Below are 56476 nucleotides of genomic sequence, written 5' to 3'. Positions count from 1 at the left end.
GAGCAGCAGTGGGCGCAGACGAATGGTGTGACGATCCGCCACTGGGCGGCACCGAAGGAGGTGCTGAGCGAAAACGGTGCTGTGACGGGTGTGCGGTTCGCCGCCACGGCGCTGAGCGGCGGCAAGCTGGTGGAAACGGGCGAAACCTTCACGCTGGACGCCGACATGGTGCTCAAGGCCATTGGCCAGACCTTTGTGGCCGAACCCGTGGGCAACCGCATTGCACTGGAGGGCGGGCGCATCGCCACCGATGCCGAAGGCCAGACCAGCCTGCCGCGTGTATGGGCCGGTGGCGACTGCCGTGTGGGCGGCCGCGACCTCACGGTGGAGGCGGTGGAGCACGGCAAGGTCGCCGCTGTGTCCATCCACGCCGCATTGATGGCTTGAACCCCTTCACCCCAGTTTTCACGGGAGCACCCCATGGCAGACATTCGCAGCAATTTCCTGGGCATCCAAAGCCCTAACCCCTTCTGGCTGGCCTCCGCACCGCCCACCGACAAAGAGATCAACGTCACCCGCGCCTTTGAGGCGGGCTGGGGCGGCGTGGTGTGGAAGACGCTGGGCGAAGACCCGGCCGTGGTCAACGTCAACGGCCCGCGCTACTCCACACTCATGTCGCAAGACCGCCGCGTGATCGGCCTGAACAACATCGAGCTGATCACCGACCGGCCTTTGCAGACCAACCTCGAAGAGATCAAACGCGTCAAGCGCAACTGGCCCGACCGCGCCATGATCGTCTCACTGATGGTGCCGTGCGAGGAGCAGAGCTGGAAGAACATCCTGCCGCTCGTGGAAGACACCGGCGCCGACGGCATTGAACTCAACTTCGGCTGCCCCCACGGCATGAGCGAGCGCGGCATGGGCGCGGCCGTGGGCCAGGTGCCTGAATACATCCAGATGGTCACGGCCTGGTGCAAGCACTATAGCAAGCTGCCCGTGATCGTGAAGCTCACACCCAACATCACCGACGTGCGCCAGCCCGCACGCGCCGCCAAGGCGGGCGGAGCCGATGCGGTGTCGCTCATCAACACCATCAACTCCATCATGGGCGTGGACCTGGACCGCATGGTGATGAGTCCGAGCACGGACGGCTGGGGCTCGCACGGCGGCTACTGCGGCCCGGCCGTCAAGCCCATTGCGCTGAACATGGTGGCCGAGATCGCACGCGACGCGCAGACGGGGGGCCTGCCCATCAGCGGCATCGGCGGCATCACCACCTGGCGCGATGCGGCCGAGTACATCGCGCTGGGCTGCGGCACGGTGCAGGTGTGCACGGCCGCCATGGTGTATGGCTTCAAGATCGTGCAGGACATGTGCGACGGCCTGTCCAACTTCATGGACGAGCACGGCTACGCCACGCTCGACGACTTCAAGGGCCAGGCCGTGCCTACCGTGAAGGACTGGAAGAACCTCAACCTCAACCACATCGAAAAAGCTGTCATCAACCAGGATGCCTGCATCCAGTGCGGCCGCTGCCATGTGGTCTGCGAAGACACCTCGCACCAGGCCATCACCTTCACCAAAGAAGGCGGCGTGCGCAAGTTCGAGATCAACGAGGCCGAATGCGTGGGCTGCAACCTGTGCGTGTCGATCTGCCCCGTGCCCGAGTGCATCACCATGCGTGCGCTCGCGCCCGGCGAGGTGGATGTGCGCACCGGCAAGACGGTGACGGGCGAATACGCCAACTGGACCACGCACCCCAACAACCCGCAGCGCGTGTCTGCCGCAGCTTGACATGTGCCCCTGCGAGCTTGTGCCACAGACCCCGCAAGGCGTTGCGGCAGCACCCGTTGTGGTGCCGATTTGCAACGCATGCTGCACTGCATCTGGTGCAGTTCTTGCGTGATCTCTAGCATCGCTCGCTTCCCTTTGCCCGCCATCTGCCAGCGTGAGGGCGCTGGAACAGACAGCGGGTTGTGTGCAACCCCAACGACGTCTTTGACAGGAGTACAGGCATGACCAACAGTACCGGCAGCGCGGCCCATGTGGCGGGGCTGATGCCCGGCGATGCATCCAACACGCTCGCCAATGAAGATCTGCTCCCCACCACCGCCGCGCAGCGACACTGGACGTGGAAGGACTTTGCCGCACTCTGGGTGGGCATGGTCGTGTGTGTGCCCACCTACACCATGGCCAGCTCCATGCTGGACCAAGGCTTCACCTGGCAGATGGCCGTGTGGCTGGTGTTCCTGGCCAACTGCATCGTGCTGGTGCCCATGGTGCTCATCGGGCGCGTGGGGCCCCGGTACGGCGTGCCGTTCCCGGTGCTGGCGCGTGCATCGTTTGGCGTGAAAGGCGCCAACCTGCCCGCCGTGCTGCGCGGGCTGGTGGCGTGTGGCTGGTTCTCCATCAACTGCTACTTTGGCGCGCTGGCGCTGCACGGGTTCCTCAACATCCTGGGCATGGGGCTCGCGGGACCGGCCGATGGGCAGACCATCAGCACCTCGCAGTTCATGTGCTTTCTGGCGTTTTGGGCGGTGCACATCTGGTTCATCTGGAAGGGGCCGGAGTCCATCCGCATGCTGGAGGTGATTGCGGCGCCGCTGATGATCATTGCGTCCATCGCACTGGTTGTGGTGCTGATGATGAAGGTGCCCTCGGGCCAGCTCTTCAACCTGCCCGCCAAGGTGGTCGAGGGCGGCCCCAAGACCTGGGCGGCGCTCACCGGCCTGGTCGGCTTCTGGGCCACGCTGGCACTCAACATTCCGGACTTCACCCGCTTTGCCAAGTCGCAGAAGGACCAGGTGGTGGGGCAGGCCATCGGCCTGCCGATTCCCATGGCGCTGTTCTCCATGGTGGGCGTGATCGGCTTCTCTGCCTCGGCCATCCTGTACGGCAAGGCCCAGCTGTTCCCCGATGGTCTGCTCACGCAGATGGGCAGCATGGCCGCAGGCCTGGGCCTGCTGGTGATCTTGCTCGCCAACCTCACCACCAACGTGGCCGCCAACCTGGTTTCGCCGTCGTATGACTTCAGCCAGTGCGCGCCGTCCAAGATCAGCTTCCGCATGGGCGGCCTGATCGCTGCAGGCATCGGTCTGCTGTTCATGCCCTGGAAACTGCTGGCCACCTCGGGCGGCTACCTGTTCACCTGGCTGGGCGGCTACGGCACGCTGCTGGGCGCCATCGCGGGCATCCTGCTGGTGGACTACTACCTGGTGCGCAAGAGCGAGCTGAAGGTGGACGACCTGTACCGCCGTGGCGGTGAATACGAGTACAGCAACGGCTGGAATCTGCAGGCCCTGATCGCTTTCGCGCTGGGCGTGCTGCCCTGCCTGCCTGGCTACCTGGCGGTGTCGGGTGTGGTGGACAAGGCGGGCATGCCTGCCATCTGGCTGTCGCTGTTCGACTCGGGCTGGTTCTTCAGCCTGGCGGTGGCCGGCACCTACTACTACCTGACGGCCAAGAAGAAGTGACGCCCTGGACCCTGCCTGGGCCTGGTGCCAGCGCAGGGTCCCTTTTTTTGAATTGATCCGTATCCCTGAAGGAGACCCCCATGACCCAAGCCCTTGTGATCCGCGGTGGCACCGTGGTCAACGCCGACCGTGAACAGCGCGCCGATGTGTTGTGTGTCGATGGCCGCATCGTGGCCGTGGGGGACGACGCTGCGGCCCAGGCCCCTGCGGGTGCAGAGACGCTGAACGCCAGCGGCCAGTACGTGCTGCCCGGCGGCATCGACCCGCACACGCACATGCAGCTGCCGTTCATGGGCACCGTCACCATGGACGACTTCTTCACCGGCACGGCCGCCGCGCTGGCGGGCGGCACCACGAGCATCATCGACTTCGTGATCCCCGACCCGCAGGAGCCCATCCTGGACGCCTACCGCAAGTGGCGGGGCTGGGCGGAGAAGTCGGCTGCCGACTATTCCTTCCACGTCGCCATCACCTGGTGGAGCGAGCAGGTCCGCGCCGACATGGGCACGCTGGTGCAGCAGGAAGGCGTGAACAGCTTCAAGCACTTCATGGCCTACAAGAACGCCATCATGTGCGACGACGAAACCCTAGTGAACAGCTTCAAGCGCGCGCTGGAGCTGGGCGCCATGCCCACGGTGCACGCCGAGAACGGTGAGCTGGTGTACCTGCTGCAGCAGGAGGTCGCCAAGATGGGCATCACCGGGCCTGAGGGCCACCCGTTGTCGCGCCCACCGATGGTGGAGGCCGAAGCCGCCAACCGCGCCATCGCCATTGCCGATGTGCTGGGCGTGCCGATCTACGTGGTCCACGTGAGCTGCATGGAATCGGCCGACGCCATTGCCCGCGCCCGTGCGCGCGGCCAGCGTGTGTACGGCGAGGTGCTGGCAGGCCACCTGCTGGTGGACGACAGCGTGTACCGCGATCCTGACTTTGCCAAGGCCGCCGCCTATGTGATGAGCCCGCCCTTCCGCCCCAAGGGCCACCAGGAGGCGCTGTGGCGCGGCCTGCAATCGGGCCAGTTGCACACCACGGCGACAGACCACTGCACCTTCTGCGCTGCGCAGAAGGCCATGGGCAAAGAGAACTTCGCCAAGATCCCCAACGGCACGGGCGGCGTGGAAGAGCGCATGGCCGCGCTGTGGGATGGCGGCGTGAACACCGGGCGCCTCACGCCCAGCGAGTTTGTGGCCATCACCTCGGCCAACGCGGCCAAGCTGTTCAACATCTATCCGCGCAAGGGTTTCATCGGCGAAGGTGCCGATGCCGACCTGGTGCTGTGGGACCCGCAGGGCTCCAAGACCTTCTCGGCCAAAACGCAGTTCAGCAAGGGCGACTTCAACATCTTTGAAGGCCGCACCGTGCGCGGCATCCCCAGCCACACCGTGAGCCAGGGCCGGGTGGTGTTTGCCAACGGTGACCTGCGCGCCGAGCAAGGCAAGGGCCGCTACATCAAGCGCCCCGCGTTTGGCGCCAACTTCCAGGCCGTGCAAAAGCGTGCGCAGGACCTGGCCCCCTCGGCGGTGGCGCGCTAAGCGCTGCAATGCATCTGGAGAACCCCATGGACACGAAAGTCAAACCCGACATCGAGAACCTGCGCATCAACGGCAATCGCCTGTGGGCATCGTTGATGGAGCTGGCGCAGATCGGCGCCACCCCCAAGGGCGGCGTGTGCCGCCTCACCCTCACCGACCTGGACAAGCAGGGCCGCGACCTCGTCACCCGCTGGGCGCGCGAAGCAGGCATGACCGTCACCATCGACAAGATCGGCAACGGTTTCATGCGCCGCCCCGGGCGCAACAACAACCTGCCACCCATCATGACCGGCAGCCACATCGACACCCAGCCCACCGGCGGCAAGTTCGACGGCAACTACGGCGTGCTCGCCGGCATCGAAGTGGTGCGCACGCTCAACGACCACGGCATCGAAACCGAAGCCCCCATCGAAGTCGCCTTCTGGACCAACGAAGAAGGATCGCGTTTCGTGCCCGTGATGATGGGCTCGGGCGTGTTCGCCAAAGCCTTCACGCTGGAGCACGCCTACGCCGCCACCGACATCGAAGGCAAGACGGTGAAGGGCGAACTCGAGCGCATCGGTTACATCGGAGACCAGGAACCGGGAGACCACCCCATTGGCGCGTACTTTGAAACCCACATCGAACAAGGCCCCGTGCTGGAAGACAACAACAAGACCATCGGCGTGGTCAGCGGCGTGCTGGGCATCCGCTGGTTCGACTGCACCGTCACCGGCATGGAAGCCCACGCAGGCCCCACCCCCATGGCCCTGCGCAAAGACGCCATGCTGGCAGCCACCCACATCATGCAAGACGTAGTCGCCGCCGCCCACCGCCACCCGCCGCACGGGCGCGGCACCGTAGGCATGGTGCAAGTCTTCCCCAACAGCCGCAACGTCATCCCCGGCCGGGTCAAGTTCAGCATCGACCTGCGCAACAGCACGGACGCACTGGTGGACGCCATGGCTGCCGAGGTCAAGGCCTTTGCCGACCAGGTGGCCCAAGAACACGGTGTGCAGGTGCACATCGAGATGGTGTCCAGCTACCCCGCGCAACTCTTCCAGCCCGAATGTGTGCAGGCCGTGGGCCGCGCCGCCGCCAAGCTGGGCTACAGCCACATGCCTGCCGTCTCTGGCGCGGGGCACGACGCCGTGTATATGGCCAAGCTCGCACCCAGCGGCATGATCTTCATCCCGTGCAAGGACGGCATCAGCCACAACGAGATCGAGGACGCCAAGCCCGAGCACATCGAGGCGGGCTGCAACGTGCTGCTGCATGCCATGCTGGAGCGTGCAGGGACTTGATGCTATTTAAACAATAGCTGTCGGCGCTTGATGGAAAAGCGCTGGCGGCTGTTTTTGCTTGAAGTCTGGCTGCACGTTGTCAGTGCAGCTCCGTCAGCCCCAGGAAGTGATCCAGCATGTGGAAGTGGTCTTCAAAGAATTCCTCTTCCATCCCCGCCAGCTGGTCGATGCGTGTCCACTGCACCTGCAGCGCGTCGTCGTCTGCTTGCACGTTTGGAAACTGCGCATCTCCCAAATCAAAGTAGTGCGCATGCGTGATGGTGCGGCCGCGCTGGCTGCGGTCGGGGTGGTCGAACACGGCCACGGACTGCAGCGCGGCGCGCATGGTGGCCTCGGGCAGGTGGCAGTGGGTTTCTTCCACCAGTTCGCGCAGGCAGGACTGCCACACGGTTTCTCGCTGCTCGATGAAGCCGCCGGGCACGGCCAGCTGGCCCTTGCCGGGTGCGTGCGCGCGGCGGATCAGCAGCACATGGTCCTGGCAGCGCAGCACGGCGTCCACCGTCACGAACACGGGCGGGTAGGGTGCAGCAGACCAGGCCTGGCGGTAACCACGCAGCATGCGCCACTCCTCCTGCAGCGCGGGGTAGTGTGGGGTCTGCGCAAAGTGCTCCAGCGTGGCGATGGTGCTCTCGGGAATCTCTGCGGCCAGCGGCGCCACGGCGGCGCGCGCGGTGGCAGGCGTGGCGCCAAAGTACGCGTCCCGGATGGCGGTGGCGTCGATGCGGCCCTGGCGGTCTATGTGAATGAGCTGCCAGCCTGGAAAGGCGCTGAGGTAGCCGCTGGTCGCATCCTTGAAGTGGCCCACCACGCCGATGCGTGCGCCCGGGGCAGTGAGGCGCGCTACGCCCCGGCGCACCGCCTGCACCCACACGGCTTCGTTGTAGTAGTCGCGCATGGGCAGCACCTGCACCCGGGCGCTGTCGGCGGGGGCCAGGGCAGCGCGCAGCATGGCTTCGCGCTCTTGCCAGGTGAAAGGGTTCTTGGGCGAGCGTGCCTGCCACGCCGAGCCGATCACCACGATGACCTGCGGGGCGCTGTCCAGTGCACGTTGCAATAGCGCCATGTGGCCGCTGTGGACGGGCTCAAAACGTCCGATGTAGATGGCGGTGTCGACCATGTGTCTCCGGCTGGTGGTGCGCTTCAGGGCCCTTCGCGTTGCTGGCTTGGGGGCCGCCCATGTCCTCGCGGTGGCCGTCGCATGCCAGGGGTTGACCGGGGCATTGGGTCGGCGTTGGAGCAGGTCGAGCAAGCAATGGGGCTGTACGCGCTGGATGTATATATGCTGGTAGCTATCTTTTTTGTAGTGATTTTACCGCCGGCCAGTGTCGTGGGTGGGGGGATGACCATCGCAGGGCGCCCTGGCGGCGGCAGATGGGCGGCGCTGCCACCCGCCTCTGAAGTTGCTATTGTGCGACCCGGCGGTTCATGCCGGGCATGGGGCGGGGGCGCAGGGCAGCGTGGCAAAAAAGAGATGGACCGGGCCGTACAAACGTGGCGACAATGCGCCGCTTGCACGCTGCGCGCAAAGTTTCTGTAGCGCGAATCCGTCCTTTTCGTGCCGTGGTCCCGTGATGCGGCGTGCAAGCCCACCTGTGTGAACCAGGGGGACTGCGCCCGATATGGCGTGTCCGCACCTCCAATAACAGGCCCGCCGTGCGCGGGCCACCGAGGGAGATCCATGTCGTTGCGGCTCAAATTCAATCTGGTGCTGGCGGGCGTGCTGCTGCTGGCGGTGCTGGGCGCGGGCGCCTATGTGCACCGCTTCCTGCAGCAGTCTGCCATTGAGGAGGTGCAGCACAACTCGCAGATCATGATGCACGCCGCCATGGCCATCCGCGACTACACCACCGAGCTGGTCAAGCCCCACCTGGACGTGACGCTGGCCGAAAAATTCCTGCCCCAGACCGTGCCCGCCTATGCCGCCACCGAGACCCTGCGCCGGCTGCAGAACCGGTTCCCCGGTTACGAATACAAGGAGGCGGTGCTCAACCCGACCAACCTGCGCGACCGTGCCAACGAGTGGGAAGAGCGCATCGTCAGCGACTTTCGCGAAGGCCGTGCCGACCTCAAGAAGGAAGTGACCGGCGAGGTGGGCGAGGGCATGCACCGTGCCATGTACGTGGCACGGCCCATCACCATCAAGCAGCCGCAGTGCATGGCCTGCCACAGCACGCCCGCCGTGGCCCCACCCACCATGCTCAAGGTCTATGGCGACAAGAACGGCTTTGGCTGGGGCATGAACGAAACGGTCGGCATCCAGGTGGTGAAGGTGCCCATGTATTTCCCGCTGGAGAAGGCGCGTCAGACCTTCAACACGGTGATGACGGCGCTGGTGGGCAGCTTTGTGCTGCTGTTCGTGGGCCTCAACCTGTCGCTGTCGTCGCTGGTGATAGAGCCCATGGCACGGCTCAACCGCAAGCTGGAAGACCTCGCCACCAAGGACTTCCTGACGGACCTGGTCAACCGCCGGCGCTTTTTTGAGAGGCTGGAGACTGAGATGGCCGACACCCGCATCAGGAAGGGGAGTCTGTCGGTGGTGATGTTCGACATCGACTTTTTCAAACGCATCAACGATACCTTTGGGCATGACTCTGGCGATGTGGTGCTCAAGAGCACCGCGCTGCGTGTGCGCGAGTTGCTGCGGTCGTCCGACTGCGCTGCGCGTTTTGGGGGCGAGGAGTTCATCATCCTGCTCAAGGAAACCCCGGTGGACGCCGCCATGGCCATGGCCGAGGCGGTGCGCGCGCGCATTGCAGGGGTGCCATTCGACGCCGTGGGCCATGTCAGTGCCAGCTTTGGCGTGGCCACCTGGGACCACAAGGAAGACAGCCATGCGCTCATCAAGCGCGCGGACACAGCGTTGTACAAGGCCAAGTCCAGCGGCCGCAACTGCGTGATCCAGGCCGAAGACGCCGCCTGATTCGCGTTGGTGCGTGGTTTCAGGCCGTAGCGGCCTTGGCGTCCTCATAGTCCGCCCGGTAGTCTGCCGCCAGCGCGGTTTTCTGCTTCTCCGTCAGCAGTTTGCCCGCCATCTGGAAGAAGCGGTGTTCCTCTTCCTTCAGGTGGTGTTCCACCTTCTCGGCCAGCTTCTTGGCCAGCGGCAACCAGGCAGGGCTCGATGGCTCGGTCTCTTCCAGTGACTCCACCAGTTCGTCGATCTGGTGGTGTTCTGAAATGGCGTGGCGCGACAGATCAATGCCTGCGTCGTGTGCCATCAGCGGCACATAGAAGTGGCGGTCCTCGGCCTGGGCGTGGGCGGCGAGTTCCTTCTTGAGTTGATCGAACAGGTCACGCCGCTCGGGCGTGTCGCCGCTGGTGTCCGTCAGTGCGCCGTACAGCGCGCGCTGGCGCTCGTGGCTCTCGCGCAGGGCTTCAAAAATGGTGGTCGTATCGGTCATGGTGGGCTGTGTGTTGTGTTGCAGTGACGAAGGTGTGCAGGACTACTTGAGCACCTTGCGCGCGGCGCCCACCCCGATGGCCGCCAGCACCACAAACACCACGGCAACCACCAGGAACAGCACAAACAGCACCTTGGCAATGCCCGCTGCACCTGCGGCCACACCGCTGAAACCCAGAGCCCCTGCCACGAGGGAAATCAGGGCAAAAATGATGGCGTACTTCAGCATGGTGGTCGCTCCTTGCGGTGGATGTTGAGGCAGCTCGGGGCTGCGAAAGGGTGTGCAGGAACGATACCCGCGGCCTGTGGCGTGTGCCGTCAGTGCAAGCGGGCGGCGGGTGTAGGAGAGCGCCGCTGGCGGGCGGTGGTGAAGCGCCAAAAGAAAAGCCGCAACGCGGGGCGTTGCGGCTTGTGGGGGGGGCTGCCCTGATCGTCTTTTGGCCTGCGCTCACATCGCTGGCGCGATATGAGCTTCGTCCACGTACGGAAAGCCGCGCGTGCCGCGCGGAGGGCTTACAGCCCTGCTGCCGCACGCAGTGCAGCAGCCTTGTCCGTACCTTGGCCTGCGTTCACATCGCTTGCGCGATATGAACTTCGCCCGAAGGCCGATACCGCGCTATTCGCGCAGCGGGCTTTACAGCCTTGCCCGTACGTTGGCTGCGGCACGGGCCTTGCGGCCCTTCACATCGCTGCGCGATATGAGCCTGCGCCGAAAGCCGGACAAGCTCGCTTCGCTCCGGGCCTTTACAGGCCCGCCGCTGCGCGCAGCGCAGCAGCCTTGTCCGTCTTTTCCCAGCTGAACTCGGGTTCTTCGCGGCCGAAGTGGCCGTAGGCTGCCGTCTTTTCGTAGATGGGGCGCAGCAGGTCCAGCATCTGGATGATGCCCTTGGGGCGCAGGTCGAAGTGCTCGCGGACCAGGGCGGCCAAGCGCTCGTCCGACACCACGCCGGTGCCTTCGGTGTAGACGGTGATGTTCATCGGCTCGGCCACACCAATGGCGTAGGCCACCTGGATCTGGCACTGGCGCGCCAGGCCGGCAGCCACGATGTTCTTGGCCACGTAGCGGGCGGCGTAGGCGGCCGAGCGGTCCACCTTCGTTGGATCCTTGCCGCTGAATGCGCCGCCGCCGTGGGGGCAGGCACCACCGTAGGTGTCCACGATGATCTTGCGGCCGGTCAGGCCGCAGTCGCCCTGGGGGCCGCCGATGACGAAGCGGCCGGTGGGGTTGATCAGGTAGCGCGTGTTCTGCAGCCATTCCTTGGGCAGCACAGGCTTGATGATCTCTTCGATGATGGCTTCGGTGAACGAGGCCTTCATCTTGGTTTGCGTTTCGCTCTGGTCGGGGTGGTGCTGGGTCGACAGCACCACGGTGTCGATGCTGTGGGGCTTGCCGTCCACATAGCGCATCGTCACTTGCGACTTGGCGTCGGGGCGCAGGAACGGCAGGCGACCGTCCTTGCGCAGCTGGGCCTGGCGCTCGACGAGGCGGTGCGCGTAATAGATGGGCGCGGGCATCAGCTCGGGCGTCTCGTCGCAGGCGTAGCCGAACATCAGGCCCTGGTCGCCAGCGCCGGTGTTCAGGTGGTCGTCGGACGCGTGGTCCACGCCCTGGGCGATGTCGTTGGACTGCTTGTCGTACGCCACGAGCACGGCGCAACCCTTGTAGTCGATGCCGTAGTCGGTGTTGTCGTAGCCGATGCGTTTGATGGTGTCGCGCGCCACCTGGATGTAGTCCACATGCGCGTTGGTGGTGATCTCGCCCGCCAGCACCACGAGGCCGGTGTTGGTCAGCGTTTCAGCGGCGACGCGGCTGCGGGGGTCTTGCTTGAAGATGGCATCGAGAATCGCGTCCGAGATCTGGTCGGCCACCTTGTCGGGGTGGCCTTCGGAGACGGATTCCGAGGTAAAGAGAAAGTCGTTCGCCATTTGAATAAACTCCTGTGTTCCGGCATTTGGGGCGTTGCCCTCACCCCGAAGGAGATCTGGCGAACGCTTTAGCAGATTTTTTTAACGTCGCCCTGCAAGTTGCTCATTTAACTCAGCGACCCCGTCATTTTAATGCCAGTCGTCTTTCGATTCTTTTCCGTATTTCCACTGTGGTTGCTGCACATCATGGGCGCGGCCATGGGCTGGGTGGCGTTTGTGGCGTCTCCCACCTACCGGCGCCGGTTTCTCGCCAACTCAGCGCTGGCGGGCTATGCCTTTGGCGATGTGCGCGCCGCCGTGGCCCATGCGGGCCGCATGGTGGCCGAGCTGCCACGCCTTTGGATGGGCGCGACCATGCCCTGCGCACTCACGGGCGAAGCCTGTGTGGAGCAGGCCTATGCAGCCGGTCGCGGCATCGTATTTCTGACCCCGCACCAGGGGTGTTTTGAACTGTCGGCCCAGGCCGCTGCACGCCGCTGGAGCGCGGAGCGTGGCCCCATCACGGTGTTGTACCGCCCGGCACGCCAGGCCTGGCTGGCCAAGGTGATGGAGACCGCACGCAACCGCCCCGGCATGCTGGCCGTGCCCACCACGCTGGCGGGTGTGCGCCAGATGATCAAGGCCCTGCGCCGGGGCGAGGCCGTGGGCCTGCTGCCTGACCAGGTGCCGCCCGAGGGGCAGGGCCAGTGGGCACCTTTTTTTGGGCGCGACGCCTACACCATGACCCTGGCCGTGCGCCTGGCGCAACAGACCGGCGCGACCGTGGTGCTGGCGCGTTGCGAGCGTCTGCCATGGGGTCGTGGATATGTCACGCATTTCGAGCCCTTGCCCCAGCCGCTGTCCGACCAGATGGACCAGGCCGTGCTGCAAATCAACCAAGCCATGGAACACCTCATTCGCCAATGCCCCGAGCAATATCTGTGGGGCTATGGCCGCTACAAGCAGCCGCGTGGCGAGGCTGCTCCGGTCGAACCTGCCGCCGGAGGCGCCGCATGAAGGGCCTCACAGGGCGTTTGGGTGTGTGGTTCATGCGGGTGCTGGCGCTGCTGCCGCTGCCGGTGTTGCGCGGCATGGGCTGGCTGCTGGGGCAGGCGGCCTTTGTGCTGGTGGCGCCCCGCCGCAGGGTGGCGTTGCGCAATCTGGCGCTGTGTTTTCCTGACTGGACCGAAGCGCGCCGCCGCGCCGTGGCGCGGGCCAGCTTTGTCGCGTTCTGCCAGACCTGGCTGGACCGCAGCTGGCTGTGGGCCGCGCCGCGTTCGGTGGTGGAGCAGCGTGTGCGTTTGACGGGTGCCGTGCACGAGCTGGAGGGCGACACGCCCACCATCTTGTTTGCGCCGCATTTCTACGGCATGGACGCGGGTGGCCTGGCCTTGCCGCTGCGCAGCGGCCGTGCGTTCACGTCCATCTTTGCCACCCACCCTGATCCGGCGGTGGATGCCTGGTTCATGGCCGGGCGCCAGCGTTTTGGCGATGTGCGCATGCTCAACCGTTCGGACGGCGTCAAACCCATCATCGCCAACCTGCGCAAGGGGGGCTTGCTGTACCTGCTGCCCGACATGGACTACGGCCGCAATGATTCGGTGTTTGTGCCGTTCTATGGCGTGACGGCAGCCACCATTCCGTCGCTGTCGCGGTTTGCGCGACTGGGCCGCGCCAAGGTGGTGGGTGTGTATTCGCGCATGACGCCCACCGGGTACGTGGCCGAGGTTTCGCCCGCTTGGGCCAACTACCCCACCGACGACGCTGAGGCCGACACGGCCCGTATGAACCGCGAGCTGCAGGCCGTGATCGACACCATGCCCGAGCAGTACTACTGGGTGCACAAGCGCTTCAAGACCCGCCCGGAGGGCGAGCCCTCCGTGTATTCCCGCTGAAATATCAGCAAAAATGGCTTGATGCGCTAGTGCATCATGCGCTGATAGCTATTGTTTAGATAGCAAAAAACGCTGCAGCTCCACGGCCACGCGCTCGGGGTGCTCGTGCACGACCCAGTGCGATGCCTGCTGCACCTGCTGCACCTGCAGCCGGGGGATCCAGCCGGGCAGGCCGTCCAGCAAGCCGGGCAGCAGGGCGGGGTCGTCCATGCCCCAGAGCACCAGCGTGGGCACGTCCACCGTCAACATCGACTCGGGCAGGGTGATGGCCTGGGCGCCGGGGTCGCCCTCGCGCGGCGGGCGGATGGGGCTGGCCCGGTAGTAGTTGCAGGCACCATGCAACCCCTGTTGCCACAGGGCCCGGTACTGGGCGCGCACCTCGTCGGTCAGCCATGCGGGGGCGCTGCCGTCCGGGGCGTTGAAAAAGGCAAACAGGCGGCGGAAGTCGTCTTCGGCCAGCAGGGCCTCGGCATCGGGCCTGCACAAAAAATGCATGTACTGGCTGCCCGCCTGCTGGGCGGCGTTGTGCGACAGCTCGCGCACAAAGGCGCCGGGGTGGGGTGAGTTGATGATAGCCAGGCGCTTCATCAGCTGCGGCTGCTGGTTGGCCAGGTTCCATGCCACGGCGCCGCCCCAGTCATGGGCCACCAGGCATTCCAGCGCACTGCCGGGGCATTCGTGGGCGATCAGCGCGACCAGGTCCTGCACCAGGTGCTTGGCGCGGTACGCATCCACCGCCTGTGGGCTGCTGGACGGGCCAAACCCGCGCAGGTAGGGCGCCACGCAGCGGTAGCCGCCGTTCTCGGGGCGGGCAAAGTGCAGCAGCAGTTCATCCCAGATGAAGGCCCCTTCGGGGAATCCGTGCAGGAACAACAGCACCGGGCGCCCGGGGATGCCGCTCACGCGGCAGTGCAGGGTGATTCCGTGGGGGAGGTCAACAGGGCAATCTTGGATCATGGCGCTATGCATTCTGTAGCTGCCAGCGCATGAAACGATTGCGCTTGCGGCTAGTTGGACTCCGATTCGCCGGTGGATGACGGCTGGGTGGGGCTGACGCTGTCAGCAGCAACAGGGGGCTCTTCGGCGAGGGGCTTCACCGGGTGCGCCCACTGCCACAGCAGCTGGGCCACTTCATCCACCCCTTGCTTTTTGAGTGCCGAGAACATCTTCACCTCGCCGCCACCCGCGTGCAGTCGCGTAATCGACAGCACCTTGGCCTGTTCGGCGCGCGTGAGCTTGTCGGCCTTGGTCAGCACGATGAGGAACTTGAGACCTTCCTCGACCCGGGGGCGCACCACTTCGAGCAGCGCCTCGTCCAGCTCGGTCAGGCCCAGGCGGGGGTCGCACAACAGCACGATGCCCGTGAGGCCGGGGCGGCTGACCAGGTAATTCACCATCACCTGCTGCCAGCGCACCTTGTCCGAGCGCGATACGGCGGCATACCCATAGCCGGGCAGGTCGGCCAGCACGGCGTCCATCACCCCTTGTTTGCCCAGCGAGAACAAATTGATGTGCTGGGTACGCCCCGGCTTCTTGGAGGCAAATGCCAGCTGCTTTTGCTGGGTGAGGGTGTTGATGCAGGTGGATTTGCCCGCGTTGGAACGGCCCACGAAAGCGATTTCGGGCACGTCGATGGGCGGCAGGTGGTGCAGTTGCGCCGCGGTGGTCAGGAACCTGGCGGTGTGCATCCAGCCCATGGCGATTTTGGCGTCAGGTGCGGGCGGGAGAGAGCCAGCAACTGGCGCGGAGGGGGGTGTCGTCATGGGGAGTTGGGAGAGAAAGAACCATCATTGTAGAATCGCGAGGTTTTGCGCACATAAACACACACCCTCGATATGAAGTTGCTCGCCTCATTGCTGACGGCTGCCGCACTGGCAGCACCTGTTTTTTCGGCCTTTGCAGCGGGTGATGCACCCAAAGCGGCCAAGCCGGATCTCGTCAAGGGCGAGGCCAGCTTCACTGCGGTGTGTGCGGCCTGCCACGGCGCCGACGGCAACTCGGCCATCGCGGCCAACCCCAAGCTGTCGCAGCAACACCCCGAATACCTGGTCAAGCAACTGCAGGAATTCAAGTCCGGCAAGCGCAACAACGCCATCATGAAGGGCTTCGCCACAGCCCTGTCGGATGACGACATGCGCAACATCGCCTACTGGCTCACGTCCAAGCCCGCCAAGGCCGGCTTTGCCAAGGACAAAGACCTGGTTGCCATGGGTGAACGCATCTACCGTGGCGGCATTGCCGACCGCCAGATCGCTGCTTGCGCTGGCTGCCACAGCCCCAATGGCGCTGGCATCCCTGCGCAGTACCCCCGCCTGTCGGGCCAGCACGCCGACTACACGGTGTCGCAGCTGAACATGTTCCGCGACGGCTCGCGCGCCAACAGCATTCAGATGACCCAGGTGGCTGCCAAGCTCAATGACAAGGAAATCAAGGCCGTGGCGGACTACATCGCCGGCCTGCGCTGATTGATTGCTTGATATTTGTCATGACCCGGCCTGATTGACCGGGCGGCACGGAACCTACCGCCAATAACAACCCCAAAAAGGGCGGGTCCATCGCAGCGATGGTCCCGCCCTTTTTCTTTCGCGCCTCGCAGACACCGCTCCCACCCATGTCCGACAACACCCAGGGCCTTCGAATGAAGTCCGGCTCCCAGGCCCTGCGCGCCGGGGTCGAGCTGCTGTCTTCCATGCGCTTTGCCATCTCGCTGCTGACGGTGATCTGCATCGCCTCGGTCATCGGCACGGTGCTCAAGCAGCACGAACCTTCGGCCAACTACGTCAACCAGTTCGGACCGTTCTGGGCCGAGTTGTTTGGCGCCATCCAGCTCAACGCGGTGTACAGCGCCTGGTGGTTTCTGCTGATCCTGGCGTTCCTGGTGATCAGCACCTCGCTGTGCATTGCCCGCAACACGCCCAAGATCCTGGTGGACCTCAAGGCCTACAAGGAAAACATCCGCGAGCAGGGCCTCAAGGCGTTCCACCACAAGGCGCAGGCCGATCTGCCCGGATCGGCCGAGGCCGAGGCACGCCGCATTGGCACACTGCTGACCGGTGGCGGGTGGAAGGTGCGCCTGCAGCAGCGCGACACAGCCGCAGGTCCAGGCACCGGCTGGATGGTGGCTGCCAAGGCTGGCGCCGCCAACAAGATTGGCTACATCGCAGCGCACAGCGCCATCGTGCTGGTGTGTGTGGGCGGCCTGCTGGATGGCGACCTCATCGTGCGTGCGCAGATGCTGCTGGGCGGCAAGTCGGTCTACACCGGGGGGGGGCTGATCGCCGATGTGAAGCCCGAGCACCGACTGTCCGAGCGCAACCCCACCTTCCGGGGCAACCTGCTCGTGGCAGAGGGCACACAGTCGAGCACCGCCATCCTGAGCCAGTCCGACGGCGTGTTGCTGCAGGACCTGCCGTTTGCGATCGAGCTCAAGAAGTTCATCGTGGAGCACTACTCCACCGGCATGCCCAAGCTGTTCGCCAGCGAGATCATCATCCACGACAAGGCCACGGGAGAGAAGACACCCGCGCGCGTCGAGGTGAACCACCCGGCCAGCTACAAGGGCATCGAGATCTATCAGTCGAGTTTTGACGACGGCGGCTCGCACCTCAAGCTGCGTGCCGTGCCCATGGTGGCGGGCGCCAAGGCATTCGACGTCGAGGGTGTGGTGGGCAACTCCACCCAGCTCACCAACAAGGGCGGCGGCCCTGGCAGCGATACGCTGACGCTGGAGTTCACGGCGCTGCGCACCATCAACGTCGAGAATTTTGGTGGGGCTGGCCCTGGCGCCAGCGGTGCAGACGTGCGCAAGGTGAACCTGCGCGAATCGGTGGAGTCGCGCCTGGGGGCAGCCAACAAGACCGCCACCAAAAAAGAACTGCGCAATGTGGGCCCCAGCGTGAGCTACAAGCTGCGTGATGCGGCTGGCCAGGCCCGCGAGTTCCATAACTACATGCTGCCGGTGGACACGGGCGACGGCGTGCCGGTGTTCCTGCTCGGTGTGCGCGAGTCTCCGGCAGAGCCCTTCCGCTACCTGCGTGTGCCAGCCGACGACAAGGGCAGCATGGATGGCTTCATGCGCATGAAAGCTGCCCTGGCCGATCCGCAAGCCCGGGAGCAGGCGGTGCGCCGCTATGTGTCCCAGGCCATGGATGCCTCGCGCCCGGAGCTGGCCGAGCAATTGCAGCAGTCTGCCGTGCGTGCGCTGGCGCTCTTTGCGGGGCGGGGCATGGTCGATGGCAAGCCCACGGGCGGGCTGCAGGCCGTGTCGGACTTCATGGAAGCCAATGTGCCCGAGGCCGAGCGCGCGCGCGCAGGCGAGGTCCTGGTGCGCATTCTGAATGGCACGTTGTTCGAGCTGGCCCAGCTGTCGCGCCAGCGCGAGGGGCTTCCGCCATTGGCGCAGGACGAGCAGACCCGGGGTTTCATGACACAGGCCGTGCTCTCGCTCAGCGATGCGCAGATCTACCCTGCACCCCTGGCGTTTGAACTCAAGGACTTCACCCAGGTCCAGGCCAGCGTGTTCCAGGTGGCGCGAGCCCCTGGCAAGAATGTTGTCTATCTGGGCTGCGCCTTGCTGATCCTGGGCGTTTTTGCCATGCTCTACGTGCGCGAGCGGCGCGTGTGGGTCTGGGTGGCGCCGCAGGATGGCCGCACCCACGCCACCATGGCCCTGTCCACCAACCGCAAGACCATGGATGGCGACCAGGAGTTTGTCCAGCTCGCACAGAAACTGATCGGGGCATCGCCCCGCGAAGGCACCGCATGAACACCGCGACTTCTTCCTCGACCGTCACCACGATCACCCTGAACGAGGGGTTCTTCGCTCGCCGCAACTGGTTTGACTGGCTGTTTGCCGCCATCGTGGCCGTGGGGGCGTTGTATGCGCTGCAGCGCTACGGGGCCTTCATGGATGTCTACGAAAAAGGCATTTTGCTGGGCGCCATTCCGAGCACCATCTGGCTGGGCTGGTTCTGGCGCCCGCTGCGCGTTCTGATGCTGGTGGTGGCGGCCGTGGCGCTCATGGCCATTGGCCTGTACCAGCAAGATGGGGCAGGCAGCCTGACGCGGGCCGACACGGTGTTCGGCCTCAAGTATTTCCTGTCCAGCCAGTCGGCCATCCTGTGGATGAGCATGCTGTTTTTCATCAGCACGGCGTTTTACTGGGTGGGGATGTTTGCACGTGGCGAAGGCAAGACCATGAGCATGCTGGGCTCGCGCATTGCGTGGGTGGCGGTGGCCATGGCGCTCATTGGCACCCTGGTGCGCTGGTACGAAAGTTACCTGATCGGCCCGGACATCGGCCACATCCCGGTGAGCAACCTCTACGAAGTGTTCGTGCTGTTCTGCTGGATGACAGCGGCGTTCTACCTGTACTACGAAGAGCAGTACGACACGCGCGCCCTGGGCGGCTTCGTGATGCTGGTGGTGAGCGCGGCGGTGGGCTTCCTGCTCTGGTACACCGTGGTGCGCGAAGCGCATGAGATCCAGCCGCTGGTCCCTGCGCTCAAGAGCTGGTGGATGAAGCTGCATGTGCCCGCCAACTTCATCGGTTACGGCACGTTTGCGCTGTCGGCCATGGTGGCGTTTGCCTACCTGATCAAGCAGCAGGCCACCGAAACCCGTTGGTACAAGCTGGCGCCGCTGTGGCTGCTGGGCGTGGTGCTGTGTTTCGAGCCCATCGTGTTCCGCCAGGGGGCGACGGAGAATGGCGGCAGCTACTGGATGGTGTACTTCGGCATTTCTGCGCTGATCGTTGCGGGCATCCTGCTGGGGCGCAAGCGCATCGCGGCGCGTCTGCCTTCGTTCGAGATTCTGGATGACGTGATGTACAAGTCCATTGCGGTGGGCTTTGCGTTCTTCACCATCGCCACGGTGCTGGGTGCGCTGTGGGCCGCCGAGGCCTGGGGCGGCTACTGGAGCTGGGATCCGAAGGAGACCTGGGCGCTGATCGTCTGGCTCAACTACGCGGCGTGGCTGCACATGCGGCTCATGAAGGGCTTGCGCGGTACCGTGTCCGCCTGGTGGGCGCTGGTTGGCCTGGCGGTGACAACGTTTGCGTTCCTGGGCGTCAATATGTTCCTGAGCGGCCTGCACAGCTACGGCACGCTGTGATGATTCAAGGCCTGCTAACGACTCCCCGCGAGATTGTTGGCAGGCGCGGCAGGCATGTCGGGCATTCGGTGGCGCGCAACAACTATTGCGTCTTCGGTGTAACCTGAGCGGTCCAGGGAACGAACTAACAGTTGTTCTGCTCTACCGCTGCAGCTGTCTCACCCCACATCACCGGAGCCACCATGCTGATCCCCTCGCGCGATTCGGGTTTTCACCACCCACATTCCTCCGAAATCACCCCCCGCTCGGTCTATGAAGACCGCCGTCAGATGCTCAAGCTGATGGCAGGCGGTGCCGCAGGTGCGGCAATGGCGGCCTGTGCGGGCCGTGAGGCCCTGGCGCAGCAGGTGGCGGTCACGCGTCCCGGCAAGCTGGCGCCTCTGGCGGGCGCCAAGTCGGCGGTGGCAGGTGCGGTCTCCATGGAGAAGCTCACGGACTACAAGGACGCGAGCACCTACAACAACTTCTACGAATTTGGCACCGACAAGGCCGACCCCGCCCGCAATGCGCACACCCTCAAGACCAGCCCATGGACGGTGGAGGTCGAGGGCCTGGTCAAGAAGCCCGGCAAATACGGCATTGAAGACCTGATCAAGCTCAGCGCGCAGGAAGAACGCATCTACCGCTTGCGGTGCGTGGAAGGCTGGTCCATGGTCATCCCGTGGGTGGGGTACTCGCTGGCCGAGCTGATCAAGCGGGTGGAGCCCCAGGGCAGCGCCAAGTACGTCGAGTTCGTGACCCTGGCCGACAAGGCCACGATGCCATTCGTCGGCTCGCGCGTGCTGGACTGGCCTTATGTGGAAGGCCTGCGCATGGACGAAGCCATGCACCCTCTGACTTTGCTGGCCTTTGGCATGTACGGCGAGGTGCTGCCCAACCAGAACGGTGCACCGGTGCGTCTGGTGGTGCCATGGAAGTACGGCTTTAAGAGCGCCAAGAGCATTGTGAAGATCCGCTTTGTCGAAAAGGAACCAGGCACCGCGTGGAACAAGGCGGCCCAGCAGGAGTACGGGTTCTATTCCAACGTGAACCCCAATGTGGACCACCCCCGCTGGAGCCAGGCGACCGAGCGGCGCATTGGTGAAGACGGCTTGTTTGCCAAGAAGCGCAAGACGTTGATGTTCAACGGCTACGAAGCCCAGGTTGGCCAGCTTTACGCCGGCATGGACCTCAAGAAGTTCTACTGATGGCCCTGGTCTCGGCGCCATCGTTGGCGGTGTATGAGGCTGTGGTCTTCTCTTGATCGCGATGCGAAAACTACTGCTCCACCCCGTCGCCAAGCCAGCGGTGTTTGTGTTGTGCCTGTTGCCGCTGGCATGGCTGGTCTATGCGGCGGTGGCGAACCAGCTGGGAGCCAACCCTGCAGAGGCATTGATCCGGGCAACCGGTGACTGGACACTGCGGGCGCTCTGCCTGGTGCTGGCCATCACTCCACTGCGCGTCATCACCTCCACTCCTCAGCTGGCTCGGTTTCGGCGCATGCTGGGGCTGTTCGTGTTTTTTTATGGCGTGCTGCACCTGCTGAGCTACAGCTGGTTCGACATGGGTTTTGACATCCCGGACATCCTGCACGACATCGCTAAGCGGCCATTCATTCTGGTGGGTACATTGGCCCTGGTGCTGCTGGCCCTGCTGGCCGCCACGTCATTCAATCGTGCGATCAAGGCACTGGGTGGCAAACGCTGGCAGGCGCTGCACCGCACCGTGTATGCGGTGGCAGGGTTGGCGGTGCTGCACTTTTTCTGGATGCGTGCTGGCAAGAACAATTTTGGTGAAGTGGCCATCTATGCCGCCATCCTCGGCGCGCTGCTGGGGTGGAGGCTTTGGCACCGACTGCAAAAGCGGTCGGCTGCACCGGGTGGTGCAGCGGCAAGACGGACAGCCGCTGGATCTCCGGGAAGTTGAATGCTATTAAATTTATAGCTTATTGGGCATATAGTTGTAGCGCTTGCAGTCGATTTGACCAGTACTTACCCATTGACTGCCCGCAGCGCAGGGCGCATCTGCCGGGTCACAGGGTCGATGTACGCGGTGGGAATCTGGTAGGCGCGGTCATCGAACAGGTCGATGCCGCACATCAGGTTCTCGATCCATTCAAAGAAGTCGCTAATGGCTTCCTTGCCCATGATCGGGGCACCATGCTGCGGCACGATCATGGCAATGTCGAGCTGCCGGGCCATGCGTGCCCACAGGCGCAGGATTTTGTTGGACACCATATAGCGGCGGTGGAACCCCTCCATGCGCGGAATGTGCGCCTTGAGGTCAGTCACCGGCACACGGGCCTCGGCCCCCGACATCATCGACACGCCCAGGTCGCCTGTGAACAGGATGCGGCTGACCGGGTCGTAGAAGTGGAAATTGCCCTCGGAGTGCATGAAGTGCGCAGGCAGCAGCACCAGTTCATGGCGTCCCAGGGGCAGGTGGCCGCCACCGTCTGGCACACCGATCACGCGGTTTTCGGTTTTGCCCACCTTGGTGAAGTGCGGTGCAAAGCGCTCCCAGACACGCGAGATCACCAGGTTGGCCTTGGTGCTGGTCATCCAGCGGTCCAGCGAGGCAATGATGTCCGGGTCTGCGTGCGAGGCGATCAGGTACGACAGCTTGTGCGGCGGGAAATGTTTGGTCATCCCCATGAACAGCTCGTTGAAAGCGAGGTTGCCGCCCGGGTCGATGATGGCGCCGGTGTCGTCGTCCACGATCAGGAACTGATTGGCCTGCACGGCCTGTCCATCTTCCTCAATGAGGTCGGTGAACATCAGGCAAGCATGATTTTTGTCGCGGTAGAGTTCCAGGGCCATGGCCATCCTGCGGTGCAATAAAGCGCAGACTGTACGAGTACCCCTAAGCTTTGTGCTTGATGGAAATCAAGCGAAACCGCATTGCCTGGCGATCCTGCGCAGGCGGCTGCGTGCGTCAGCGTGGCTGGGAGGAGGTGGCAGCGGGCGTTGGCGCACCGCTGGCGTCGTTGCCCGGGGTGAGTGTTTGCGGTAGCGTGGCACGCTGGCTTGCCGCAGGGCCGGTGGGCAGATACAACGGCCCCCGCTGACCGCAGCCGAAGAGGGCTGCCGCACTGGCAGCAAGGACAAGCGTCCTGACTAGAATTTGGGGAGCTTTCAACATGCGCAAATTGTAATGACCGACCTCGAATTCATGGACCACGCCGAACAACTGCTGCTTGCCGTCGAACGCAGTTGTGATCGCATCAATGACACCTCGGATGCCGATGTGGACAGCCAGCGCTCGGGGGGCATGGTGACCTTGACCTTTCCCAACCGCAGCCAGATCGTGATCAACCTGCAAAAACCGCTGCACGAGGTGTGGATGGCCGCCCGTTCTGGCGGCTATCACTATCGTTTTGATGGCAGCCATTGGCAGGACACCAAGGGCGCCGGAGAATTTTTTGCATGCCTCACGCGCGATGCCTCGCAACAGTCCGGGATGTCGCTGCAGTTTGCCCCGTAACTTACCCCGCGCCCGCCCAGTTGAGGAGGGGCGCTGCGGATTATGCGGCGCTCAGTTTCGGAACAAGTCCAGGATGCGGCTGCGCTCTTCAGAAGGCGGAGGTGCTTGGGGCGTTACTGCGGGAGACGCGGACCGGTCGTCCACCCCCACGCTCGAAACACCCGCATTGCGTGCGTACTCCTCGTAGAACCACTCACCGCCCACATTCACGACACCGGGTGGCACTGTAGGCTCCATCACTGGCACGCCCTTCAGCGCACGCTCCATGAAGCTGATCCACACGGGCAGGCTGAGCCCGCCACCGGTTTCCCGGCTGCCCAGATTGCGTGGCGTGTCATATCCAATCCAAGTGACAGCCGCAATGGTGGGCTGGAACCCTGCGAACCACGCGTCCACCGAATCGTTGGTAGTGCCGGTTTTGCCATAAAGATCGGGGCGCTTGAGAGTGGCCTGGGCCCGCGCTGCAGTGCCGGTGCGGGTCACCTCCTGCAACAGACTGCTCATCACAAAGGCATTGCGTGCGTCGATGGCCCGGGGCTGCTCGTTGAGCGCTGGTGGCGTGATTTCTGAAATCACTCGCCCCTTGTGGTCAGTCACCTTGGCAATCAGCCAAGGATTGACGCGGTAGCCCCCGTTGGCAAACACGGAATAAGCGGATGCCATTTGCAGGGGCGTGACCGAGCCCGCGCCAAGCGCCATGGTCAGGTAGGCCGGGTGCTTTTCTGGGTCGAATCCAAATCGTCCCACCCATTCCTGCGCGGTTTTGGGTCCTACGGCTTGCAGGATCCGGATGGAGATCATGTTTTTGGACTTCGCCAAGCCCGTGCGCATACTCATGGGGCCGTCGTACTTGCCGTCGTAGTTCTTGGGTTCCCAAGGCTGACCGCCGGTGATACCCGCATCAAAGAACAGCGGAGCATCGTTGATCACGGTGGCAGGCGTGAAGCCCTTTTCAAGCGCTGCTGAATAGATGAACGGCTTGAAGCTCGAACCAGGCTGGCGCCATGCCTGCGCTGCATGGTTGAACTTGTTCTTGTCAAAGTCGAATCCACCCACCAATGCCCGGATGGAGCCATTGCGGGGGTCAAGGGCTACAAAAGCCCCCTCCACTTCGGGCAGCTGTGTAATCTCCCATGCGCCCTTTGGTGTCTTGACCACTCGGATGACAGCGCCGCGCCGGATCTTGATATTGGGCGGCGCCTTGTCGCTGAGCCCCGACTGCGCTGGTTTGAGTCCATCGCCGGTGATCTCCAGTGAGTCCCCATTGGCTCGTGCGGCCAGGATGCGTTTGGTGGATGCTTCCAGCACCACAGCGGAGAGTACGTCTCCGTTGTCTGGGTGGTTGGCAAGGGCGTCATCAATGGCGTCCTCCACTTCCTGGGCTGCTGTGGGCAACGCGACGAACTTCTCTGGTCCCCGATACTGCTGGCGCCGCTCGTAGTCCATGATCCCGCGCCGCAGGGCCACATAGGCGGCCTCTTGCTCCGCCGCATTGAGGGTGGTGTACACGTTAAGGCCGCGTGTGTAGGCCTCGTTGCCGTACTGGGCGAAGATTAGCTGGCGGGTCATTTCGGCAACGTATTCCGCGTGGATGCGCGTGTTGTCGGGTCCCGTACGGATTTTCAACTCTTCCTTCTTGGCTTGCTCTGCTTGTTGCGCAGTGATGAAGCCGTTCTCTTCCATCCGTTCGATGATGTACTGCTGTCGAGCGCGGGCACGTTTGGGATTGCTGATGGGGTTGTATGCAGATGGTGCCTTGGGCAAGCCCGCAAGCATTGCTGCTTCAGCAATAGAAACGGATTTCAGCGGCTTCCCAAAATAAGCCTCGGAGGCTGCCGCAAATCCATACGCACGATTGCCAAGGAAAATCTGATTCATGTAAATCTCAAGAATCTGATCCTTGGTCAGCAAATGTTCCAATTTGAAAGTCAGTAAGATTTCGTAAATTTTGCGAGTAAATGTTTTTTCTGAGGACAGATAAACATTTCGCGCAACCTGCATGGTGATCGTCGAGGCGCCCTGGCTTTTCACACGGCCCAGATTGGCGAGGCCCGCACGCAGCACGCCTTTGTAGTCCACACCACCGTGCTGAAAGAAGCGAGAGTCTTCGATCGCCAGCACTGCGTCTTTCATGACCTGCGGAATCTCGTCGATGGGCGTGAGGTTGCGACGCTCTTCTCCAAACTCGCCCAATAAGGCCCCTTCCGCAGAGTACACCCGCAGCGGCAATTTGGGGCGGTAGTCCGCCAAGTCAGAGATGTCCGGCAGGTTGGGGTAGGCCACTGATAGAGCCACAGCGATTGTGAGCGCCAAGCCCAAAGCCGCGGCCGCCGCCAGTCCAGTGATCCATAGAGCGATGCGAACCAACCAGCGAAGCCAACTGGGACGGGTGCGAGCAGGAGAGGAGTCCGACTTGTCGGAGGACTTCGAGGGGGAGGGCGGCATATCGCTCCGATGGGGTAAGACCACCCATTATAAAAATGTCCACCGCTGGGGTCGGAAATCCGATTTCGTACTTGGCAAGGTGTCGCTGAAAGGCTTCCCGTAGTGGCCAAGCGGTATTGCAGTGCTCTGAAATTTCGTCTGCTTTTGGCAACGCTCTTCGGGCGTTACAGGGGGAAAAATCTTTGCCGGAGAACTATCTTACTGATAGCATTCATGTGAAGTGTTAAGTTTTGTTGCCTCATTTTGGCAAGTTACAGGGGACCAATCTTGATCTCAATGGGGTCTTTGTTCAATCGCCAGTCTGCTCCGCTGCTGGGAATCGACATCAGCTCCTCCAGTGTCAAGCTGGTGGAGTTGGGGCGCGATAAGGCAGGTAGTCTGGTCCTAGAGCGTTGCGCGATCGAGCCGCTGGAGCGAGGCTGGATCACCGATGGCAACATCGAAAAATTTGACGAAGTGGCGGACGCATTGCGTCGCCTAGTCAAAAAGAGCGGCACCCGAACCAAAAACGTGGCGCTGGCATTGCCCCCCTCCGCTGTGATCACCAAGAAGATTACGCTGCCGGGTGGAATGACGGAGCAGGAGCTTGAGGTTCAGGTCGAATCCGAAGCCAATCAGTACATCCCGTTTTCGCTCGACGAGGTGAGCTTGGATTTCTGCGTTATTGGTCCGAGTAAAAACGCGCCGGGGGACGTTGACGTTCTGATTGCTGCGTCTCGGCGCGAAAAAGTCCAGGACCGACAAGGCTTGGCGGAGGCCGCCGGGTTAAAGCCTGTGGTGGTCGATATTGAATCCCATGCATCACGACTGGCTGCAGGGCGTCTCATTGAAGCGCTGCCGAATAAAGGCGTTGATGCGATGGTGGCGCTTTTCGAGGTTGGAGCCTTGACGACCAGTATGCAGGTGATTCGGAACGAAGAGGTTCTGTACGACCGCGACCAAGCCTTCGGCGGCGCCCAGCTGACCCAACTGATTGTTCGGCAATATGGTTTCTCCGTGGAAGAAGCCGAAAGTAAAAAGCGCAGCGGTGATTTGCCGGAAGACTATCAATCAGCGGTCCTTCGTCCTTTTGTCGACAGCATGGCTCAAGAGATTGGCCGAGCCCTCCAATTCTTCTTCACCAGCACGCCCCACAACCGTGTGGACCACATCATGCTGGCTGGCGGCTCGGCCCCACTGCCAGGGCTAACCGAGGCTGTCACGCAGCAAACCGGCTTTGCGTGCAGCGCTGTCAATCCATTTGACGGTATGGAAATCGGAAGTTCCGTGCGACTGAAAAAAATGGTGCGTGAAGCACCGTCGTACCTGACCTCGTGCGGTCTTGCTATGCGGAGGTTTCTGCAGTGATTCTTATCAATCTTTTGCCTCACCGCGAGGAGGCGCGTAAACGCCGCAAGGAAGCCTTTCAGGCGACGATGTTTGCGTCGTTGTTATTAGGTCTCGCCATTGCTGGAGCCATTTATTGGTGGTTCCAGATCATGATTACGGATCAGCAAAATCAGAATGCCTTTCTTCAGCGGGAGATCAAGGTGTTGGAGAGCCAGATCAAGGAAATTGCGTCTATTGAAGACGAAATTGCGTCTTTACGTGCGCGCCAGAAGGCCGTAGAGGACCTCCAGTCTGATAGAAATCTGCCCGTTCACTTGCTTACTGAGCTTGTAAAGCAACTGCCTGACGGGGTATATATCACTGCGATCAGGCAATCTGGACAAGCGATTACGATGTTGGGGATGGCTCAATCCAATGAGCGTGTTTCGGAGCTATTGCGCAATTTGGCAGGTAACACTCCGTGGCTGACGAAACCTGAGCTGGTGGAAATTACTGCCAGTACAGTAGCCCTAAGTCAGCGGGATCAACGCCGTGTTTCCTCCTTCAATTTGAGGTTTCAATTGGTGCGCGCCAGCGATGCCCAAAAAACCATAGCGGCTGCAAATGCTGCAGCGTCTTCGCCTGGAGGCAAGTAACATGGCGAAAGTAAAAGAAAAAGCGATAAGTTTTGCTGAGCGGATGGAGTTGGTTCAGCGACAATTTAAGAACTTAGATACTAAAGATCCGTCGGTTTGGCCGATTTTACCAAAGGTAATTCTGTGTGCCTTTATTGCTGGGGCCGTTGCTGCTATATCGTGGTTCGCATTTTTGCAGGATTATGAAGTGCAGTTGGAAACGGAGCGCACCAAAGAACTCGCGTTGCGCACGGATTATCAAAAAAAACTGGTAAAGGCCGTCAGCTTGGATGCGTTGAAAAAGCAGCGAGAGCAAATTCAGCAGTATGTCATCCAGCTGGAAAAACAACTTCCCAGCAAGGCTGAAATGGCAGCACTGCTTTCTGATATCAATCAATCTGGCTTGGGGCGGAGTCTGCAGTTTGAGCTCTTCCGGCCAGGGCAGGTGGTCGCTCGAGATTATTACGCAGAGTTGCCCATTTCCATTCGGGTAACTGGAAAATATCACGATATTGGGGCCTTTGCGTCTGATATTGCACACCTGTCACGTATTGTGACGATTAATAATATGACGATTACCCCCGGGGCTCGCGATGGGTTAGCTATGGATGCGACTGCGCGCACCTTTAGATATTTGGATCCTGAAGAAATTCAGGCACAGAAGAAAGCAGGGGGGGGCAAGTGATGAAAGCTCATGCTGGGCTACTTTTGGTTGGCTGGTCCCTTATTCTTGTTGGTTGCGGGCCTTCAGGTGAGGATGAGTTAAGAGTTTGGATGGCTGAACAGCGAGCTAGCACTAAGCCGAGTGTGCAACCTTTGACTGAGCCCAAAAAATTTATTCCTGAGCCATACACTCAAGAGGGTGCAATAGAGCCTTTCAATCAAGTCAAATTGACTCAGGCATTAAAGCGTGACTCAAATCAAGTGGCCTCAAATGCGGCCCTGATTGCACCGGAAATGGCTCGTCGTAAAGAGCCGTTGGAAGCTTTTCCACTGGATTCAATGGCTATGGTGGGGAGTTTGAACAAGTCTGGAACGCCGACAGCTTTGGTAAAGGTTGATAATTTAATTTACCAAGTAAAGGTTGGAAGCTATCTCGGCCAGAATTACGGAAGGGTGATTCGAATTACTGAGAGTTCAATTCAGTTGCGCGAGATAGCACAGGATGCAACTGGGGATTGGATAGAGCGTTCTGCATCGCTTGATCTGCAAGAGGGGAAAAAATGAAACAAAATAGTGGCAAACTTCTGAATTACTGCCGTAGCGCTGCTGTTGGCATTTCAGTCCTTTTGATCTCCTTTGGTGCTCTCGCTCAAGGTGCTATCAGCGCTGTCTCTTCTAGCGTCCAGAGCGGGGTTGAGACGCTCAAAATTGACTTCACAGACCCTGTTGCAACACCCCCAACGGGATTTGCGACGCAATCTCCCGCCCGCATTGCACTTGATTTTCAAGGGGTTGTTAATTCTGCTGGAAAATCAGTATTTGAAGCAAATTTGGGGAATTTGAAGTCTGTCAATATTGTTCAAGCGGGAGATCGATCTCGTGTTGTCTTGAACTTGAAGTCACCCACGTCGTACAGAACTGATCTGCAGGGCAAAACATTGTTCTTATTTTTAGAACCTGTTTCGAGTGCTTCTGCGTCGAATGCGCAGCCAGCGGCCTTTTCTGAAAGCCAAAACGCAGATGTTCTGCCATTGAAAGATATCGATTTCCGTCGTGGTGCAGACGGGGCGGGAAGGGTGATTGTTAATCTCGCAAGCAATCAGGTTGGCGTTGACTTGCAGCAGCAATCAAAAGGAATCGTTGTGGATTTCATGAAATCTTCTATTCCGGAGGGGCTTCGGCGCCGTTTGGATGTTACCGACTTTGGTACGCCGGTCCAAACTGTGACTGCCACTCAAAATGGTGAGCGAGTGAGGATGCTTATTGAATCCAATGGGGATTGGGAGCACAGTGCCTATCAAAGCGATAATCAATTTGTGGTTGAAATTCGCCAGAAAAAAATTGATCTAAGCAAGCTAACTCAAGGGCCTGGTTACTCCGGTGAAAAGCTTTCTTTGAATTTTCAGAATATCGAAGTGAGATCTTTGCTTCAGGTTATTGCTGATTTTACAAACTTTAATATAGTTACTTCCGATACGGTGACTGGGGCACTGACGTTACGGCTTAAGGATGTTCCTTGGGATCAAGCTCTTCAAATCATTATGGATGCAAAGGGCTTGGGAATGCGCAAGACTGGATCGGTTCTATGGATCGCTCCGAAAGATGAAATAGATGCGCGTACCAAAAAGGATTTCGAAGCGGCTCAAGCCATTCAGAAGTTAGAGCCTCTCAAGACCCAAGCTTTTCAGCTTAACTATGCCAAGTCCGCAGATATCGTCACACAACTTACTGCAACGTCTGGCTCGACAGCAGGGAGTACTGCCACTCGCTTCCTGTCGGAGCGTGGAAGCGCGATTTCAGAACCACGTACTAACCAGATATTCGTGACGGATACTGCTGCGAAGCTCGAAGAGGTTCGACTTTTGTTGGCAAGCCTTGACGTTGCTGTGCGTCAAGTGCTGATTGAGGCACGGATTGTTGAGGCTCGTGATACGTTTGGCAGATCGCTGGGCGTTCGTTTGGGAGCAACGGACTTGCGAGCCAATAGAGGTGGGGACGGTGGATATGGCATTGGAGGTGATAACCGTGTTGCCTTTGGCACGTCTTACAGCAATGCTGTGGCGTCTAGTGGTGCCGGTGGAACGACCAGTACCAGCGGCAATTTTGTGAACTTACCTGCTAGTCTTTCGAATGTGAGCAGCGTTGGTAGCTTTGCGCTATCCATATTTAACTCTGCGGCGAACCGATTTTTGACTCTGGAGCTCTCTGCGATGGAGGCTGATGGTAAAGGGCGCATTGTTTCCAGTCCACGTATCATTACGGCAGATCAGACCAAAGCGCTTATTGAGCAAGGTACAGAATATCCATACGCTGTTACGGCACCCAACGGAGCGACTACTCTGGCCTTCAAAAAGGCTGTGCTGAAACTTGAAGTCACGCCGCAAATTACTCCCGAGGGTAATATCATCTTAGATCTCGATGTCAACAAGGACAGTCGAGGCGAGACTACCACTCAGGGAGTCGCCATTGACACTAAACATGTGAAAACTCAAATTCTCATAGAAAATGGCGGTACAGTGGTTATTGGTGGTATTTTTGAAATGGAAGAGACCAATCAAGAAAATAAAATACCAGTGCTTGGGGATGTCCCTGTTCTGGGTAATTTATTCAAGAATAGAACAAAAGAATCTACCAAGCGGGAAATGCTGATTTTTATTAGTCCTAAGGTAATCAACGAACGCACTGCGAATCGGTAAATTTAGTATATAGTTGAGGATGGCCAATGTTAAAATATTTTAAATTCATACCCGCTGCATTGACTGTGGCTTTGGCTGCTTGCGGTGGCGGCGGCGGCAGTTCAGGTGAAACTCAAGAAGCCTACACTATCACTGTACGGGCCGAAAAGAGTCAATTGCCTTTAAATGTTGCCGGTATAAGGCCTGGTATTGGCGTGTATAGTCCATATACAACAACGGTGTATGTTGATGCTCGTAAGGGTAGTTTCCCGATTCCAGGTGGCGAAGATATATTTGGTTGTAATATTTCGGGTGGTTTGGATACTGGGTCGTTATATTACTTGGATGGCAAAGCGGAGCACGAAACCGAAGTTGATGACGGTAACGGTGGTAAAGTTAAGGTGCCAAATGCTTACCGGAGTATCACACTAGGCTCTAATTCTGGGGGCAATTCGTTTCACTTTCATTCAGCTGACCAAGCTGGTACTGCGCGCATTGTCTGTTCCGTAACAGATCCACGGGATAAACAGCAAAAGTTCGCGAGCGTGGATATTAGTGTTGGCGGAGCAACGGGTAAACCTGCCAGCGTCCGCTTAGAAGCTTCGATACCAGGCTACTTGGGCGTAAAGAACAACGTCAATGGTCTGCTGTCTCAAATGGCGATTCAGGCATTTGTGCTCGATGACGCCAATCAGCCTGCGTCAGGCGTTACGGGTGGTAGCGTCCAAGTTCGTCTTCTTTCAGGTACTGAAGCTGCACAAGGCGCGCGTCTGGTGGCTGGATCCCAGAGCGGCAGTGTGCTGCAGCTGCCATCCATCGGTGGCGTCGCCACGTTCTCCTTGCTTAGTGGGAGCGAAACTGGTCAGATCTTTTTGGAGCTTTCTGCGGATCGGTCGGACAACAACGTGACCAACGGCATCTCCGATCCCATGACCGCAATCATTCCAATCTCTGTCTTGGAAGCAGTGACGGCACCGCCGGTTTTTGCCGACGTTGATCTGGGTGACGTGACCAAGGGTGTGCAGTTCACATCGCTTCTTTCCGTAACGGGTGGTTTGCCTCCTTACTCATGGTCTGCGACCGGCTTGCCTTCGGGCCTGACGGTGGATTCTGCTACCGGCATGATTGGCGGCAAGGTGGCCCAAGATGCTGAAGAGCGCGTGTATCGCGCAACGATTACAGTGACTGACAAGAATAAGAAATCTGCATCGGGATCTGTAACTTTGAAGGTGGTCGGTGGTTTGTCGGAAGATTTTGCGATCGGGGGCTGCAACTCAAACACGGTGTGTGTGTTGCCTGGCGCGACGACTGGCAACAAGTACTCGTACTCTTTTGTCTCTTCGACAACGGGAGTGAGCTATCAGTTTGTGGCCCTGCCAACATGGCTCACTGGTGCTACAAGTGGTACTGCAGGCGTTCTGACAGGAACCCCAGTAACAGGCGATTGTGGCACCAGCGAATTTATCGTTACTGCCACGAAGGGTGCTTCTTCGGTGACCCGGAGGCTCAGTATCACCGTTACTCAAGGTACGGTAGCCTGTGTAGCAGCTCCTTGATGAATGATCTCGAGGGTGTGTAAAGGTCCCTCGGTTGGTATTCCATAGCTTAAAATCCCCGGCGCGCCCGGGGATTTTTATTTTGCTTTTTGTACTCGAGTCAAGCTTGCCTGCTAGAGTGCTTTAGTCAGGCGGTACTTTAGGCCGTGGAAGTGTTCGCCGTTCGTTATGAAGCCTATTTAACGGCAGTCAGTTAGCGGTCATGATATTTTGCATGGTAATTCTAAGTATTAGTAGGCAAAAATTGAACGTTGAATGTGCCTTTCGTAAGGCGGGCCATATCTAGATCGCGTCGTTGTTATTTTTTGGCAGTCATGTCCTCTATTATTAAATCATCGACGAAAATATTCAGCGAAGTGCCCATATCACTGGGCGAGCGCAGTTATCGTATCCTGATCGGTGCCAATCTCTTGGCTGATGGCGGCGTATGGGAGGGGGTTCCAGAAAGCCACCACGCAGTAATCGTCAGTAATTCGACAGTAGCGCCTCTATACAGCGATGTACTGCGCAATGCGATTTCGAGTCGCTACGCGCAGGTTCATGAAGTGCGATTACCTGACGGCGAGGAGTTCAAGAACTGGCAGACACTTCAAACCATCTTTGATGTGCTGCTTCAAAAGGGCTGCGATCGCAAGACCATCCTTTATGCGCTTGGTGGTGGCGTTGTGGGTGACATGACGGGCTTTGCTGCAGCATGTTACATGCGGGGCATACCATTTGTACAGGTGCCAACGACGCTGCTCTCCCAAGTTGATTCCTCTGTCGGAGGCAAGACCGGTATCAATCATCCATTGGGTAAAAATATGGTGGGTGCGTTCTATCAACCACAGCGAGTCGTGTGCGATCTCAGTGTTTTAACCACGCTACCGCAGCGAGAGTTCAGTGCGGGTTTAGCCGAGGTGATTAAGTACGGCCCTATCGCGGACATGCAGTTCTTTACTTGGCTGGAAGACAACATTGAAGCGGTGATGGCGCAACACCCTGAGGCCTTGGCGCATGCGGTGTGCCGTAGTTGCGAAATCAAGGCCGAGGTGGTTGGGCTAGACGAGCGTGAGTCTGGTTTACGAGCGATTTTAAACTTTGGCCATACCTTTGGTCATGCTATTGAGGCGGGTCTGGGCTATGGCATATGGTTACACGGCGAGGGAGTGGGCGCCGGCATGGTAATGGCTGCCGAACTGTCGTGCCGGCTCGGATTGGTGGACGAGATTTTTGTTAAGCGGTTGATGTCGATAATCGATAGAGCGGGGTTGTCTGTTAAGGGGCCTATTTTGGATAGTAAAGACAACGCGGGTCGTTATCTTCAGCTCATGAGGGGTGACAAGAAATCTGAGGCTGGCGAGATCCGTTTTGTGTTGATAGAAAGTCCTGGCAAAGCGGTGGTCCGTTCCGCGCCTGACCGGTTGGTGCGTGAAGTAATTGATGCATGTTGCCGCTGAGGCGCATCTGTTGAAGTGTCTCTTTTGATCGTTATTTGGGCTGTCTGCTAAGTACGAGCGACTGCTTTGACAGCAACATCTGGTTTTTCTATATTTGGCTGCCATCCTGACACGACGAGAGGCCGGCGCTACCCCGAAAATCCGGCACCTACCCGGACCGAATACCAGCGCGACCGCGACCGAATCGTCCATTCCACGGCATTCCGACGGCTTGTCTACAAGACACAAGTCTTCCTCAACCACGAGGGGGATCTATTTCGTACCCGGCTAACTCATTCGTTAGAAGTCGCGCAACTCGGGCGATCCATCGCACGGTCGCTACAGATTAACGAAGACTTGGTTGAGGCCATCTCTTTAGCCCACGACTTGGGACATACCCCGTTCGGGCATGCAGGGCAGGACGCCTTGAATGGCTGCATGGCCGACTTTGGAGGCTTTGAACACAACTTGCAGAGCTTGCGAGTGGTGGACAAGCTGGAAGAACGATACCCGTTGTATGACGGACTCAATCTCACATTCGAGACCCGAGAAGGGATTCTCAAACACTGCTCGCGCACTCATGCTTTACAGTTGGAGAGTGAGGAGCCCAATGGTGTCGGTGCTCGCTTCCTGCGCAATGAGCGGCCGAGCCTGGAGGCGCAGTTGTGCAACTTGGCTGATGAGATTGCGTACAACGCGCACGATATTGATGACGGCGTGCGCTCTGGGTTGATTACTCTGACGCAGCTGCAAGAAGTACCCTTGTTTGATGCGTACCGTTCGGCAGCTCAGATGGAGCATCCCGACCTCTCCACCCCATCAATGCAGCGCCGCTTGTTGTACGAGGCGATACGGAGGATGCTGAGTGCGCAGGTGTACGACGTCATTGACACCACAAAAGCCGCGCTGCACGAGCATGCACCAGCCCATCCCGATGAGGTGCGGAAGCTCCCAGTTCTGGTGAGCTTCAGTGGTGAGATGCGCGAGCGCTCTACCGTACTCAAGCGGTTCCTCTTCAAGCATCTGTACCGGCATCCCCGGGTCATGGAGACTACGGGCCACGCTCAGGAAATCGTACGAGAGTTGTTCGAGGAATACATGGCTCAGCCTCAAGAAATGAAAGCAGCGTTTGCCGCACGGGCCTTGGAGGGTGATAGGCATGAACGAGCGCGGACGGTTGCTGACTTTATTGCTGGGATGACGGACCGCTTTGCGGTGCGGGAGCATGAGCGCCTGACAGGGCGCCGACTGCTGCAGGAATAGCGCCCGGTTCCGGGGTGGAGCGAGATGCGTTGATTTTGGGGTGGTTCGTCGCTGGTGTAGCGCGACTTCAGGCTGGGGTAGACGTGGCCGCCTGAAGCGTGTTTGCTGTGTGGGCTTGCGCATCTATTCTTTTTCTCCACTGCCCTCCCGCCGATGTGAGCGTGCACTGAGGAGTCCATGAGGCTTCCAGATTGGACCGCCGCTATCGCTAGATCTGCCAACAACTCACACCGATAAAATCCCGCCTCTATCCCTGCGCTTCTGCGCGCACCCATGACATCTTCCTCCACCAACGCCGCTAAGGCGCCCCCCCATTTTGTGTCCACTGATATCTACGTCCAGGACACTGTCCGGTGGTTGGAGCGGGCCGTCATTGGATTGAATCTCTGTCCATTTGCCAAGTCGGTGCATGTCAAAGGGCAAATTCACTATGTGGTGAGCTTGGCCACGACCGGGGAGGATGTGCTGGAGGTGTTGCGCGAAGAACTTCAGGCGCTCGCAAAAACACCCGCAGAAGTCAGGGACACCACCTTGCTGGTGATGCCGCATTGCCTGCAGGATTTTCTGGATTTCAACGACTTTCTTGGTGACGTGGAGGACGTGGTGCACGTTCTCGGGTTGGCGGGCACGCTGCAGGTCGCAAGCTTTCACCCGCAGTTTCAGTTCGCCGGCACAGATGCGGACGACGTGACTAATTGCACCAATCGCGCTCCATACCCTACGCTGCACTTGTTGCGCGAGGCCAGCATTGATCGGGCGGTGTCGGTCTTTCCCGAGGCGGAAACCATCTTTGAGCGCAACATGGAAGTACTTGAAGAGATGGGCATGGCCGGTTGGCTGGCGTTGGACGTGGGCCCTCATGACAAAGGCGGTGCGAACATGGCCGCCACTGCCGCCAGCGATGAAAATCCGCCAGCACAAGGCACCGGTTTATGAATAAAAAGAACCTATCTGCAGTGACGACCGACAAGCGAATTCGCGATGCGGGAAAATCCAAGAACGAGAGTGCTGAGCTGCAGGAACTGCGCCCTGGCCAATCGGTAGAGCTGCTCAAGGAGCTGCACATCCTCACGCGGGATGGCCGTCTCAATCAGGACTCACGCCGCAAGCTCAAGCAGGTGTACCACCTGTTCAACTTCATCGAGCCCCTGCTCACGGAGCTGTCCGCCCAAGGCGGTGGGCCCACGTTGGCGGACCACGGCGCGGGCAAGTCCTATCTGGGTTTCATCCTGTACGACCTGTACTTCAAGGCTCTGGGCCACGGGCGTATCTACGGGGTGGAGACCCGGGCGGAACTGGTAGAGAAGTCGCGGGTGCTCGCGCAGCGCCTTCATTTTGAGCGGATGTCGTTTCTCAATCTATCCGTGGCCGAGTCTGCGGAGGCCCGTGAGTTGCCCGACCAGATCGATGTGGTCACCGCCTTGCATGCTTGCGACACCGCCACTGACGACGCGATTGCCTTCGGGCTGCAAAAAAAGGCCCGGGCCATGGTTCTGGTGCCCTGTTGCCAAGCGGAGATGGCAGCCTGCCTGCGCCAAGGCAAGGCCTTGCAGTTGGCGCGCACGCCCCTGGCGGAACTGTGGCGTCACCCCTTGCACACCCGCGAACTCGGCAGCCAGGTGACCAATGTGCTGCGCTGCCTGTACCTGGAGGCCAATGGCTACCAGGTCACTGTGACCGAGCTGGTGGGATGGGAGCACAGCATGAAGAATGAACTCATCATCGCGCGCTACACCGGACAGAAAAAACGCAGCGCGGCCGAGCGGTTGCGGGCGCTTCTCGGCGAATTTGGCCTGGAACACGCCATGGGGGCGCGGTTTGGCATTGGTGTGGTGGCAGACCCAGTGGAGAACTTGGCTACGCATTGACGCGTACCCAAAAGGCGCGCAAGGGCAGGCCAGAATCAAGCATGCGCCTCGCTATCTTCGTGGCGGATGATGGGCGTCGCCAGCTTGCATCGATGAGAAATAGGGGACAGGTCTATGATCGTAACTCCCATATTCCTGATCAAGACCCATGGCCCGTTTGCCACGCCTGACCCTGCCGGGTCATTTGCACCATGTCATCCTGCGGGGCAACAACCGCCAGCCGATCTTCCACGGAGTGGAAGATTTCGACGCGCTGCTGGCGCTGTTGATGGACAACGCGCAGAAATATGCCGTGGCCGTCCATGCCTATGTGCTGATGGACAACCACTTTCACCTGCTGGTTACGCCAGCCTCACAAGACGGACTGCCCCAGATGATGCAGGCAGTGGGGCGCCGGTATGTGCAGTACTTCAACCGCCGACATGCCCGCACAGGTACTTTGTGGGAGGGGCGCTACCGTTCCACGGTATTGCAGCCGGAACGGTATTTGCTGGCGTGCATGGTGTACCTGGACCTCAACCCTGTGCGGGCCGGATTGGTGCAGCAGCCCGCTGACTACGCCTGGTCCAGCCATGCACATTGGTTGGGCTTGCGCAACGACCGGTGGTTGACGCCCCATGCCCTGTATTGGGCTTTGGGCAACACCCCGTTTGCGCGCGAGGCCGCCTATGCCGCACTGGTTCAGGCGGGCCTGGGGGCGTCGGTGCAAACGGCTTTGACCGACTCGGCGCTCAGCGGTTGGGCTTTGGGCGATACCGAGTTTCTTGCGGGCCTGCAACAGCAGACCCTGCGCCGCGTGACTCGAGGAATGCCTGGCAGGCCTCGAATGGCAAAAAATCATGCGAAAACCGACGGAGGCGCATGAAATTATTGGCCTCATTGCTATTAATTTTAATATGTCCCCAATAATATGCTTGTGTGAGTTCTGGTTTGTTTAATTGGAATCTGACCCCAATTAAATTGCTTGCCAAAATATGCTGCAATGCACTAACCTCGGCTCCCCTGCGAAAAATATAGGAGTGCGCCATGACCACGGCTGCCGAGATCCAGCATCTGCAACAACACGGTTTGTATTCATCGGGTAACGAACACGACGCCTGCGGCCTCGGTTTTGTGGCCCACATCAAGGGCATCAAGCGCCACGACATCGTGACGCAGGCTCTGAAGATTCTGGAAAACATCGACCACCGTGGCGCGGTGGGTGCCGACCCGCTGATGGGCGACGGCGCCGGCATCCTGATCCAGATCCCTGACGCGCTGTACCGCGAAGAGATGGCCAAGCAAGGCGTGACCTTGCCTGCGGCCGGCGAATACGGCGTGGGCATGATCTTCCTGCCCAAGGAGCATGCCTCGCGCCTGGCTTGCGAGCAGGAGATGGAGCGCGCCATCAAGGCCGAAGGCCAGGTACTGCTGGGCTGGCGCGATGTGCCGGTGAATGTGGATATGCCCATGTCCCCCACAGTGCGCAAGAAGGAGCCCATCCTGCGCCAGGTGTTCATCGGCCGTGGCAATGACGTGATCGTGCAGGACGCGCTGGAGCGCAAGCTGTACGTGATCCGCAAGACGGCCAGCGCCAACATCCAGGCGCTCAAGCTCAAGCACAGCAAGGAATACTACGTTCCGTCCATGTCCAGCCGCACCGTGGTCTACAAGGGCCTGCTGCTGGCCGACCAGGTGGGCGTGTACTACAAAGACCTGTCGGATGAGCGCTGCGTCTCGGCCATCGGCCTGGTGCACCAGCGCTTCTCCACCAACACCTTCCCCGAGTGGCCGCTGGCCCACCCGTACCGCTATGTGGCGCACAACGGCGAAATCAACACCGTCAAGGGCAACTACAACTGGATGAAGGCCCGCGAAGGCGTGATGGCATCGCCCGTGCTGGCTGCTGACCTGCAAAAGCTCTACCCCATCAGCTTTGCCGACCAGTCCGATACCGCCACGTTCGACAACTGCCTCGAACTGCTGACCATGGCCGGCTACCCCATCAGCCAGGCCGTGATGATGATGATCCCAGAGCCCTGGGAGCAGCACACCACCATGGACGAGCGCCGCCGCGCCTTCTATGAATACCACGCCGCCATGCTGGAGCCTTGGGACGGTCCCGCTTCCATCGTGTTCACCGACGGCCGCCAGATCGGCGCCACGCTGGACCGCAACGGCCTGCGCCCCTCGCGCTACTGCATCACCGACGACGATCTGGTCATCATGGGCTCCGAGTCGGGCGTGCTGCCCGTGCCCGAGAACAAGATCGTGCGCAAGTGGCGCCTGCAGCCCGGCAAGATGTTCCTGATCGACCTGGAACAAGGCCGCATGATCGACGACGACGAGCTGAAAGCCAACATCGTCAACACCAAGCCCTACAAGCAGTGGATCGAAAACCTGCGGATCAAGCTGGACAGCATCGAGACGGGCGAAGCCGCCGCGGTCCCTGTGGCTGCCGGCCTGCCGTTGCTGGATCGCCAGCAGGCCTTTGGTTACACCCAGGAAGACATCAAGTTCCTGATGGCGCCCATGGCCAAAAACGGCGAAGAAGGCATCGGCTCCATGGGCAACGACAGCCCGCTGGCCGTGCTGTCGGGCAAGAACAAGCCGCTGTACAACTACTTCAAGCAGCTGTTCGCCCAGGTGACCAACCCGCCGATCGACCCGATCCGCGAGGCCATCGTGATGTCGCTGAACAGCTTCATCGGCCCCAAGCCCAACCTGCTGGACATCAACCAGGTCAACCCACCGATGCGGCTCGAAGTGAGCCAGCCCGTGCTCGACTTTGCCGACATGGCCAAGCTGCGCGACATCGAGAAGTACACGCAAGGCAAGTTCAAGAGCGCCACCATCGACATCACCTACCCGCTGAGCTGGGGCCGTGAGGGCGTGGAAGCCAAGCTGGCCTCGCTGTGCGCGCAGGCCGTTGATGCCATCAAGGGCGGTGCCAACATTCTCATCATCAGCGACCGTGCCGTGAGCGCCACGCAGGTGGCCATCCCCGCGCTGCTGGCGCTGTCGGCCATCCATCAGCACCTGGTGGGCGCAGGCCTGCGCACCACGGCCGGCCTGGTGGTCGAAACGGGTACCGCGCGCGAGGTGCACCACTTCGCCGTGCTGGCTGGCTACGGCGCCGAGGCTGTGCACCCCTACCTGGCCATGGAAACCCTGGCCGAAATGCACAAGGACCTGGGCGGCGACTTGTCGGCCGACAAGGCCATCTACAACTACGTCAAGGCCATCGGCAAGGGCCTGTCCAAGATCATGTCCAAGATGGGCGTGAGCACCTACATGAGCTACTGCGGCGCCCAGCTGTTCGAGGCCATCGGCCTGAACACGGAAACCGTGGGCAAGTACTTCACCGGCACCGCCAGCCGTGTGGAAGGCATCGGCGTGTTCGAGATCGCCGAAGAAGCCATCCGCATGCACAAGGCCGCGTTTGGCGACGACCCCGTGCTCGAAACCATGCTGGACGCCGGTGGCGAGTACGCCTGGCGCGCCCGTGGTGAAGACCACATGTGGACACCTGACGCGATTGCCAAGCTGCAGCACAGCACGCGCGCCAACAACTGGAACACGTACAAGGAATACGCCCAGATCATCAACGACCAGAGCAAGCGCCACATGACGCTGCGCGGCCTGTTCGAGTTCAAGATCGATCCGTCCAAGGCGATCTCGATTGATGAGGTCGAACCTGCCAAGGAAATCGTCAAGCGTTTCGCCACGGGCGCCATGTCGCTGGGCTCCATCTCCACCGAGGCGCACGCCACACTGGCGGTGGCCATGAACCGCATTGGCGGCAAGAGCAACACCGGTGAAGGTGGCGAGGACGCGGCACGCTACCGCAACGAACTCAAGGGCATCCCGATCAAGAAGGGCGATACCCTGAAGAGCGTGATCGGCGCCGAGAACGTCGAGGTCGATCTGCCCCTGCAGGACGGCGATTCGCTGCGCAGCCGCATCAAGCAGGTGGCGTCGGGCCGCTTCGGCGTGACGGCGGAGTACCTGTCGTCCGCCGATCAGATCCAGATCAAGATGGCCCAGGGGGCCAAGCCCGGCGAGGGCGGTCAGCTGCCTGGCGGCAAGGTGTCCAACTACATCGGCAAGCTGCGCCACAGCGTGCCGGGTGTGGGCCTGATTTCGCCACCGCCGCACCACGACATCTATTCGATCGAAGATCTGGCCCAGCTGATCCACGATCTGAAGAACGTTGCGCCGCATGCTGGCATCAGTGTCAAGCTGGTGTCTGAAGTGGGCGTGGGCACTATCGCGGCAGGCGTGGCCAAGTGCAAGAGCGACCACGTGGTGATCGCTGGGCACGACGGCGGCACGGGCGCTTCGCCCTGGTCGTCCATCAAGCACGCGGGCGGCCCATGGGAAATCGGCCTGGCCGAAACCCAGCAGACGCTGGTGCTGAACCGCCTGCGCGGCCGCATCCGTGTGCAGGCCGACGGCCAGATGAAGACCGGCCGCGACGTCGCCATCGGCGCACTGCTGGGTGCTGACGAGTTCGGCTTTGCCACGGCACCACTGGTGGTGGAAGGCTGCATCATGATGCGCAAATGCCACCTGAACACCTGCCCCGTGGGCGTGGCCACGCAGGACCCCGAGCTGCGCAAGAAGTTCTCTGGCAAGCCAGAGCATGTGGTGAACTACTTCTTCTTCATCGCCGAAGAAGTGCGCCAGATCATGGCCCAGCTGGGCATTCGCAAGTTTGACGACCTGATCGGCCGCACCGACCTGCTCGACATGCGCCAGGGCCTGGAACACTGGAAGGCACGCGGCCTGGACTTCAGCCGCCTGTTTGCCCAGCCGAACGTGCCCGCCGATGTGCCTCGCTTCCACGTGGACGTGCAGGATCACAACATCGAGCACACACTGGACCGCAAGCTCATCGAGCGCAGCAAGCCTGCCATCGAAAAGGGTGAGCGCGTGCAGTTCATCGAGGTGGCGCGCAACGTGAACCGCTCGGTCGGCGCGATGCTGTCCGGCGCGGTCACCCGTGTGCACCCCGAAGGCTTGCCTGACGACACCATCCGCATCCAGCTGGAAGGCACGGGCGGCCAGTCGTTCGGCGCGTTTCTGACGCGCGGCATCACGCTGTACCTGATCGGCGACGCCAACGACTACACGGGCAAGGGCCTGTCGGGTGGCCGTGTCATCGTGCGCCCCAGCATCGACTTCCGGGGTGAGGCGGTGCGCAACACCATTGTGGGTAACACCGTGATGTACGGCGCCACCACCGGTGAGGCTTTCTTCAGCGGCGTGGCCGGTGAACGCTTTGCGGTGCGTCTGTCGGGTGCCACGGCCGTCGTCGAAGGTACGGGCGACCATGGCTGCGAGTACATGACTGGCGGTACGGTGGTGGTGCTCGGCAAGACCGGCCGCAACTTTGCAGCAGGCATGAGCGGCGGCGTAGCGTATGTTTACGACGAAGACGGACAGTTCGACACGCGCTGCAACCTGTCGATGGTGACGCTGGAGCGCATCCTGCCCGCCACTGAGCAGGAAGCCACGGTCCCCCGCTCGATCTGGCACAACGGCCAGACGGATGAGGCCCAGCTCAAGAAGCTGCTGGAAGACCACAACCGCTGGACGGGCAGCAAGCGCGCGCGCGAGCTGCTGGACAACTGGGCCGCATCGCGCAGCAAGTTCGTCAAGGTCTTCCCGACCGAGTACAAGCGTGCGTTGGCTGAAATTTATGAACGAAAAGTGCTGGAGGAGTCCGCTACACCAGCGGTAGCTGCTACCAAAAAAGAAGTGGCCCCCGCCAAGTAAGGCGTCGCCACACCCTTCGCACAGCATTCATAGACAAGGACATCGTCATGGGAAAAACTACCGGCTTCATGGAATACGAGCGCATCGAAGAGGGCTACAAGCCCGTGCCCGAGCGCCTGAAGCATTACAAGGAATTTGTCGTCGGGCTCGATGAGAGCCAGGCCAAGGTGCAAGGCGCGCGCTGCATGGACTGCGGCACGCCGTTCTGCAACAACGGCTGCCCGGTGAACAACATCATTCCCGACTTCAACGACCTCGTGTACCACGCGGACTGGAAGAGCGCGATCGAGGTGCTGCACAGCACCAACAACTTCCCTGAGTTCACCGGCCGCATCTGCCCCGCACCTTGCGAGGCTGCCTGTGTGCTCAACGTGAACGACGATGCTGTGGGCATCAAGAGCATTGAGCACGCGATCATCGACCGCGCCTGGGCCGAAGGCTGGGTGCAGCCGCGCCCCGCCAAGCACCAGACGGGCAAGAAGGTGGCTGTGGTGGGCTCCGGCCCCGCAGGTCTGGCGGCTGCGCAGCAACTGGCCCGCGCTGGCCACAGCGTCACGCTGTTCGAGAAAAACGACCGTGTGGGCGGCCTGCTGCGCTACGGCATCCCCGACTTCAAGATGGAGAAGTCGCACATCGACCGCCGCGTGAAGCAGCTCGAAGCCGAAGGTGTGGTGATTCGCACCGGCGTATTCGTGGGCGCCGCGAAGGACGGCCTGGGCAAGGATTCCAAAGTCACCAACTGGGCCAAGGAAACCGTCACGCCCGAACAGCTGAACAAGGAGTTTGACGCCGTGCTGCTCACCGGTGGCGCCGAGCAGTCGCGCGACCTGCCTGTGCCAGGCCGTGAACTTGACGGTATTCACTTCGCCATGGAATTCCTGCCCCAGCAGAACAAGGTCAACGCGGGCGACAAGCTCAAGGGCCAGATCATGGCGACGGGCAAACATGTCATCGTGATCGGCGGCGGCGACACCGGCAGCGACTGCGTGGGTACCAGCAATCGCCATGGTGCAGCCAGCGTCACCCAGTTCGAGGTGATGCCCCAGCCCCCTGAAGTGGAAAACCGCCCCCTGACGTGGCCTTACTGGCCGCTCAAGCTGCGCACCAGCTCCAGCCACGAAGAAGGTTGCGTGCGTGAGTTCGCGATCTCCACCAAGGAGTTCACGGGCGAAAAGGGCAAGGTCAAGAGCCTGACTACGGTGCAGGTCGAGTTCAAGGACGGCAAGCTGGTCGAGATTCCTGGCACCGAAAAACACTACCAGGCCGATCTGGTGTTGCTGGCCATGGGTTTTGTGAGCCCGGTCGCGCCGGTGCTGGAGGCCTTCGGTGTCGAGAAGGATGCCCGAGGCAATGCCCGCGCCACCACGGACTTTGATGGCGGTTATGCCACCAACGTGCCCAAGGTGTTTGCGGCGGGCGATATCCGCCGGGGTCAGTCACTGGTGGTTTGGGCCATCCGTGAAGGCCGCCAGGCCGCGCGTGCGGTGGACGAGTTCCTGATGGGATATTCGGACCTGCCCCGCTGATCCTGCGGTTTCTCGCACCCTCCAAGCAACGGCGCCTTCGGGCGCCGTTTGTGTTGATGGGGCCTTTGACGGTGGGGCAATGGCCGGGCGTCAGCCTTCTGGACGCTTTGTTGGCACAATCAGGGGTTCTGTCAATCCGGGCTTGCCTCGGTCTCGCTCGGTCGGGATCGCTGGCGGTTGTGCTTTTTCTTTACAAACATACATGAATGTATGTTTGTGTCTTCGGCTACCATCTGCGCTCCATTTTCCGGGGGCGGATGTCGTTTTGGCAGGCCTCAGATCAGACATCCATTTCTTGCATGGCCGAGTCCACATTTCTTGCCGAGTTGCGCAACGTCACGTTTTCGTACGGTGACCGCGTGATCCTGCGCGACGTGACCCTGGCGGTGCCGCGCGGCAAGGTCACGGCGCTGATGGGCGCATCGGGCGGGGGCAAGACCACGGTGCTGCGTCTGCTTGGGGGGCAGCACAGGGCCCAGAGTGGCCAGGTGTTGGTCAACGGTCAGGAAGTGGGGCGCATGGACGTGCAGGCCTTGTACGCTGCGCGCCGGCGCATGGGCATGTTGTTCCAGTTCGGGGCGCTGTTCACCGACCTGAGCGTGTTTGAGAACGTGGCCTTTCCGCTGCGTGAGCACACCGATTTGTCCGAGGAACTGATCCGCGATGTGGTGCTGATGAAGCTGCATGCGGTGGGCCTGCGTGGTGCACGCGACCTGATGCCCGGCCAGATATCGGGTGGCATGGCGCGCCGCGTGGCGCTGGCCCGAGCGATCGTGCTGGACCCAGAACTGGTCATGTACGACGAACCCTTTGCGGGCCTGGACCCCATCTCGTTGGGCACGGCTGCGCAGTTGATCCGTCAGCTCAACGACGCCATGGGCCTCACCAGCATCGTGGTGTCGCATGACCTGGAGGAGACTTTCCGCTTGGCGGACCATGTGATCATCCTGGGCGAAGGCGTTGTGGCGGCGCAGGGCACGCCTGAGGAGGTCCTCGCCAGCCGTGACCCGCTGGTGCACCAGTTTGTCAACGCTCTACCGACTGGCCCGGTGCCGTTCCATTACCCCGGCCCGGCCGTTGCCGAGGATTTCGGACCTGCAGGAGGACGTGCGCTGTGAGTTGGTACAAGCCCTCCGACGTCGGTTTTGCTGTGCGCCACAAGCTGGCTGACATTGGCATGGGCGCGCGGTTGTTTGGGCGGCTGGTGCGGCTCCTGGGTGCGACCTTGACGCGGCCCTCGCTGGTGCGCGACCAGGTGCATTTCCTGGGCAACTATTCGCTGGCCATCATTGCCGTGTCGGGCCTGTTCGTGGGGTTTGTGCTGGGCTTGCAGGGCTACTACACGCTGCAGCGCTATGGCTCGTCAGAGGCCCTGGGCTTGCTGGTGGCACTGAGTCTTGTGCGCGAGCTGGGCCCCGTGGTCACGGCGCTGCTGTTTGCGGGCCGCGCAGGCACGTCGCTCACAGCAGAAATTGGCCTCATGCGCGCGGGGGAGCAGCTCAGCGCCATGGAGATGATGGCGGTGGACCCGGTGCAGCGCATCCTGGCGCCTCGCTTCTGGGCAGGGGTGATCACCATGCCCCTACTGGCGGCGGTGTTCAGTGCGGTGGGCATCATCGGCGGCTGGATCGTCGGGGTGCTCATGATCGGCATTGACCCCGGGGCGTTCTGGAGCCAGATGCAGGGCGGGGTGGATGTCTGGAAAGACCTGGGCAACGGCGTGCTCAAGAGTGTGGTCTTTGGCTTCACGGTAACTTTTGTGGCGCTGCTGCAGGGCTATGCAGCCAAACCCACCCCTGAGGGTGTGTCGCGCGCCACCACGCGCACCGTGGTCATGGCGTCTTTGGCGGTGCTGGCACTGGACTTCGTGCTCACCGCACTGATGTTCAGTATCTGACGCTGGCGGTGCTGGCAGTTCTAGGAATCAAACATATGCAACGCTCCAAAAACGATCTGTGGGTAGGGCTCTTCGTGATGCTGGGCGCGGTGGCACTGGTGTTTCTGGCGCTGCAGTCGGCCAACCTGCTGAGCCTTCAATTCCATTCGGGCTACCGTGTCACCGCCAAGTTTGACAACATCGGCGGTCTCAAGCCCCAGGCGGCGGTGCGCAGCGCTGGGGTGGTGGTGGGGCGCGTGGAGTCCATCACCTTTGACGACAAGACCTTCCAGGCGCGGGTCACGCTGGCCATGGAAGACCGCTACGCCTTCCCCAAGGACAGCTCCCTCAAGATCCTGACCAGCGGCCTGCTCGGCGAGCAGTACATCGGAATTGAGGCGGGTGCCGACGAAAAAAATCTGGCGGCGGGAGACACGATCACGTCTACCCAGTCGGCGGTGGTGCTTGAGAACCTTATCGGACAATTTCTTTACAGCAAAGCCGAAGACGGCGCAAAACCTGCAGGGACAGGTGGAAAAAAATGATGCATTCACTCCATACACTCCGTGCCCGCATTGATGACGGCAGGTTGTCGATGTCCCGCCTTGCAGCCAGCCTGGCCTTGTTGCTGGGGGCTGTGCTGCTCACCGGGTGCGCCACGGTGGCCAACCCTGATCCCCGCGACCCGCTGGAGTCTTACAACCGCAGCATGACCAACTTCAATGAACAGGTCGATGCCATGGTGCTCAAGCCCGTGGCGACGGCCTACAAGGAGGTCACGCCCGCACCGGTACGCACGGGGGTCAGCAATTTCTTCGGGAACCTGGGCGACGTCTGGTCGTTTGTGAACAACGTGCTGCAGCTGCGCGGTGAAGCCGCTGCGTCCAGCTTCATGCGGGTCAATGTGAACACGTTCATGGGCCTGGGCGGTTTGCTGGACATCGCCAGCGAGCTGGGCATCGACCGCTACAAGCAGGACTTCGGCCTGACCCTGGGGCGCTGGGGCGTGGGTACTGGCCCCTATCTGGTGCTGCCCATCCTGGGGCCTTCCACCGTGCGCGACACATTCGCGCTGCCGGTGGACATGAAGGGCAACGTGGTGAGCTACGTGGACCCGGTCTCCGCCCGCAACTCGTTGTATGCCCTGCGCGTGGTGGACACGCGGGCCAACCTGTTGCGCGCCAGCTCGGTGCTCGACAGCGCCGCGCTCGACAAATACAGCTTTACGCGTGATGTCTACCTACAAGTACGCAGCCATGCAGGTGAGGTACAGAATGCGGACGGCAAGGACGACGGCGGCGCCAGCAATGGCGTGCTGCCCGAGGAACCTCCTGCGCGCTGATGGCATGCCGGGCGGGGCACATGTTCCGATTCGCCGCCCTGGGTCTGGCCCTGTTGCACTCGCTTGCAATCCGCAACCGCTGCGACGCATGCCAGTGGGCCCGCACCTCCACAATGATTTGACGGGCACAAGCCCGCACCGATGAAAGCCGAGAAGATGATGAACCGACGTTCCCTGGGCGGTGCCGCCCTTTGCATTGCAGCCAGTGCCGTGCTGAGCCTGCCGTTGTCTGCCCTCGCAGCCGACGAGGCGCCCGACGCGCTGATCAAGCGGCTGTCCGCCGATGTGCTCAACACGGTGAAGTCCGACAAGGCCATCCAGGCCGGGGACCTGAGCAAGGTGATCGCCCTGGTCGATAAAACGGTGATGCCCAACGTCAACTTCCGCCGCATGACGGCCGCAGCCGTCGGCCCCGGCTGGCGCCAGGCCACGCCCGAGCAGCAAAAACGCCTGCAGGACGAGTTCAAGATCCTGCTGGTGCGCACCTATGCCGGCGCGCTGGCCCAGGTCAATGACCAGAGCATCCAGGTCAAGCCCCTGCGCGCAGCCGCCGAAGACAAGGACGTGCTGGTGCGCACCGAAATCGTGGGCCGGGGCGACCCCATCCAGCTCGACTACCGCCTCGAAAAGACTCCTGGTGATGGCGCAGGCTGGAAGATCTACAACCTGAATGTGCTGGGCGTCTGGCTGGTGGAAACCTACCGAGGCCAGTTCGCGCAGGAGATCAATGCCAAGGGCATCGACGGCCTGATCGAGACACTGGCCGCCCGCAACAAGACCAATGCGGGCACTGCCAAGGGCTGACAGCCCCCTCGCCATGCTGGTGCTGCCCCCCGAACTCACCCACCGCCAGGCTACTGCCTGCCTGCACATGCTCAAGCAGGGGTTGCGGGTGCACCGCGACAGCGCGGTGGTGGTAGATGCCCATGGGCTGACGGTGTTCGACACATCGGCCCTCGCCGTGCTGCTCGAATGCCGGCGTGAAGCCCTGTCCGAAGGCAAGCAGTTTGCCGTGCAAGGCATGCCCGCTGGTCTGGCGGGCATGGCAGGGTTGTATGGGGTGGATGCGCTGCTGGTCGCCGCACCTTGATATGAAATAGCTTTCATGGTCCCGGGTGGCTCTGCCCCCAAGCCATGAAGCTGAGGGCCCACAGCGCCCGCCAGGGGCCATTGAAGCGGCCGCCCCGCCCGCCGAGGGCTGAGGCCTTAAAATCGAAGGCTTCATGCTCGCAGTCTCCTTCCAAGCCATCTCCAAGACCTTTGCCACGCCCAAAGGCCCTTTTCAGGCACTGAACCAGGTCAATCTGGACATTGAGGAGGGCGAGTTCTTCGGGCTCCTGGGGCCCAATGGTGCCGGCAAGACCACCCTGATCAGCATCCTCGCAGGCCTGGCGCGTGCCACCAGCGGCCGAGTGCTGGTGCAGGGCAGCGATGTGCAGGCCCAGTACGCCGATGCCCGCCGCAAGCTGGGCATCGTGCCGCAAGAGCTGGTGTTCGACCCCTTTTTCAACGTGCGCGAGGCGCTGCGCATCCAGTCCGGCTACTTCGGCGTGAAGAACAACGATGCCTGGATCGACGAGCTGCTCGAAAACCTGGGCCTGGCCGACAAGGCCAATGCCAACATGCGCCAGCTGTCGGGCGGCATGAAGCGCCGCGTACTGGTCGCACAGGCGCTGGTGCACAAGCCGCCCATCATCGTTCTGGATGAACCCACGGCCGGTGTCGATGTAGAACTGCGCCAGACGCTGTGGCACTTCATCGCCCGCCTGAACAAAGAGGGGCACACCGTGCTGCTCACCACCCACTACCTCGAAGAAGCCGAGGCCCTGTGCGGACGCATCGCCATGCTCAAGGCGGGGCAGGTGGTGGCGCTCAACCGCACCAGCGAGTTGCTCAAGGCCGCCTCGGGCAGCGTGCTGCAGTTCAAGACCGACACGGCCCTGCCGCCCGCACTGGCCGCCGTGGCGCGGGTCACCGGTCGCATTGTGCAATTACCCGCGCACGACGCGGCAGAGATCGAAAACCACCTGGCTGCGTTGCGCGTGGCCGGGGTCGAGGTGCAGGACATGGAGATTCGCCGACCCGATCTGGAGGATGTGTTCCTGCAGGTGATGTCCGGCACGTCGGCTTCCAACATCCCACTGGAGGGCGTTGCGCTATGACCGGCTGGCAGACCCTGTTCTACAAAGAGGTGCTGCGCTTCTGGAAGGTCAGCTTCCAGACCGTCGCGGCTCCCGTGCTCACGGCCGTGCTGTACCTGTTGATCTTCGGCCATGTGCTCGAAGACCATGTGAAGGTCTACGACCGTATCAGCTACACGGCCTTCCTTGTGCCGGGCCTCGTGATGATGAGCGTGCTGCAGAACGCCTTTGCCAACAGCTCGTCCAGCATCATTCAGAGCAAGATCATGGGCAGCCTGGTGTTTGTGTTGCTCACGCCGCTGTCGCACTGGGCTTGGTTCTGCGCCTACGTGGGTTCGTCCATCGTGCGCGGGCTGGTGGTGGGCCTGGGTGTGTTCATCGTCACGCTAGCGTTTGCGCGGCCCGAATTTGCTGCGCCGCTGTGGATTCTGGCCTTCGCCTTGCTGGGCGCGGCATTGCTGGCCACGCTGGGGCTGATTGCGGGGCTCTGGGCCGACAAATTCGACCAGATGGCCGCGTTCCAGAACTTCATCATCGTGCCCATGACCTTCCTGTCGGGCGTGTTCTATTCGATCCAGTCGCTGCCGCCGTTCTGGCAGGCCGTGAGCCACCTCAACCCGTTTTTCTACATGATCGACGGCTTCCGCTACGGCTTCTTCGGCCAGAGCGACACCTCGCCCTGGCTCAGCCTGGGCATCGTGGGCATCGCCTGGCTGGCCGTGAGCGCGCTGGCCGTGCACCTGCTGCGCACGGGCTACAAAATCCGTAACTGACATGACTTACGCAAAACAAGGTTCAGGCAAGCGCTCCCCTCCAGTGCGAGGCGGTTGTTGCATCGCGATTTGCGTCAGTCCTCATTGATCCAGAGCGCCCCACCATGACCGCTGACCAACTCAAAGACATCATCACCGCTGGCCTGGCCTGCGAACACATTACGCTCGAAGGCGATGGACGCCACTGGTACGCCACCATCGTCTCGGCCGAGTTCGAGGGCAAGCGCGCCATCCAGCGCCACCAGCGGGTGTACGCCACGCTGGGCGCGAAAATGCACACCGATGAAGTGCATGCGCTGTCGATGAAAACCTTCACCCCGGCCGAATGGGCCGCCCAGGCGCCATAGCGCCTCCACACCCACTGGCACTCACTTTTTGATAGCTGCTGGCGCATACTCCACTGGCGCAAGTGGCACTTTTGACCCCTATTTTGGTGATTTGAGATGGACAAACTCCTGATTCGCGGCGGACGCAGCTTGCAAGGCGAGGTGCTGGTCTCCGGCGCCAAGAACGCCGCCTTGCCGGAGTTGTGTGCCGCCCTGCTCACGGCCGAGCCTGTGACCTTGCTCAACGTGCCCCAGCTGCAGGACGTGAGCACCATGCTCAAGCTCATTCGCAACATGGGCGTGGCCGCAGAGCGGGCCGACGACGGCACCGTGCATATCAACGCCAGCGCGCTGAGCACGCCCGAAGCCCCGTACGAACTGGTCAAGACCATGCGCGCCTCTGTGCTGGCCCTGGGCCCGCTGCTGGCTCGCTTTGGCGAGGCCACGGTGTCGCTGCCCGGCGGATGCGCCATCGGTTCGCGCCCGGTGGACCAGCACATCAAGGGCCTGGCCGCCATGGGCGCCGAGATCGTGGTCGAACACGGCTACATGATCGCCAAGCTGCCCGCCGGCTGGAAGCGCCTGAAGGGCGCACGCATCACCACCGACATGGTCACGGTGACGGGCACCGAGAACTTCCTCATGGCCGCCGCGCTGGCCGAGGGCGAGACGGTGCTGGAAAACGCCGCGCAAGAGCCCGAGATTTCGGACCTGGCCGAGATGCTGATCGCCATGGGCGCGAAGATCGAAGGCCACGGCACCAGCCGCATCCGCATCCAGGGCGTGGACCAACTGCACGGCTGCACCCACCGCGTGGTGGCCGACCGCATCGAGGCCGGCACCTTCCTGTGCGCTGTGGCCGCCACGGGCGGTGATGTGGTGCTGCGCCATGGCCGCGCCGACCACCTCGACGCCGTGATCGAAAAGCTGCGCGAGGCCGGTGCTACCGTGCAGGCGGTCGAGGGCGGCATCCGTGTGCAAAGCGCCGGCGGCGCCACGCTCAAGGCCCAGGGCTTTCGCACCACGGAGTACCCCGGTTTTCCCACCGACATGCAGGCCCAATTCATGGCGCTGAACTGCATCGCCCAGGGCACGGCCACGGTGACCGAGACGATTTTTGAAAACCGTTTCATGCACGTCAACGAGCTGGTTCGCCTGGGCGCCAAAATCCAGGTGGATGGCAAGGTGGCGGTCATCGAAGGAGTGCCCCGCCTGTCCGGCGCCACCGTGATGGCCACCGACCTGCGTGCATCGGCCAGCCTAGTCATTGCCGGCCTGGTGGCCGACGGCGAAACCGTGGTGGACCGCATCTACCACCTGGACCGCGGCTACGACTGCATGGAAGCCAAACTGCGCGGCATTGGCGCCGACATCGAACGAGTAAAAGCATGAGCAGCAGCAACATGATCACCCTGGCGCTTTCCAAGGGCCGCATCTTTGACGAAACCCTGCCGCTGCTGGCCGCTGCAGGCATCGAGGTGCTCGAAGACCCCGAAAAATCGCGCAAGCTCATCCTCCCCACCAACCAGCCCAATGTGCGCGTGGTGCTGGTGCGCGCCACCGACGTTCCCACCTATGTGGAATACGGCGGCGCCGACATCGGCGTGACTGGCAAGGACACGCTCATCGAGCACGGCGGCCAGGGCCTGTACCAGCCGCTGGACCTGCGCATTGCCAAGTGCCGCGTGAGCGTGGCCGTGCGCAATGACTTCGACTACGCCCAGGCCGTCAAGCAGGGCTCGCGCCTCAAGGTCGCCACCAAGTACACCGGCATTGCGCGCGACTTTTTTGCCAGCAAGGGCGTGCACGTGGACATGGTCAAGCTCTACGGCAGCATGGAACTGGCGCCGCTCACGGGCCTGGCCGATGCGATCGTGGACCTGGTCTCCACCGGCAACACCCTCAAGGCCAACAACCTCATCGAAGTGGAGCGCATCATGGACATCAGCTCCTACCTGGTCGTGAACCAGGCCGCGCTCAAGCTCAAGCAGGCGCCACTGCGTCGCATCATCGATGCGTTTGCCTCGGCCATACCGGCCGAAAAGAACTGACCTCCACCCAACGACTGACACTATGACTTTGGTAGCTGCTCCCGCCCGTCTGTCCACCTCTGCGGCCACTTTTGAGGCTGATTTTGCAGCCCGCCTGCATTGGTCTGCCGACACCGACGCGGCCATTGAGCAGCGCGTGGCCGACATCCTGGCCGACGTGCAAAAGCGCGGCGACGCGGCGGTGCTGGAGTACACCGCCCGCTTCGACGGCCTCAGCGCCCCCAACATGGCCGCGCTGGAGCTGACCCAGGCCGACTTCAAGGCCGCGTTCGACGCCATTCCACAGGCTCAGCGCGACGCCCTGCAGGCTGCAGCGAAGCGCGTGCGCAGCTACCACGAAGCGCAGAAGAAGGCCTCGGGCGAGAGCTGGAGCTACCGCGACGAAGACGGCACGCTGCTGGGCCAGAAGGTCACGCCGCTGGACCGTGTGGGCATCTACGTGCCCGGCGGCAAGGCCGCCTACCCGTCGAGCCTGCTGATGAACGCCATCCCGGCCCATGTGGCGGGTGTGCAGGAAATCATCATGGTTGTGCCCACGCCCGTGCGCGGCAGCGTGGCAACCGGCGGAACGGGCGAGGGCACCTCGACGAAGGGCGAGCGCAACGAGCTGGTGCTGGCAGCCGCCTACGTGGCCGGTGTGACCCGTGCCTTCACCATCGGCGGCGCCCAGGCCGTGGCTGCGCTGGCGTATGGAACGGAGACCGTGCCCAAGGTGGACAAGATCACCGGCCCCGGCAACGCCTACGTGGCCAGCGCCAAGAAGCGGGTGTTCGGCACCGTGGGCATCGACATGATCGCGGGCCCGAGCGAAATCCTGGTGCTGGCCGATGGCACCACGCCGCCCGACTGGGTGGCGATGGATCTCTTCAGCCAGGCCGAGCATGACGAGCTGGCGCAGAGCATCCTGCTGTGCCCCGACGCCGCCTACCTCGACGCCGTGCAGCGCGAGATCGACCGCCTGCTGCCTACCATGCCGCGCGCCGAGATTATCGCCAAGAGCCTCACCGGCCGCGGCGCGCTGATCCTCACCAGGGACATGGAAGAAGCCTGCGCGATCAGCAACCGCATCGCACCGGAACACCTGGAAGTGAGCAGCACCGACCCACACCGCTGGGAGCCGCTGCTGCGCCACGCGGGCGCGATCTTCCTGGGGGCCTACACCTCCGAAAGCCTGGGCGACTACTGCGCAGGCCCCAACCACGTGCTGCCCACCAGCGGCACGGCGCGCTTCTCGTCGCCGCTGGGCGTGTACGACTTCCAGAAACGCAGCAGCCTCATCGAGGTGAGCGAGGCCGGTGCCCAGGTGCTGGGTACCATTGCCGCCGAGCTGGCCTATGGCGAGGGCCTGCAGGCCCACGCACAAGCCGCAGAGATGCGGCTTACCACGCCCGTCAAGCCGCGCTGATGGCACCCCGGGGCAGGGCGCCCTGCGTGGGGGCTGCTGTCCTGGGCTGAGGGGGTGCGGCCGGCGCTGCGGTTGTAGAGGGCGCTGGCGGATACGCGGCGCCTTCCACTGCCCGGTGCTGCGCCCAGTTGAGCCGTGCTGGCCGGTGGCCTTCGGCGCTGACGCGCAGCCGCACCGGTCCGGCGAACGACAGGCGCTGTCCAGCCTCCAGAAAATAATCCTCCAGCAGACCATCACAGGTCACCCAGACGCGGCCCTGTTCGACTTCGAGCAGGGCGATCTCGCCCGCGCGGAAGTCCAGCACCTGGACGGCCTGCAGCGGCGGCAGGGGCTGGCGCTTCCATTGCAGGGTGAGGGGCACCGCAGGCTGGGTGGGCAGCGTGGGCGACGGTGGGGTGGGGGTGTGCAGCGTGTTCATGCCTTCACTGTGCGGCCAGCTGCCGTGGGCCACCAGCCACAGGCGCGTGCGATCTGGCCCAGTACAGAACAGCGAACCGGCCCATCTGTACTGTACGCACTGGGCAGTCTCTGTACTGTCTGCCGGCCAAGATGCCAGTACAGAATGCAGCATGGCCACCGATGACGCACCCCCGCTGTACCTTCAAATCGCCGAACAGCTTGCGCAGCTGATCCGCAACGGCACCCTGGCGCGCGGCGAAAAGCTGCCCTCGGTGCGTGAGCTGGCGCGCCAGCACGGCGTGGCGCAGACCACGGTGGTGCAGGCCTACCACTGGCTCGAAGATGCGCGCCTGATCACCGCGCGCCCGCGCTCCGGCTTTTTTGTGGCGGCGCGGCCGGTGAGCCTGCCCGAGCCCAGCACGCCGCGCCCGATGCGCCGCCCCCGCGAGGTGTCGGTGGATTGGCTGGGCCAGCGCATCCTGGGGCGCAACCAGCCGGTGGACATCATTTCGTACAGCAGCGGCACGCCTGGCCCCGAGCTGTTCAACCCTGACCGCGTGCGCCGCGCCGTGGTGCGAGCCGCGCAGCGCCACCGCAACCTGCTGTGCACCTACCCCGGTTCGTCGGGCCATGAGGACGCGCGCCGCGCCCTGGCGCGCTATGCCGTCAGCCTGGGCTGCAGCCTGGACCCCGAGAACATCGTGATCACCGGAGGCTGCATGGACAGCATTGCGCTGTGCCTGCGCGCGGTGACGCAGCCGGGCGACGTGGTGGCTCTGGAGTCGCCCACGCATTTTTCGTTTCTGGAGGTGCTGCAGGGCCTGCACCTCAAGGCGCTGGAGATTCCCACCCACCCGCGCAACGGCCTCTCGCTGGATGCGCTGCAACTGGCGTTGGACACCCAGCCCGTCAAGGCGGTGATGGTGGTGCCCACGCTCAGCAACCCGCTGGGCAGCTGCATGCCCCAGGCCGAGCGCAAGCGCTTGGTGCAGATGGCGGCGCGGTACGACATGGCGGTGATCGAGGACGCGATCTACAACGACCTGGTCGAGGTGGACGAGATGCGCCGCACCGTCAAGTCCTACGACACCACCGGCCATGTGATGCTGTGCGACTCGTTCTCCAAGACGCTGGCGCCGGGCCTGCGCCTGGGCTGGCTGGAGGCCGGCCGCTGGGCCGACAAGCTGCGCGCCATCAAGGACCTGCAGGCGGGCGGCCAGTCCGCCGTGCTGGAACTGGCCCTGGCCGATCTCATCACCCAGGCGGGCCACGCCGCCGCCATGCGCCAGCTGCGCGCGGCCGTGGCGGCGCGCATGGACGAGGTGCGCCATGTGATTGCCGCGCACTTCCCGCAGGGTACCCGCGTGAGTGACCCGCCCGGCGGCCTGCTGCTTTGGCTGGAGCTGCCGCGCGCGCTCGATTCGGTGCAACTGCACGAGGCCTGCCTGGCCCGGCAGATCCTGATCGCACCCGGCACGGTGTTCAGCGCCAGCGGACGGTTCCGCAACTGCCTGCGCATCGGCGTGGGAGGCGACTGGACGCCCGCCCACCTGGAGGCGCTGCGCACCGTGGGTGACATGGCGTGCCAGATGCTGCAAAGCGGGGCACAGCGCAAGGCGGCTTGAATGTGGTGTTTTAATCAACACGAAATTCGTGGAGCACGAAGTTCGTGTAATATTTAACCCATGAAAAACATCACCGTTACCATGGACGACACCGTTGCCGAATGGGTGCGCGTGGAAGCCGCCAAGCGCGGCAGCAGCGTGTCCCGCCTGCTCGGTGAATGGCTGGCCGAAAAGATGCGCCAGGAAGACGCCTATGCCCAGGCCATGCGCGAGGCGCTGAGTTTTGAAAGCTGGGGTGCTTCGAGCGGGCCCTATGTGCCGCGCGAGACCCTGTTTCTGCGCTGAACGGGGCAAAACGCATGGCCACCGTCCCTATCTTTGTCGATACCGAAATCCTGCTCGCCAGCGTGGACGACCGCGATGCCGAGCGCCAGGCGCGGGCGCGCGAATGGATCAGCTTTTGCTGGCAGACGCGCAGCGGCC

Annotated in this window: 53 protein-coding genes (2 of these 53 only partly in view); 42 read left to right on the top strand and 11 right to left on the bottom strand. The window is 61.7% G+C overall.

The window, feature by feature from the left end:
* The 5 genes from ATF69_RS03515 to ATF69_RS03495 all read left to right on the top strand — a co-directional run.
* A protein-coding gene (locus ATF69_RS03515; RefSeq protein ID WP_146869906.1) for an NAD(P)-dependent oxidoreductase crosses the window boundary here: on the top strand, positions 1-387 show its final stretch. It extends 963 nt beyond the left edge of the window; only the last 387 of its 1350 coding nucleotides appear in the window; the start codon falls outside the window, past its left edge; the stop codon is at positions 385-387.
* Between the two features lie 33 nt (positions 388-420).
* Positions 421-1734, top strand: a complete 1314-nt coding sequence (gene preA / locus ATF69_RS03510; RefSeq protein ID WP_146869905.1) for an NAD-dependent dihydropyrimidine dehydrogenase subunit PreA — start codon at positions 421-423, stop codon at positions 1732-1734.
* 221 nt (positions 1735-1955) lie between these two features.
* Positions 1956-3413 carry an NCS1 family nucleobase:cation symporter-1 gene (locus tag ATF69_RS03505; RefSeq protein WP_146869904.1) on the top strand — a complete coding sequence of 486 codons (1458 nt, stop codon included), beginning with the start codon at positions 1956-1958 and terminating at the stop codon, positions 3411-3413.
* An 80-nt stretch (positions 3414-3493) separates the two neighbouring features.
* Complete coding sequence (gene hydA / locus ATF69_RS03500; protein ID WP_146869903.1) at positions 3494-4945, top strand: dihydropyrimidinase; 1452 nt, start codon at positions 3494-3496, stop codon at positions 4943-4945.
* Between the two features lie 26 nt (positions 4946-4971).
* A complete protein-coding gene (locus ATF69_RS03495) occupies positions 4972-6228 on the top strand; it encodes a Zn-dependent hydrolase (protein WP_146869902.1) in 1257 nt (418 codons plus the stop codon).
* Positions 6229-6307: 79 nt separating this feature from the next.
* On the opposite strand, the gene ATF69_RS03490 is transcribed toward ATF69_RS03495, so the two are convergent.
* Complete coding sequence (locus ATF69_RS03490; protein ID WP_146869901.1) at positions 6308-7345, bottom strand: bifunctional nicotinamide-nucleotide adenylyltransferase/Nudix hydroxylase; 1038 nt, start codon at positions 7343-7345, stop codon at positions 6308-6310.
* 561 nt (positions 7346-7906) lie between these two features.
* Between ATF69_RS03490 and ATF69_RS03485 the strand changes: the two genes are divergently transcribed.
* Positions 7907-9148 (top strand): diguanylate cyclase, encoded by a 1242-nt coding sequence (locus ATF69_RS03485; protein ID WP_146869900.1) that lies wholly within the window; start codon positions 7907-7909, stop codon positions 9146-9148.
* Positions 9149-9167: 19 nt separating this feature from the next.
* Here ATF69_RS03485 and ATF69_RS03480 read toward each other — a convergent pair whose 3' ends face one another.
* The 3 genes from ATF69_RS03480 to metK all read right to left on the bottom strand — a co-directional run bounded on the left by ATF69_RS03480 (position 9168) and on the right by metK (position 11551).
* Positions 9168-9626 carry a hemerythrin domain-containing protein gene (locus ATF69_RS03480; protein WP_146869899.1) on the bottom strand — a complete coding sequence of 153 codons (459 nt, stop codon included), beginning with the start codon at positions 9624-9626 and terminating at the stop codon, positions 9168-9170.
* 42 nt (positions 9627-9668) lie between these two features.
* The gene (locus tag ATF69_RS03475; RefSeq protein ID WP_056060124.1) at positions 9669-9854 is read right to left on the bottom strand and encodes a DUF1328 family protein; all 186 of its coding nucleotides are present in this window, start codon (positions 9852-9854) and stop codon (positions 9669-9671) included.
* A 515-nt stretch (positions 9855-10369) separates the two neighbouring features.
* A complete protein-coding gene (gene metK, locus ATF69_RS03470) occupies positions 10370-11551 on the bottom strand; it encodes a methionine adenosyltransferase (RefSeq protein ID WP_056060126.1) in 1182 nt (393 codons plus the stop codon).
* A gap of 132 nt (positions 11552-11683) precedes the next feature.
* Between metK and ATF69_RS03465 the strand changes: the two genes are divergently transcribed.
* On the top strand, positions 11684-12547 hold the full coding sequence (locus tag ATF69_RS03465; protein ID WP_146869898.1) for a lysophospholipid acyltransferase family protein: 864 nt from the start codon (positions 11684-11686) through the stop codon (positions 12545-12547).
* The gene (locus ATF69_RS03460; RefSeq protein ID WP_056060133.1) at positions 12544-13425 is read left to right on the top strand and encodes a lysophospholipid acyltransferase family protein; all 882 of its coding nucleotides are present in this window, start codon (positions 12544-12546) and stop codon (positions 13423-13425) included. Before ATF69_RS03465 ends, ATF69_RS03460 begins: the two co-directional genes overlap by 4 nt.
* Positions 13426-13473: 48 nt before the next feature.
* Here ATF69_RS03460 and ATF69_RS03455 read toward each other — a convergent pair whose 3' ends face one another.
* Together ATF69_RS03455 and yihA are read right to left on the bottom strand one after the other, a co-directional pair.
* The gene (locus ATF69_RS03455) at positions 13474-14382 is read right to left on the bottom strand and encodes an alpha/beta fold hydrolase (RefSeq protein ID WP_146869897.1); all 909 of its coding nucleotides are present in this window, start codon (positions 14380-14382) and stop codon (positions 13474-13476) included.
* A 50-nt stretch (positions 14383-14432) separates the two neighbouring features.
* The gene (gene yihA / locus ATF69_RS03450; protein ID WP_146869896.1) at positions 14433-15188 is read right to left on the bottom strand and encodes a ribosome biogenesis GTP-binding protein YihA/YsxC; all 756 of its coding nucleotides are present in this window, start codon (positions 15186-15188) and stop codon (positions 14433-14435) included.
* Positions 15189-15260: 72 nt separating this feature from the next.
* Here yihA and ATF69_RS03445 point away from each other — a divergent pair, with 72 nt between their 5' ends.
* The 5 genes from ATF69_RS03445 to ATF69_RS03425 all read left to right on the top strand — a co-directional run bounded on the left by ATF69_RS03445 (position 15261) and on the right by ATF69_RS03425 (position 21441).
* Complete coding sequence (locus ATF69_RS03445; protein WP_015012649.1) at positions 15261-15890, top strand: c-type cytochrome; 630 nt, start codon at positions 15261-15263, stop codon at positions 15888-15890.
* A gap of 146 nt (positions 15891-16036) precedes the next feature.
* The gene (locus ATF69_RS03440) at positions 16037-18190 is read left to right on the top strand and encodes a cytochrome c biogenesis protein ResB (protein ID WP_146869895.1); all 2154 of its coding nucleotides are present in this window, start codon (positions 16037-16039) and stop codon (positions 18188-18190) included.
* Positions 18187-19536, top strand: a complete 1350-nt coding sequence (ccsB, locus tag ATF69_RS03435) for a c-type cytochrome biogenesis protein CcsB (protein WP_146869894.1) — start codon at positions 18187-18189, stop codon at positions 19534-19536. The genes ATF69_RS03440 and ccsB overlap by 4 nt, the downstream gene beginning before the upstream one ends.
* A 182-nt stretch (positions 19537-19718) precedes the next feature.
* Positions 19719-20723 (top strand): protein-methionine-sulfoxide reductase catalytic subunit MsrP, encoded by a 1005-nt coding sequence (gene msrP / locus ATF69_RS03430; protein ID WP_146869893.1) that lies wholly within the window; start codon positions 19719-19721, stop codon positions 20721-20723.
* 61 nt (positions 20724-20784) lie between these two features.
* Positions 20785-21441: a protein-methionine-sulfoxide reductase heme-binding subunit MsrQ gene (locus tag ATF69_RS03425; protein ID WP_146869892.1), complete on the top strand. Its 657-nt coding sequence runs from the start codon at positions 20785-20787 to the stop codon at positions 21439-21441.
* A gap of 65 nt (positions 21442-21506) precedes the next feature.
* Here ATF69_RS03425 and ATF69_RS03420 read toward each other — a convergent pair whose 3' ends face one another.
* Both ATF69_RS03420 and lptM read right to left on the bottom strand, forming a co-directional pair.
* On the bottom strand, positions 21507-22334 hold the full coding sequence (locus ATF69_RS03420) for an oxygen-binding di-iron domain-containing protein (protein ID WP_015012654.1): 828 nt from the start codon (positions 22332-22334) through the stop codon (positions 21507-21509).
* A 115-nt stretch (positions 22335-22449) separates the two neighbouring features.
* On the bottom strand, positions 22450-22656 hold the full coding sequence (lptM, locus tag ATF69_RS03415; RefSeq protein WP_146869891.1) for an LPS translocon maturation chaperone LptM: 207 nt from the start codon (positions 22654-22656) through the stop codon (positions 22450-22452).
* Positions 22657-22668: 12 nt separating this feature from the next.
* Between lptM and cyaY the strand changes: the two genes are divergently transcribed.
* Positions 22669-22998, top strand: coding sequence for an iron donor protein CyaY (cyaY, locus tag ATF69_RS03410; protein WP_056060182.1), 330 nt, complete (start codon positions 22669-22671; stop codon positions 22996-22998).
* A 51-nt stretch (positions 22999-23049) separates the two neighbouring features.
* Here the strand turns inward: cyaY and ATF69_RS03405 are convergent, their stop codons facing one another.
* Complete coding sequence (locus ATF69_RS03405) at positions 23050-25443, bottom strand: penicillin-binding protein 1A (protein WP_146869890.1); 2394 nt, start codon at positions 25441-25443, stop codon at positions 23050-23052.
* A 267-nt stretch (positions 25444-25710) separates the two neighbouring features.
* On the opposite strand from ATF69_RS03405, the gene ATF69_RS03400 reads away from it, so the two are divergent.
* From ATF69_RS03400 to ATF69_RS03320, 17 genes are all read left to right on the top strand, one after another.
* Positions 25711-26790: a pilus assembly protein PilM gene (locus ATF69_RS03400; protein ID WP_015012658.1), complete on the top strand. Its 1080-nt coding sequence runs from the start codon at positions 25711-25713 to the stop codon at positions 26788-26790.
* On the top strand, positions 26787-27407 hold the full coding sequence (locus tag ATF69_RS03395) for a PilN domain-containing protein (protein ID WP_146869889.1): 621 nt from the start codon (positions 26787-26789) through the stop codon (positions 27405-27407). The genes ATF69_RS03400 and ATF69_RS03395 overlap by 4 nt, the downstream gene beginning before the upstream one ends.
* Position 27408: 1 nt before the next feature.
* Positions 27409-28071, top strand: a complete 663-nt coding sequence (locus tag ATF69_RS03390) for a type IV pilus inner membrane component PilO (protein WP_146869888.1) — start codon at positions 27409-27411, stop codon at positions 28069-28071.
* On the top strand, positions 28071-28613 hold the full coding sequence (locus ATF69_RS03385) for a pilus assembly protein PilP (protein WP_146869887.1): 543 nt from the start codon (positions 28071-28073) through the stop codon (positions 28611-28613). The genes ATF69_RS03390 and ATF69_RS03385 overlap by 1 nt, the downstream gene beginning before the upstream one ends.
* Positions 28610-30745 carry a type IV pilus secretin PilQ gene (locus ATF69_RS03380; protein WP_146869886.1) on the top strand — a complete coding sequence of 712 codons (2136 nt, stop codon included), beginning with the start codon at positions 28610-28612 and terminating at the stop codon, positions 30743-30745. The genes ATF69_RS03385 and ATF69_RS03380 overlap by 4 nt, the downstream gene beginning before the upstream one ends.
* 26 nt (positions 30746-30771) lie before the next feature.
* Positions 30772-32280, top strand: a complete 1509-nt coding sequence (locus ATF69_RS03375) for a putative Ig domain-containing protein (protein ID WP_146869885.1) — start codon at positions 30772-30774, stop codon at positions 32278-32280.
* A 314-nt stretch (positions 32281-32594) separates the two neighbouring features.
* On the top strand, positions 32595-33719 hold the full coding sequence (gene aroB, locus ATF69_RS03370) for a 3-dehydroquinate synthase (RefSeq protein ID WP_146869884.1): 1125 nt from the start codon (positions 32595-32597) through the stop codon (positions 33717-33719).
* A 66-nt stretch (positions 33720-33785) separates the two neighbouring features.
* A complete protein-coding gene (locus ATF69_RS03365; RefSeq protein ID WP_146869883.1) occupies positions 33786-34961 on the top strand; it encodes a deoxyguanosinetriphosphate triphosphohydrolase in 1176 nt (391 codons plus the stop codon).
* Positions 34962-35234: 273 nt separating this feature from the next.
* Complete coding sequence (locus ATF69_RS03360; protein WP_146869882.1) at positions 35235-35897, top strand: DUF1415 domain-containing protein; 663 nt, start codon at positions 35235-35237, stop codon at positions 35895-35897.
* Positions 35894-36829, top strand: a complete 936-nt coding sequence (locus tag ATF69_RS03355) for a class I SAM-dependent methyltransferase (protein ID WP_167514329.1) — start codon at positions 35894-35896, stop codon at positions 36827-36829. Before ATF69_RS03360 ends, ATF69_RS03355 begins: the two co-directional genes overlap by 4 nt.
* A gap of 148 nt (positions 36830-36977) precedes the next feature.
* Entirely contained in the window at positions 36978-37694 is a 717-nt protein-coding gene (locus ATF69_RS03350; RefSeq protein WP_146869881.1) for an REP-associated tyrosine transposase, read from the top strand.
* A gap of 161 nt (positions 37695-37855) precedes the next feature.
* Positions 37856-42589 carry a glutamate synthase-related protein gene (locus ATF69_RS03345; RefSeq protein ID WP_146869880.1) on the top strand — a complete coding sequence of 1578 codons (4734 nt, stop codon included), beginning with the start codon at positions 37856-37858 and terminating at the stop codon, positions 42587-42589.
* 47 nt (positions 42590-42636) lie between these two features.
* Positions 42637-44115 carry a glutamate synthase subunit beta gene (locus tag ATF69_RS03340; RefSeq protein ID WP_056060207.1) on the top strand — a complete coding sequence of 493 codons (1479 nt, stop codon included), beginning with the start codon at positions 42637-42639 and terminating at the stop codon, positions 44113-44115.
* A gap of 299 nt (positions 44116-44414) precedes the next feature.
* On the top strand, positions 44415-45233 hold the full coding sequence (locus ATF69_RS03335) for an ABC transporter ATP-binding protein (protein WP_146869879.1): 819 nt from the start codon (positions 44415-44417) through the stop codon (positions 45231-45233).
* Positions 45230-46012: a lipid asymmetry maintenance ABC transporter permease subunit MlaE gene (mlaE, locus tag ATF69_RS03330; protein ID WP_146869878.1), complete on the top strand. Its 783-nt coding sequence runs from the start codon at positions 45230-45232 to the stop codon at positions 46010-46012. The genes ATF69_RS03335 and mlaE overlap by 4 nt, the downstream gene beginning before the upstream one ends.
* A gap of 35 nt (positions 46013-46047) precedes the next feature.
* Positions 46048-46536 carry an outer membrane lipid asymmetry maintenance protein MlaD gene (gene mlaD, locus ATF69_RS03325; RefSeq protein ID WP_056060215.1) on the top strand — a complete coding sequence of 163 codons (489 nt, stop codon included), beginning with the start codon at positions 46048-46050 and terminating at the stop codon, positions 46534-46536.
* 50 nt (positions 46537-46586) lie between these two features.
* Positions 46587-47333, top strand: a complete 747-nt coding sequence (locus ATF69_RS03320; protein ID WP_056060218.1) for an MlaA family lipoprotein — start codon at positions 46587-46589, stop codon at positions 47331-47333.
* On the opposite strand, the gene ATF69_RS23470 is transcribed toward ATF69_RS03320, so the two are convergent.
* Entirely contained in the window at positions 47232-47462 is a 231-nt protein-coding gene (locus ATF69_RS23470) for a twin-arginine translocation signal domain-containing protein (protein ID WP_425291758.1), read from the bottom strand. The genes ATF69_RS03320 and ATF69_RS23470 overlap by 102 nt on opposite strands.
* 27 nt (positions 47463-47489) lie before the next feature.
* Here ATF69_RS23470 and ATF69_RS03315 point away from each other — a divergent pair, with 27 nt between their 5' ends.
* The 8 genes from ATF69_RS03315 to hisD all read left to right on the top strand — a co-directional run bounded on the left by ATF69_RS03315 (position 47490) and on the right by hisD (position 54029).
* On the top strand, positions 47490-48137 hold the full coding sequence (locus tag ATF69_RS03315) for an MlaC/ttg2D family ABC transporter substrate-binding protein (RefSeq protein WP_056062022.1): 648 nt from the start codon (positions 47490-47492) through the stop codon (positions 48135-48137).
* A gap of 13 nt (positions 48138-48150) precedes the next feature.
* Positions 48151-48423, top strand: coding sequence for an STAS domain-containing protein (locus tag ATF69_RS03310; protein WP_056747252.1), 273 nt, complete (start codon positions 48151-48153; stop codon positions 48421-48423).
* A 133-nt stretch (positions 48424-48556) separates the two neighbouring features.
* Complete coding sequence (locus tag ATF69_RS03305) at positions 48557-49495, top strand: ABC transporter ATP-binding protein (RefSeq protein ID WP_146869877.1); 939 nt, start codon at positions 48557-48559, stop codon at positions 49493-49495.
* A complete protein-coding gene (locus ATF69_RS03300) occupies positions 49492-50247 on the top strand; it encodes an ABC transporter permease (RefSeq protein WP_056060224.1) in 756 nt (251 codons plus the stop codon). Before ATF69_RS03305 ends, ATF69_RS03300 begins: the two co-directional genes overlap by 4 nt.
* A gap of 104 nt (positions 50248-50351) precedes the next feature.
* Positions 50352-50594, top strand: a complete 243-nt coding sequence (locus ATF69_RS03295; protein ID WP_146869876.1) for a BolA family protein — start codon at positions 50352-50354, stop codon at positions 50592-50594.
* Between the two features lie 96 nt (positions 50595-50690).
* Complete coding sequence (murA, locus tag ATF69_RS03290; RefSeq protein ID WP_110959736.1) at positions 50691-51965, top strand: UDP-N-acetylglucosamine 1-carboxyvinyltransferase; 1275 nt, start codon at positions 50691-50693, stop codon at positions 51963-51965.
* A gap of 11 nt (positions 51966-51976) precedes the next feature.
* A complete protein-coding gene (gene hisG, locus ATF69_RS03285) occupies positions 51977-52624 on the top strand; it encodes an ATP phosphoribosyltransferase (protein WP_056641761.1) in 648 nt (215 codons plus the stop codon).
* A 22-nt stretch (positions 52625-52646) separates the two neighbouring features.
* Positions 52647-54029: a histidinol dehydrogenase gene (hisD, locus tag ATF69_RS03280; protein ID WP_146869875.1), complete on the top strand. Its 1383-nt coding sequence runs from the start codon at positions 52647-52649 to the stop codon at positions 54027-54029.
* Here hisD and ATF69_RS03275 read toward each other — a convergent pair.
* Positions 54016-54447 carry a DUF2917 domain-containing protein gene (locus ATF69_RS03275; RefSeq protein WP_099732211.1) on the bottom strand — a complete coding sequence of 144 codons (432 nt, stop codon included), beginning with the start codon at positions 54445-54447 and terminating at the stop codon, positions 54016-54018. The two genes, hisD and ATF69_RS03275, sit on opposite strands and share 14 nt — an antisense overlap.
* 151 nt (positions 54448-54598) lie before the next feature.
* Between ATF69_RS03275 and ATF69_RS03270 the strand changes: the two genes are divergently transcribed.
* The 3 genes in view from ATF69_RS03270 to ATF69_RS03260 are tightly spaced (at most 60 nt apart) and all read left to right on the top strand, a layout consistent with a single transcriptional unit that may run on beyond the window.
* Complete coding sequence (locus ATF69_RS03270; protein WP_146869874.1) at positions 54599-56053, top strand: aminotransferase-like domain-containing protein; 1455 nt, start codon at positions 54599-54601, stop codon at positions 56051-56053.
* Between the two features lie 60 nt (positions 56054-56113).
* Positions 56114-56338, top strand: coding sequence for a CopG family transcriptional regulator (locus ATF69_RS03265; RefSeq protein WP_069103652.1), 225 nt, complete (start codon positions 56114-56116; stop codon positions 56336-56338).
* Between the two features lie 14 nt (positions 56339-56352).
* Positions 56353-56476, top strand: the 5' portion of a protein-coding gene (locus tag ATF69_RS03260) for a PIN domain-containing protein (RefSeq protein WP_056060234.1). It continues 329 nt past the right edge of the window; 124 of the gene's 453 nt are visible here — the first part of the coding sequence; its start codon is at positions 56353-56355; its stop codon lies beyond the right edge, outside the window.

This window comes from Acidovorax delafieldii (assembly GCF_007993815.1).
GTDB lineage: Bacteria > Pseudomonadota > Gammaproteobacteria > Burkholderiales > Burkholderiaceae_C > Acidovorax > Acidovorax delafieldii.
This window is presented reverse-complemented; position numbering and strand designations above follow the sequence as displayed.

What these genes read in the sequence shown, in the direction of transcription:
- preA (WP_146869905.1), top strand. Translation starts at nt 421, where the DNA reads ATGGCAGACATTCGCAGCAATTTCCTGGGCATCCAAAGCCCTAACCCC.
- ATF69_RS03505 (WP_146869904.1), top strand. Translation starts at nt 1,956, where the DNA reads ATGACCAACAGTACCGGCAGCGCGGCCCATGTGGCGGGGCTGATGCCC.
- hydA (WP_146869903.1), top strand. Translation starts at nt 3,494, where the DNA reads ATGACCCAAGCCCTTGTGATCCGCGGTGGCACCGTGGTCAACGCCGAC.
- ATF69_RS03495 (WP_146869902.1), top strand. Translation starts at nt 4,972, where the DNA reads ATGGACACGAAAGTCAAACCCGACATCGAGAACCTGCGCATCAACGGC.
- ATF69_RS03490 (WP_146869901.1), bottom strand. Translation starts at nt 7,345, where the DNA reads ATGGTCGACACCGCCATCTACATCGGACGTTTTGAGCCCGTCCACAGC.
- ATF69_RS03485 (WP_146869900.1), top strand. Translation starts at nt 7,907, where the DNA reads ATGTCGTTGCGGCTCAAATTCAATCTGGTGCTGGCGGGCGTGCTGCTG.
- ATF69_RS03480 (WP_146869899.1), bottom strand. Translation starts at nt 9,626, where the DNA reads ATGACCGATACGACCACCATTTTTGAAGCCCTGCGCGAGAGCCACGAG.
- ATF69_RS03475 (WP_056060124.1), bottom strand. Translation starts at nt 9,854, where the DNA reads ATGCTGAAGTACGCCATCATTTTTGCCCTGATTTCCCTCGTGGCAGGG.
- metK (WP_056060126.1), bottom strand. Translation starts at nt 11,551, where the DNA reads ATGGCGAACGACTTTCTCTTTACCTCGGAATCCGTCTCCGAAGGCCAC.
- ATF69_RS03465 (WP_146869898.1), top strand. Translation starts at nt 11,684, where the DNA reads ATGCCAGTCGTCTTTCGATTCTTTTCCGTATTTCCACTGTGGTTGCTG.
- ATF69_RS03460 (WP_056060133.1), top strand. Translation starts at nt 12,544, where the DNA reads ATGAAGGGCCTCACAGGGCGTTTGGGTGTGTGGTTCATGCGGGTGCTG.
- ATF69_RS03455 (WP_146869897.1), bottom strand. Translation starts at nt 14,382, where the DNA reads ATGATCCAAGATTGCCCTGTTGACCTCCCCCACGGAATCACCCTGCAC.
- yihA (WP_146869896.1), bottom strand. Translation starts at nt 15,188, where the DNA reads ATGACGACACCCCCCTCCGCGCCAGTTGCTGGCTCTCTCCCGCCCGCA.
- ATF69_RS03445 (WP_015012649.1), top strand. Translation starts at nt 15,261, where the DNA reads ATGAAGTTGCTCGCCTCATTGCTGACGGCTGCCGCACTGGCAGCACCT.
- ATF69_RS03440 (WP_146869895.1), top strand. Translation starts at nt 16,037, where the DNA reads ATGTCCGACAACACCCAGGGCCTTCGAATGAAGTCCGGCTCCCAGGCC.
- ccsB (WP_146869894.1), top strand. Translation starts at nt 18,187, where the DNA reads ATGAACACCGCGACTTCTTCCTCGACCGTCACCACGATCACCCTGAAC.
- msrP (WP_146869893.1), top strand. Translation starts at nt 19,719, where the DNA reads ATGCTGATCCCCTCGCGCGATTCGGGTTTTCACCACCCACATTCCTCC.
- ATF69_RS03425 (WP_146869892.1), top strand. Translation starts at nt 20,785, where the DNA reads ATGCGAAAACTACTGCTCCACCCCGTCGCCAAGCCAGCGGTGTTTGTG.
- ATF69_RS03420 (WP_015012654.1), bottom strand. Translation starts at nt 22,334, where the DNA reads ATGGCCCTGGAACTCTACCGCGACAAAAATCATGCTTGCCTGATGTTC.
- lptM (WP_146869891.1), bottom strand. Translation starts at nt 22,656, where the DNA reads ATGTTGAAAGCTCCCCAAATTCTAGTCAGGACGCTTGTCCTTGCTGCC.
- cyaY (WP_056060182.1), top strand. Translation starts at nt 22,669, where the DNA reads ATGACCGACCTCGAATTCATGGACCACGCCGAACAACTGCTGCTTGCC.
- ATF69_RS03405 (WP_146869890.1), bottom strand. Translation starts at nt 25,443, where the DNA reads ATGCCGCCCTCCCCCTCGAAGTCCTCCGACAAGTCGGACTCCTCTCCT.
- ATF69_RS03390 (WP_146869888.1), top strand. Translation starts at nt 27,409, where the DNA reads ATGGCGAAAGTAAAAGAAAAAGCGATAAGTTTTGCTGAGCGGATGGAG.
- ATF69_RS03385 (WP_146869887.1), top strand. Translation starts at nt 28,071, where the DNA reads ATGAAAGCTCATGCTGGGCTACTTTTGGTTGGCTGGTCCCTTATTCTT.
- ATF69_RS03380 (WP_146869886.1), top strand. Translation starts at nt 28,610, where the DNA reads ATGAAACAAAATAGTGGCAAACTTCTGAATTACTGCCGTAGCGCTGCT.
- ATF69_RS03375 (WP_146869885.1), top strand. Translation starts at nt 30,772, where the DNA reads ATGTTAAAATATTTTAAATTCATACCCGCTGCATTGACTGTGGCTTTG.
- aroB (WP_146869884.1), top strand. Translation starts at nt 32,595, where the DNA reads ATGTCCTCTATTATTAAATCATCGACGAAAATATTCAGCGAAGTGCCC.
- ATF69_RS03360 (WP_146869882.1), top strand. Translation starts at nt 35,235, where the DNA reads ATGACATCTTCCTCCACCAACGCCGCTAAGGCGCCCCCCCATTTTGTG.
- ATF69_RS03355 (WP_167514329.1), top strand. Translation starts at nt 35,894, where the DNA reads ATGAATAAAAAGAACCTATCTGCAGTGACGACCGACAAGCGAATTCGC.
- ATF69_RS03350 (WP_146869881.1), top strand. Translation starts at nt 36,978, where the DNA reads ATGGCCCGTTTGCCACGCCTGACCCTGCCGGGTCATTTGCACCATGTC.
- ATF69_RS03345 (WP_146869880.1), top strand. Translation starts at nt 37,856, where the DNA reads ATGACCACGGCTGCCGAGATCCAGCATCTGCAACAACACGGTTTGTAT.
- ATF69_RS03340 (WP_056060207.1), top strand. Translation starts at nt 42,637, where the DNA reads ATGGGAAAAACTACCGGCTTCATGGAATACGAGCGCATCGAAGAGGGC.
- ATF69_RS03335 (WP_146869879.1), top strand. Translation starts at nt 44,415, where the DNA reads ATGGCCGAGTCCACATTTCTTGCCGAGTTGCGCAACGTCACGTTTTCG.
- mlaD (WP_056060215.1), top strand. Translation starts at nt 46,048, where the DNA reads ATGCAACGCTCCAAAAACGATCTGTGGGTAGGGCTCTTCGTGATGCTG.
- ATF69_RS03320 (WP_056060218.1), top strand. Translation starts at nt 46,587, where the DNA reads ATGTCCCGCCTTGCAGCCAGCCTGGCCTTGTTGCTGGGGGCTGTGCTG.
- ATF69_RS03315 (WP_056062022.1), top strand. Translation starts at nt 47,490, where the DNA reads ATGATGAACCGACGTTCCCTGGGCGGTGCCGCCCTTTGCATTGCAGCC.
- ATF69_RS03310 (WP_056747252.1), top strand. Translation starts at nt 48,151, where the DNA reads ATGCTGGTGCTGCCCCCCGAACTCACCCACCGCCAGGCTACTGCCTGC.
- ATF69_RS03305 (WP_146869877.1), top strand. Translation starts at nt 48,557, where the DNA reads ATGCTCGCAGTCTCCTTCCAAGCCATCTCCAAGACCTTTGCCACGCCC.
- ATF69_RS03300 (WP_056060224.1), top strand. Translation starts at nt 49,492, where the DNA reads ATGACCGGCTGGCAGACCCTGTTCTACAAAGAGGTGCTGCGCTTCTGG.
- ATF69_RS03295 (WP_146869876.1), top strand. Translation starts at nt 50,352, where the DNA reads ATGACCGCTGACCAACTCAAAGACATCATCACCGCTGGCCTGGCCTGC.
- murA (WP_110959736.1), top strand. Translation starts at nt 50,691, where the DNA reads ATGGACAAACTCCTGATTCGCGGCGGACGCAGCTTGCAAGGCGAGGTG.
- hisG (WP_056641761.1), top strand. Translation starts at nt 51,977, where the DNA reads ATGATCACCCTGGCGCTTTCCAAGGGCCGCATCTTTGACGAAACCCTG.
- hisD (WP_146869875.1), top strand. Translation starts at nt 52,647, where the DNA reads ATGACTTTGGTAGCTGCTCCCGCCCGTCTGTCCACCTCTGCGGCCACT.
- ATF69_RS03275 (WP_099732211.1), bottom strand. Translation starts at nt 54,447, where the DNA reads ATGAACACGCTGCACACCCCCACCCCACCGTCGCCCACGCTGCCCACC.
- ATF69_RS03270 (WP_146869874.1), top strand. Translation starts at nt 54,599, where the DNA reads ATGGCCACCGATGACGCACCCCCGCTGTACCTTCAAATCGCCGAACAG.
- ATF69_RS03265 (WP_069103652.1), top strand. Translation starts at nt 56,114, where the DNA reads ATGAAAAACATCACCGTTACCATGGACGACACCGTTGCCGAATGGGTG.